Annotated in this window: 38 protein-coding genes and 2 pseudogenes; 20 read left to right on the top strand and 20 right to left on the bottom strand. The window is 44.9% G+C overall.

Features of this window, described 5'->3' with window-relative positions; translation table 11 throughout:
* The first annotated feature begins 75 nt into the window (after nt 1-75).
* Nucleotides 76-285, top strand: a complete 210-nt coding sequence (locus tag QUA38_RS04850) for a hypothetical protein (RefSeq protein ID WP_333159686.1) — start codon at nt 76-78, stop codon at nt 283-285.
* A 163-nt stretch (nt 286-448) separates the two neighbouring features.
* On the opposite strand, the gene QUA38_RS04845 is transcribed toward QUA38_RS04850, so the two are convergent.
* The 3 genes from QUA38_RS04845 to QUA38_RS04835 form a co-directional block, all read right to left on the bottom strand.
* Nucleotides 449-1720, bottom strand: coding sequence for an FAD-dependent hydroxylase (locus tag QUA38_RS04845; RefSeq protein ID WP_333159684.1), 1272 nt, complete (start codon nt 1718-1720; stop codon nt 449-451).
* Nucleotides 1721-1981: 261 nt separating this feature from the next.
* Nucleotides 1982-5488 (bottom strand): PAS domain S-box protein, encoded by a 3507-nt coding sequence (locus tag QUA38_RS04840; protein ID WP_333159682.1) that lies wholly within the window; start codon nt 5486-5488, stop codon nt 1982-1984.
* A 532-nt stretch (nt 5489-6020) separates the two neighbouring features.
* Entirely contained in the window at nt 6021-7151 is a 1131-nt protein-coding gene (locus tag QUA38_RS04835; RefSeq protein ID WP_333159680.1) for a serine/threonine-protein kinase, read from the bottom strand.
* Between the two features lie 603 nt (nt 7152-7754).
* On the opposite strand from QUA38_RS04835, the gene QUA38_RS04830 reads away from it, so the two are divergent.
* Nucleotides 7755-9449: a S8 family serine peptidase gene (locus tag QUA38_RS04830; RefSeq protein WP_333159678.1), complete on the top strand. Its 1695-nt coding sequence runs from the start codon at nt 7755-7757 to the stop codon at nt 9447-9449.
* A gap of 80 nt (nt 9450-9529) precedes the next feature.
* Here QUA38_RS04830 and QUA38_RS04825 read toward each other — a convergent pair whose 3' ends face one another.
* On the bottom strand, nt 9530-10198 hold the full coding sequence (locus tag QUA38_RS04825; protein WP_333159688.1) for a glycosyl hydrolase 108 family protein: 669 nt from the start codon (nt 10196-10198) through the stop codon (nt 9530-9532).
* A 99-nt stretch (nt 10199-10297) separates the two neighbouring features.
* Here QUA38_RS04825 and QUA38_RS04820 point away from each other — a divergent pair, with 99 nt between their 5' ends.
* The 3 genes from QUA38_RS04820 (at nt 10298) to QUA38_RS04810 (ending at nt 13678) form a co-directional block, all read left to right on the top strand.
* Nucleotides 10298-12478 carry a tetratricopeptide repeat protein gene (locus QUA38_RS04820; protein WP_333159676.1) on the top strand — a complete coding sequence of 727 codons (2181 nt, stop codon included), beginning with the start codon at nt 10298-10300 and terminating at the stop codon, nt 12476-12478.
* A gap of 17 nt (nt 12479-12495) precedes the next feature.
* Nucleotides 12496-13092 carry a tRNA isopentenyl-2-thiomethyl-A-37 hydroxylase MiaE gene (locus QUA38_RS04815; protein ID WP_333159674.1) on the top strand — a complete coding sequence of 199 codons (597 nt, stop codon included), beginning with the start codon at nt 12496-12498 and terminating at the stop codon, nt 13090-13092.
* A 91-nt stretch (nt 13093-13183) separates the two neighbouring features.
* Nucleotides 13184-13678 (top strand): GNAT family N-acetyltransferase, encoded by a 495-nt coding sequence (locus QUA38_RS04810; protein WP_333159672.1) that lies wholly within the window; start codon nt 13184-13186, stop codon nt 13676-13678.
* Between the two features lie 23 nt (nt 13679-13701).
* Here QUA38_RS04810 and QUA38_RS04805 read toward each other — a convergent pair whose 3' ends face one another.
* The 3 genes from QUA38_RS04805 to QUA38_RS04795 form a co-directional block, all read right to left on the bottom strand.
* Complete coding sequence (locus tag QUA38_RS04805) at nt 13702-17544, bottom strand: PAS domain S-box protein (protein ID WP_333159670.1); 3843 nt, start codon at nt 17542-17544, stop codon at nt 13702-13704.
* Nucleotides 17545-17665: 121 nt separating this feature from the next.
* Complete coding sequence (locus tag QUA38_RS04800; RefSeq protein ID WP_333159668.1) at nt 17666-19057, bottom strand: malic enzyme-like NAD(P)-binding protein; 1392 nt, start codon at nt 19055-19057, stop codon at nt 17666-17668.
* Nucleotides 19058-19771: 714 nt separating this feature from the next.
* Nucleotides 19772-20167: a hypothetical protein gene (locus QUA38_RS04795; protein ID WP_333159666.1), complete on the bottom strand. Its 396-nt coding sequence runs from the start codon at nt 20165-20167 to the stop codon at nt 19772-19774.
* A 349-nt stretch (nt 20168-20516) separates the two neighbouring features.
* Here QUA38_RS04795 and argS point away from each other — a divergent pair, with 349 nt between their 5' ends.
* The gene (gene argS, locus QUA38_RS04790; RefSeq protein WP_333159664.1) at nt 20517-22274 is read left to right on the top strand and encodes an arginine--tRNA ligase; all 1758 of its coding nucleotides are present in this window, start codon (nt 20517-20519) and stop codon (nt 22272-22274) included.
* A gap of 108 nt (nt 22275-22382) precedes the next feature.
* Here argS and QUA38_RS04785 read toward each other — a convergent pair whose 3' ends face one another.
* The 3 genes from QUA38_RS04785 to QUA38_RS04775 form a co-directional block, all read right to left on the bottom strand.
* On the bottom strand, nt 22383-22643 hold the full coding sequence (locus QUA38_RS04785) for a ParE family toxin-like protein (protein ID WP_172190774.1): 261 nt from the start codon (nt 22641-22643) through the stop codon (nt 22383-22385).
* Entirely contained in the window at nt 22640-23053 is a 414-nt protein-coding gene (locus QUA38_RS04780) for a hypothetical protein (RefSeq protein WP_333159662.1), read from the bottom strand. Before QUA38_RS04780 ends, QUA38_RS04785 begins: the two co-directional genes overlap by 4 nt.
* 79 nt (nt 23054-23132) lie before the next feature.
* Complete coding sequence (locus QUA38_RS04775) at nt 23133-24155, bottom strand: hypothetical protein (RefSeq protein WP_333159660.1); 1023 nt, start codon at nt 24153-24155, stop codon at nt 23133-23135.
* Nucleotides 24156-24246: 91 nt separating this feature from the next.
* Here QUA38_RS04775 and QUA38_RS04770 point away from each other — a divergent pair, with 91 nt between their 5' ends.
* Nucleotides 24247-25512 (top strand): hypothetical protein, encoded by a 1266-nt coding sequence (locus tag QUA38_RS04770; protein ID WP_333159658.1) that lies wholly within the window; start codon nt 24247-24249, stop codon nt 25510-25512.
* A gap of 46 nt (nt 25513-25558) precedes the next feature.
* On the opposite strand, the gene QUA38_RS04765 is transcribed toward QUA38_RS04770, so the two are convergent.
* The 5 genes from QUA38_RS04765 to QUA38_RS04745 all read right to left on the bottom strand — a co-directional run bounded on the left by QUA38_RS04765 (nt 25559) and on the right by QUA38_RS04745 (nt 28369).
* Nucleotides 25559-26410, bottom strand: a complete 852-nt coding sequence (locus tag QUA38_RS04765; RefSeq protein WP_333159656.1) for a YheC/YheD family protein — start codon at nt 26408-26410, stop codon at nt 25559-25561.
* Between the two features lie 50 nt (nt 26411-26460).
* Nucleotides 26461-26910, bottom strand: coding sequence for a nucleic acid-binding protein (locus QUA38_RS04760; protein WP_333159654.1), 450 nt, complete (start codon nt 26908-26910; stop codon nt 26461-26463).
* Nucleotides 26907-27260, bottom strand: coding sequence for a hypothetical protein (locus QUA38_RS04755; protein WP_333159652.1), 354 nt, complete (start codon nt 27258-27260; stop codon nt 26907-26909). Before QUA38_RS04755 ends, QUA38_RS04760 begins: the two co-directional genes overlap by 4 nt.
* An 80-nt stretch (nt 27261-27340) precedes the next feature.
* Nucleotides 27341-28030 carry an ImmA/IrrE family metallo-endopeptidase gene (locus tag QUA38_RS04750; RefSeq protein WP_333159650.1) on the bottom strand — a complete coding sequence of 230 codons (690 nt, stop codon included), beginning with the start codon at nt 28028-28030 and terminating at the stop codon, nt 27341-27343.
* A 15-nt stretch (nt 28031-28045) separates the two neighbouring features.
* Complete coding sequence (locus tag QUA38_RS04745) at nt 28046-28369, bottom strand: helix-turn-helix transcriptional regulator (protein WP_333159648.1); 324 nt, start codon at nt 28367-28369, stop codon at nt 28046-28048.
* 254 nt (nt 28370-28623) lie between these two features.
* On the opposite strand from QUA38_RS04745, the gene QUA38_RS04740 reads away from it, so the two are divergent.
* The 9 genes and pseudogenes from QUA38_RS04740 (at nt 28624) to QUA38_RS04700 (ending at nt 38394) form a co-directional block, all read left to right on the top strand.
* Complete coding sequence (locus QUA38_RS04740) at nt 28624-28890, top strand: hypothetical protein (RefSeq protein ID WP_333159646.1); 267 nt, start codon at nt 28624-28626, stop codon at nt 28888-28890.
* Nucleotides 28891-28978: 88 nt separating this feature from the next.
* Nucleotides 28979-29374, top strand: a pseudogene (locus QUA38_RS04735) (hypothetical protein); the annotation flags it as partial.
* 583 nt (nt 29375-29957) lie between these two features.
* The gene (gene ltrA / locus QUA38_RS04730; protein ID WP_333159644.1) at nt 29958-31733 is read left to right on the top strand and encodes a group II intron reverse transcriptase/maturase; all 1776 of its coding nucleotides are present in this window, start codon (nt 29958-29960) and stop codon (nt 31731-31733) included.
* A 37-nt stretch (nt 31734-31770) separates the two neighbouring features.
* Nucleotides 31771-32079, top strand: a pseudogene (locus tag QUA38_RS04725) (hypothetical protein); the annotation flags it as partial.
* A 59-nt stretch (nt 32080-32138) separates the two neighbouring features.
* Nucleotides 32139-32507 carry a hypothetical protein gene (locus tag QUA38_RS04720; RefSeq protein ID WP_172189322.1) on the top strand — a complete coding sequence of 123 codons (369 nt, stop codon included), beginning with the start codon at nt 32139-32141 and terminating at the stop codon, nt 32505-32507.
* Nucleotides 32508-32562: 55 nt separating this feature from the next.
* On the top strand, nt 32563-33540 hold the full coding sequence (locus QUA38_RS04715) for a hypothetical protein (protein WP_333159640.1): 978 nt from the start codon (nt 32563-32565) through the stop codon (nt 33538-33540).
* 75 nt (nt 33541-33615) lie between these two features.
* Entirely contained in the window at nt 33616-34695 is a 1080-nt protein-coding gene (locus QUA38_RS04710; protein WP_333159638.1) for a hypothetical protein, read from the top strand.
* A 427-nt stretch (nt 34696-35122) separates the two neighbouring features.
* Nucleotides 35123-36589 (top strand): amidophosphoribosyltransferase, encoded by a 1467-nt coding sequence (gene purF / locus QUA38_RS04705; protein ID WP_333159636.1) that lies wholly within the window; start codon nt 35123-35125, stop codon nt 36587-36589.
* A 719-nt stretch (nt 36590-37308) separates the two neighbouring features.
* A complete protein-coding gene (locus tag QUA38_RS04700) occupies nt 37309-38394 on the top strand; it encodes a DUF3474 domain-containing protein (RefSeq protein ID WP_333159634.1) in 1086 nt (361 codons plus the stop codon).
* 427 nt (nt 38395-38821) lie between these two features.
* Here the strand turns inward: QUA38_RS04700 and QUA38_RS04695 are convergent, their stop codons facing one another.
* Together QUA38_RS04695 and QUA38_RS04690 are read right to left on the bottom strand one after the other, a co-directional pair.
* Complete coding sequence (locus tag QUA38_RS04695) at nt 38822-39412, bottom strand: hypothetical protein (RefSeq protein WP_333159632.1); 591 nt, start codon at nt 39410-39412, stop codon at nt 38822-38824.
* A gap of 236 nt (nt 39413-39648) precedes the next feature.
* Nucleotides 39649-40038 carry a DUF1830 domain-containing protein gene (locus tag QUA38_RS04690; RefSeq protein ID WP_333067357.1) on the bottom strand — a complete coding sequence of 130 codons (390 nt, stop codon included), beginning with the start codon at nt 40036-40038 and terminating at the stop codon, nt 39649-39651.
* A gap of 375 nt (nt 40039-40413) precedes the next feature.
* On the opposite strand from QUA38_RS04690, the gene QUA38_RS04685 reads away from it, so the two are divergent.
* A complete protein-coding gene (locus tag QUA38_RS04685) occupies nt 40414-41994 on the top strand; it encodes a photosystem II high light acclimation radical SAM protein (RefSeq protein ID WP_333159630.1) in 1581 nt (526 codons plus the stop codon).
* 460 nt (nt 41995-42454) lie between these two features.
* Nucleotides 42455-42949 carry a hypothetical protein gene (locus QUA38_RS04680; protein ID WP_333159628.1) on the top strand — a complete coding sequence of 165 codons (495 nt, stop codon included), beginning with the start codon at nt 42455-42457 and terminating at the stop codon, nt 42947-42949.
* A 132-nt stretch (nt 42950-43081) separates the two neighbouring features.
* Here the strand turns inward: QUA38_RS04680 and QUA38_RS04675 are convergent, their stop codons facing one another.
* From QUA38_RS04675 to ntcA, 3 genes are all read right to left on the bottom strand, one after another.
* Nucleotides 43082-43477, bottom strand: a complete 396-nt coding sequence (locus QUA38_RS04675) for a pre-16S rRNA-processing nuclease YqgF (RefSeq protein ID WP_333159627.1) — start codon at nt 43475-43477, stop codon at nt 43082-43084.
* A gap of 29 nt (nt 43478-43506) precedes the next feature.
* Complete coding sequence (locus tag QUA38_RS04670; RefSeq protein WP_333159626.1) at nt 43507-45189, bottom strand: DUF3084 domain-containing protein; 1683 nt, start codon at nt 45187-45189, stop codon at nt 43507-43509.
* Nucleotides 45190-45266: 77 nt separating this feature from the next.
* A complete protein-coding gene (ntcA, locus tag QUA38_RS04665; protein WP_006634020.1) occupies nt 45267-45932 on the bottom strand; it encodes a global nitrogen regulator NtcA in 666 nt (221 codons plus the stop codon).
* Between the two features lie 319 nt (nt 45933-46251).
* Here ntcA and fabI point away from each other — a divergent pair, with 319 nt between their 5' ends.
* Complete coding sequence (fabI, locus tag QUA38_RS04660) at nt 46252-47028, top strand: enoyl-ACP reductase FabI (protein ID WP_333076152.1); 777 nt, start codon at nt 46252-46254, stop codon at nt 47026-47028.
* Nucleotides 47029-47203: 175 nt separating this feature from the next.
* On the top strand, nt 47204-47842 hold the full coding sequence (gene hisB / locus QUA38_RS04655) for an imidazoleglycerol-phosphate dehydratase HisB (protein WP_333067416.1): 639 nt from the start codon (nt 47204-47206) through the stop codon (nt 47840-47842).
* The last annotated feature ends 148 nt before the right edge of the window (nt 47843-47990 follow it).

Here is a 47990-nt window from a genome sequence, read left to right as displayed (position 1 = left end):
TAATAAATCCTCAGCATTTAAGAAATTGGTTTGCTAACTGTTGCTATTGTACCTCATAACAGCGGAAAACGCTGTATGTCTAATACAATTTTGGAGGAAGTGGAAATGGCTGGATTTCATCTTAACCCTTGGCTAAAGACTTTGATTCTAAGTAACAATGTTGAAGTGGTTCGAGATGCGATCGCTGTAGTTGAGAAAAATCGCCGCTGGGGAATAGTGCGGAACGGCGAAGGGCTGTTAGTACAAGCTATCCGCAACCAATGGAAACCCCATATTTCAGCTTAAATCGTTGAATAGTAGTCTCAATTACTGCTCAAGGGAAGAAGCAAGCTTGACACTTGGGGGCGATCGCTATAAAGATTTGTGCGAAAAAACAACGGCTATTGATTTTGAACCACAGATGTGGGCGGATGTACGCGGATGGACGCAGATAAAAACCCGGTTTCTTCTAATTTTTGGCTAATTCTGGCGGCCGGCCCATTAAACCGGTCATCAAGCGCAAGGCTAAAAACCTCACTGGCGGAATTGTCTGCAAACACCACAATCCAAAGCGGCGAAATGCTACAACTGGCAGCCAAGTATTGGAAAATAATCGGTCTAGAAAATCGGTAAATCCTAACACGATTAAATTCTCTTTTTTGCGCCAGTTGTGATACCGTTTCAATACTCGCAAATCGCCGATGTCTTCGCCTTTTTGGTGCGCTTGCTGCAAGATTTGGGCGATCGCCCCAGCGTCTCGAATGCCCATATTCAATCCCTGGCCGCCCACGGGATGGCAGCAGTGGGCCGCGTCGCCAATTAGTGCTAATCTGGGCAAAACGTAGCGATCGCTCTGCATTAACTGCACCGGAAACAAGAAGCGATCGCTCTCCAATTCCAAACGCCCCAAAAGCCCGCCAGTGCGCTGTTCCAACAAAGTCAAAAACTCTGTTTCATCCATTTGTTGCAAAGCTTTCGCTTCCGCGTGGGGTGCTGTCCAAACTACTTGACAGCGGTTCCCCGGTAATGGTAAGATTCCCATCGGGCCGCTCGGCCAAAAGCGCTCAAAAGCGATATCATTGTGCGGTTTTTCTGCTTTAATAGTGATAGCAACGCAGGATTGCCAGTATTTCCAGCCACGAGTGCTGATGTTGGCTTCGGTGCGGATGCGCGATCGCGAACCGTCGGCGGCGACTAATAATTTGCTGCGAATTGTCCGAGTTTCCCCGTGTTGTTTGACTTCTATTTCCGCGCAATCGGTTAAATATTTTACCTCGACAACTTCCGCCGGACAAACCCAACTAAAATTCGGGTTTTTTGCCAAAGATTCTTGCAAAGCTGACAGCATGACTCCGTGCTCGCCAACGTAACCTAAAGCTGCTTTTGGTACGGGCAATTTGCCAGTATTTCCCAAATCCGGGCGGTGGAATTCGACGACGCCGGGATAGTCGCCGTCGCAGAGGCTAATTTGCTCGAAGGTGGTGATTTGCGGCAAGATTTGCTGCCACACGCCGATACCTTCTAAGATCATTCCTGATAGCAGGGTGATTGCATAGGCTTGTTTTTTGGCTGCGGCGGCGGCGGGGAGTTGGGTTTCAATTATAGCGATTTTTAATCCAGAATCTTTTAAGGCGCTGGCTAAGGTGGCCCCGACTATGCCCCCTCCGACGATCGCTATGTCAAAGTCGAGTGTCTGTGTTTGCGTGGAGGCTGTGGTTGGAGAAAGTAGGTTTACAGGCATTTTCAAGGGATTTTGTCAAAGTTAATTGGATTGTTACTTTTTTATTGTAAAGAATTATTTCGATTTAGGGCGATCGAGAAGAGGAGAGTACCGGCATTCGTGAAAATCAAGGTTTTCAGAGTACCAGATCCAAATGCAAGTCTTGGATGCACTCGCTACTTGAGAAACGCAGTTTCTTCCTATATTTCTCCTCACTCAACGCAAAACTCGTAGAAACCGGGTTTCTAGCCCCTCCCCATGGGTCAGCCCTGAAACTAATGACTACTGACTAATGACCATTTCCTTTGTGTTTTCCGCAGCCAGCGCTGATACTTTTTGGGAAATGGGAATTTCTATGACAAACTCTGCACCTTCCCCAGGCGTGGAAATACACTGCAATTTGCCTCGGTGTTTTTCAACTATAATCTGATAGCTGATTGACAGTCCCAAGCCTGTACCTTTGCCGACGGGTTTAGTAGTAAAAAATGGGTCGAATAACTTGTGAATAACTTCTTGATTGATTCCCATGCCGTTGTCGGAAATACGAATTGTTACTGTGTCTAAATTCGCACGGGTGCTAATCCGAATTTGGTTGTGGCGATAATATATTTCTTGTGAAGAATGAGTGCTGTTGTAGTCTTCTAGGGCGTCGATCGCATTTCCTAAAAGATTCATAAATACTTGATTGAGCTGACCTACATAGCACTCAACTTTTGGAAAATTGCCGTATTCTTTGATAATCTCAATAGCGGGACGAAGTACATTAGCTTTGATCCGGTGCTGCAAAATTAGCAAAGTGCTTTCGATTCCTTCGTGAATATCTACTCGCTTCATCTGCGATTCGTCGAGTCTGGAAAAGTTGCGTAAGGATACAACTAAGTCGCGGATGCGATCGGCTCCTACTTTCATTGATTCCAAAATCTTCGTAAAGTCTTCCATTAAGTAATCAACTTCAATATCTTCGGCGGCCTCTACAATTTCTGGGACAGGATTAGGGTATTTTTCCTGGTAAAGATGGAGCAAACCGAGCAAGTCTGTGGCGTATTGGCTGGCGTGGGTGATGTTGCCGTAAATGAAGTTAATGGGATTGTTAATTTCGTGGGCGACGCCGGCGACTAGCTGCCCGAGAGAAGAGATTTTTTCGGTTTGAATTAGTTGAGTTTGTGCTTGGTGCAACTCGCGGACAGCTTTTTCGAGCTCGGCTGCTTGCGATCGATACTGTCCCTCTGACTGCTTGAGTGCTTCCAAAACTTGTACTCGATCGCTAATGTCGGTGTGAGTTCCCACCCACTCGCGAACGCTGCCGTCGGCTGCCAAAAGAGGGACACCCCGCACCCAGAAGTGTCTGTAACTGCCGTCTGCGGCTCGCAAGCGGTGCTCGACTTCGTAGAGACTTTTTGTTTCTATTGCACGCATCCAAGCTTGTATTGTGCGATCGCGGTCTTCTGGGTGTACTGCTTGTATCCAGTTGTCCTTCTCTTCAAAGCTGATGCCCGTATAAGCTATCCAATCAGGCTGAGCCCTGTCGAAGATTCCGTTAGCGTCTGTCATCCAAACCATCTGTGCGGTGGCCATTGCCAGCGATCGATATCTTTCCTCACTCAGACGCACAGATTCTTCGGCTTCTCGGCTGGCTGTCACGTCGCGCAAAATAGCTGTGAATATGATTTCGCCTGCCACTTCGAGTTTGGAAATAGAAGCTTCGGCGGGAAATGCTGTACCATCTCGGCGGCGGGCGAAAATTTCTTTGCGCTTGCCCATTGTTCGGGCTTGTTTAAGGCCGCGGCCGAAATTGCTGACGAGGTGACTATGAGGGGTGGCCAAAGCTTCGGGCAACAGCAGACTAAGGGATTGCCCGATCGCCTCCGCAGCCGTCCACCCAAAAATCCGTTCTGCACCTTGGTTGAACAGGATAATTTTTTGCTCAGCATCCACGGAAATAATCGCATCGTCGGCAATGTCTACAATGCCGGCGAAACGAGCTTGAGACAGTTGCAGCGCTTGTTCAGCTTGTTTGCGATCGCTGATGTCGCGGGCGATCGTCGAAATGTAGGTGAGTTTGTCGTCCGGTGCGGAGTGGGAGATGAGGACTTGGCTGACGGGAATTTCGAGTCCCGATGTTGACAGGAAGGTGGTTTCTCCACTCCAAAAGCCTTCGGAAACAGCGGTGGCGATCGCTTGTTTCAAAGTGCTGTAGTCTGACGCTGCGGTGAATTCTAGAACTTGTCGCTTGGATATATCTTCGTTTTCGTCTATACCCACCATTTTTCTGCCGGCTTTGTTAATGTAAATGGCGCCTCCTTCGAGGTTGTAAGTACCTACAAAATCGGGGGTTGCTTCCAGAATTGCTGCCAGACTTCTGTTGGCGATTTCGGCTTTTTTGCTTTCAGTAATATCCCGCGCGATGGTAACTATACCGCTAATATTTCCTAGTCCGTCCCGGTAAGCACTTTTTGTAGAAAGAAATATCCTCAAAGTTCCTTTGACTGGCAGCTCTTCTTCAATTGCTTGCGTTGTTCCCGCTGCCATAATTGGGCGATCGGTTTTTCTAATTTTGCCTGCAATTTCCGGGTGAAACAACTCGCTGTCATCTCTGCCAATAATGTCGTCTACAGACTTGCCAATTATACTTGCTCCCGCAGCATTGAGCATCAGGTAACAGCCCTGAATATCTTTGACAAATAGGGCTGCTGGCGTACTATTGATGACGGCAAGCAACAGGTTGTAGTTTTTCTGAAGTTCCTGCTTAGTTGTTTTAGTGTCGAAAATTTGCTCCTGCAATTGCTCATTAGCGAGTTGCAGTTGGAGAGTCCGTTTCTCAACTTGAGTTTCTAAGTCTGATTTAGCTTTCCTCAGTCCCAGTTCCGCGCGATAGCGCTTCCGGTCTGCGCTGCAAAGAGTTTTGGCGTTCTGCCAAATCAGAACTGTAAAAATAATCACGTTCAATACGCTTAACAGCGATATCGCTACCTCCGGTGTGTAGGCTTGTAACCGCTCTCCCGATATGATGAAATAACCGACTAAAGGCGGGATAATAATTGCCCTTGGTAATAAGCGCCGCGCCATGATGCCGCCCGCGCGATCGCTCGTCATTACTGCTATCAATCCTCGCTCTGGACTGGCAAATAAAAGGCCGAAGCTCAGCAACATAAATCCTGCGGAAGTGTGCAAAGCCATTCCTGTATTATTGCCAATTTGGTAAAATAAAGCTTTGTCGTAGAGGTAGCCTATCAAACCCATATATGCAATTAAAAATACAGAACAGCTTAAGATCTGAATCCGCAGGTATTTAGGCCGACGTTCTGACCGCAGCAGCAGCGCTGTTCCCAGCAATAAAAAAGCACCAGCAGTATTCGGTGCCATGCGTCCTGGTGTTCCGGTGATTGTCAATGTATAACTTTCTTTAAATAACAGTTGGTCGATGCCTAAATCTAAATTAAAGCTATATTGAACTAGGGTTAGTATGCTAATTAATATAATTAAGAATGAGGAAATAAAAATTAATTTTTTGTACTTATTTTGACACTTTCTTGCTGTTAATTTGGGGCGCCGGATCTGTTGCATGAATAGAGAAAAGCCGCCCAAAATAAAGCAGAAAGCAGTATTGGCTTTCATAGTAACGAGTCCGGGCAGAATGCTTTTTAACATTTGCAGATCGAATATCCAACCCAAAAGGACTGTACAGCCGATCGCCATTACTGCAATACTCGCTTTTTTGGAAAAAGACTGGACAGCAGCCATTCGGGTTGAGGGCGTTTGCAGTTGTTGTGCTCGTTCAAAAACTTCCAATTTCTCGCTCCCTCAAATTATTTGGGTTTCTACGTATCTAAGGTAACAATAAACACTCTAGGGAGATTGTTGCCCGCTATACAAAGCTGGTTAAGATTTTCTCAAAGCTGCCTAACCATAAAATATGAATTATTTTATCTAACTTTAGAGAGATAGTCAAATGAAGGTTGAAGGCTCTTATGTAGAAGGCATACGGCAGAATTAAGTATTTTTTATTGGTGGAAAAATTAAAAAAAATTCCTTGTTCCTTGTTCCCTGTCCCTTGGATCTCGGAAATTGACCCCCGATTCATCGGCAAGACAGAGTGTTTTTACTCAGTACATCGAGGAATAATGGTAGCGGATGAATCACTCTGTAACAAGATCACTCACATTGTAAACCGGCTGTTGTGGCTGTGGGAAATGCGATCGGCAAAACATATAAGACTCGGCGGTTGAAACCGCTACTACAAAAACAAAGTCCCAGCAGAGAGGGACTAAAGAAGGGATATTAAAGTCGGATTTGGTAACTGTCAACTGTTAACAGTCAACAGTCAACCGACTCCCAACTTTTGAAGTGCTTCCAAAGCTTCGGTTGCTGACGGGTAACGCTGGGGGAAAGCGTACAACACCATCTGGTCTAAAACGCGAGCCAACTCCGGGGTGACAGTTGCATTTTTGTGCCAGATGAGATTGCCTAAATTATCGACTCTGAGTTGTTTCGGCTGCATCCCGGTCAAGGCTTGAATCCCGATGATGCCGACAGCATAAATGTCGCTGCACTGTTTCGGTGAACCGATGGCTTGTTCGGGGGGAATGTAGTCTTGCTGAGTACCGCCGCGCGATTTCGTTTGACCGATGCTATTTTGTGAAGTGTTGATTTCTTTAACTGCCCCAAAGTCAATTAATACAATCTTGCCATCTGATGTCCGCCTGATTAAGTTTTGAGGATGAACGTCGCGGTGAATTACATCTTGTTTGTGCACAAAGACAAGCACTTCCAAGATATCTTTCAACAAATCAATAACCTGATGTTCTTCCCAAGGTTGACCTTCGATTAGTTCTTGATACAGGGGTTGCCCTTCGATGAATTGATAGACTAAATAAAAGTATCCATCTTCTTCAAAGCGAGCTAACAATTCTGGTATCCGATCGTGTTGGCCCAATCGATATAAAACGCGCGTTTCTCGATCGAATAGCTGGCTGCTTCTCTCAGACTGGCTTTTCAGGCGCTTGACGAGGCACAAAGGTCGATCGGGCAAATTTTCATCTTCAGCCAGATAGGTATCGCTGTACTCCGTATTCACCAAATGTTCTCTAATTCGGTAACGCATCCGCAGCAGCTTTTGCAACATGGGATCGACAGAATTAGCTGGTTGTATGCCTTTTTGTACAGATCTCATGATGCAGTCCCAAAGATTTGCTCCGACGACTCTTTCTTCTTGTCCAATAATTTCTGCTTGCTTTAGTACCTTGGTGAGGTCTTTCCACAAGTTGTAGCCGACATACCGCCCCAGGTAGCCCACTGTGTACCCGCGGGCGATCTGATCGTTTTGCTGAATTTCTTGATAGGTCAAACCCCCGACAACGCCTCGAATTATCGACTGTTGCAACCGACTTAGGTGTTTTTCTGTTTGTTCGTATACCAAATTGTCCAAAAACAATATTGCTTCTTCTACTGTCATAGTTTCATGTGTTAAGTTACTTGTACACGCTCTGCACATCTTTTTTTATAAAATAGCAACTGGCCAGGGATCAGCTACAGCTTTCCATTCACCAATTACCCAATACCTATTGCGTTGCGATCGGGCAACTGAAAACTGCTGTATTTAGCTTATACATGATTTAACTTTACTTTAATAGCTTGTCTACTTATTGAAATATAATTTTACAAATATGACTTTTATGACTTGAAACTATGAATTTTATGAATTGACATTATAAAGAGCTTGAAGTATTATCTGAATTAAGTTTTTAAGTGAAGTAAACCTATGATGCTTTTAAAAATATACCCGTTATAATTGCCCCGATTAAGGGGTGACAATACATCAGAAAGCGTTACTTGGTCGATCGCCAATCCAACGCCATGAATTCCAACGCTATCTGAGGCTTGGTGGAAGATATAAGGCCGATTTAACTTCCAAGCCGCAGGATATCAGTTCTGGAATTTTAATCATTTTTTATAGGTTTGTAGTGAGGGCGCAGAGTCTTCTTCAATGTATATTAAGGACTAAAGTCATTACTACAAACAACTTCAGATTTCGGAAAAATGACAGTTTTTTTAACTTATGTTAGGCATCTACACGAATCCTACCGATCGCCCTTTTTTCATTCAAAACCCAAAGGATCTCGCCACATCAGCATTTCCGGTTAACAACGACTTGCTCAACCGAGCGATCGATCCATTCAATGTTTCTAGTTATAGTGCTGCATCTAGCTTTCCTAAGCTCCCAACATTCAGCACCGACCAACAGACACAAACTACGGATTTTATTGTAGCGGATGCCAGCGCTGGCTTTAGTTACTCTGTGAGCGATTCTCAATTCAAACCGCAGTCACAGTCAGGGAGCGCAAATATAGAGCCGCTAACCGGAACGATATCTGCCTCTCAGTTTAATTTCTCTGATTCAGATAACTCTCTTTTTACAGCTCGTAATGTTGTTGGCGTTGAGAACGGTAACATCAGCTTAACGGAGTTCGTGGGGACAGGGGATATCGACGATTTCTACCGATTCGATATCAACACTAATAGCAATTTTAGCCTGCGTCTCGACGGTTTGACAGCGGATGCTGATGTAGACCTCATTCAAGATATAAACCGCAACGGTGTAGTTGATTTTGGTGAAAGTATTGGCTACTCTTATAAGGCTGGCACTACCCCGGATGTGATTAATTTATCCAATCTGGCTCCAGGGACATACTATGTCCAAGTCTCTAGCTACTTAGGCTCTACCAATTACAATCTGACTATTTCTGCAACACCTGTTCCTGTATTGCCCGATATTCCTACACCTAACGGTGTTTTTAATCGCAATTACGGCTATGGTTTAGTCAATGCAAATGCAGCAGTTACCCGCACTCTGAACCGCTCAACTATCTTTCCTGAGCTTCCTAATGTGAGCGAAAATAATTGGGGGGTAGACGCTATAAATGCGCCTGAAATTTGGGAGCAGAACATTACAGGAAATGGGATTGTTGTAGCTGTCATCGATACTGGTGTTGACTACAACCATCCCGACTTGGATAATAATATCTGGCAGAACGCTGATGAAATTGCGGAAAATGGCATTGATGACGATCGCAACGGATTTATTGATGATATTCGGGGTTGGGATTTTCTGTATAACGACAACTACCCAATCGATCTGAATTTCGAGGGCCACGGCACTCACATAGCAGGTGTGATAGCGGCGGAACGCAATGATTTTGGTATCACAGGAATTGCCTACAATGCCAAGATTATGCCTATCAGAGTGTTGGACGCCTATCTTTACGGCGAGTTGGATCATGTTGCTGCTGGAATCCGCTATGCTGCTGATAATGGAGCCAATGTAATTAACCTCAGCTTGGGAAATGAGTTTTACCCTTCCAAACTGGTGAATGACGCAATTGAGTATGCAAATAACAAAGGCTCTGTTGTGGTAATAGCAGCGGGAAATTCGGGTTTTAGCCAACCTGATTATCCAGCTCGTAATGCCGATCGCTGGGGAATTGCCGTAGGCAGTATTGATATAAACGGCAGGATGGCTGACACCTCGAACCGTGCGGGTTCCACAGCTTTGAATTACCTAGTTGCTCCGGGAGTAGACATCTATTCTACAACTCCCTATAGCACTTATGACACCCTAACTGGTACATCTATGGCAACGCCACACGTAGCGGGTGTAGCGGCTTTAGTTTTGAATGCCAATCCGACTTTAACTCCGGCTCAAGTTGAGTACATTTTGACAACAACAGCTAATCCAAATGGGTTGACTGTATAGCATCTATCGGGTCAATGAGACAGGGGTGTAAACCCCTGCCATTGGACTACTACAGTTTTGAAAAAATAAATCAGCCCTGCTTAATTCTTAATCTTATTCACATAGCCCCATAAACTATAATCGCGACTCAGCCAACCTCGGAAAAATGCCATCTGACTCGGATCTTCTTGCACCCTTTTGTAGCGGTAAATAATTCGTTCGTTAATCATTTGCAGGGCGGTATTTCTATTATTGGCCCCTTTCAGCGCTTCCTTGGTTCGCGAGTCAAAAACTCCCGTTTGCGGCAATCCTAATGCTTGCTGGAGAAAGGTAATAGAGTTATTAATACCGAAATTAACGGCAGTGTCAAACATGACGATCGCCAAAGTCGGCTGCATCGTGCCGGAGAGGCTCGAATCCCAGTAATATTTATAAATTTCTAGGAGCTCTGCTTCCGACATCTGCGTCACATCGAGGGGCGGAAGCCCACGACTGTAGCGGTAGGCGTTGTATTCCGTTTGCAAGACGCCCCGATAAGTTCTGCCGCCCTTATCGGCTGGATGATTGCTGAATCCGCCCTCAAAATAGAGGGTGAAATAAAGAGCAGTTTGAAATAATTTCTGCCGAAAGCTGGCTGTCTGCTGCTGCTGTGCGAAAGTCTTTTGGGCAAAGGGTAAGGGGATTGCTAAGGTTAACAAGAGTATTCCCAGCAGGAGGTTTGGTTTCCACTTGATGTTATGTTGGCGCTGTGTCGCTTGCTTGTCGCTCATAAATTCTCTGTGACGATCGCCCGTAATTCCGTTAAAACTGCTACTCTTCAAAATAATATAGATTCAACCTTTAACTTGATAGCACAGATAGGCCGCCAAATGAAGTCCGATTTTCCCAACCAATCCGAAACACCCCAATTAGAAGATGCTGCATCGCTGACAGTCGTTGCAGAAACCTATTACTCTCAAGGCAATTTAGCAGCAGCCGTCGCTGCTTGCTGCCGAGCTCTGGAATTGCAACCGGATTGGGCGGCGGCTTACGTGACAATGGGCAATGTGCAGCAAGCAAGCGGCCAAATTGAGGAAGCGATGCGGTTTTATTCGGAGGCGATCGCTCTGAATCCCGATTTTGCTGAGGCTTATGCTAATTTGGGCAGTATGCTCTACAAACAAGGGCATTTGGTGGAGGCTATTGTCAATTACGAAAAGGCGATCGAACTTAAACCGAATTTGGCTGCTGCTTACTGGAATTTGGCAGGGGCACTGAAGCAGCAGGGGCAGCAGGATGCAGCGGTAGCATACGAGCAAAAAGCTCTCGAACTCAATCCCCATCTTGCTGAGGTAGATTTTCACTTAAATTTAGGAGATAAATTAGCGCGGCAAGGGAAGCTAGATGAGGCGGTGGCTGCATGGCAGCAGGCGATCGCATTCAAACCCGATTTAGCCGAAGCATACTGTCAAATTGGCCGAGTTTTGCGCCACCAGGGTCAATTTAAAGACGCAATACCCAACCTTCAAAAAGCCCTAGAAATTAAACCCGATTTTATTTCTGCCCACCAACATTTGTGCGGCATCCTCAGAGATACTAGCAATTTAGCTGCCGCGCGGCAAGCCGTGCACCAATACAGCCAAATGTGTGCCGAAACCGATCCAATTATGACCGCGATTTACTTCATCAGCACCTATCAAGTGTCGGGGTTGAATCAAATTGCGGGCGATCGATTTTTAGAGCTAGAGTCATACTTGTACCAAAACTTAGAAACCGCTAGCCCGGTGGAAATTAAATCGCTTTATGCAAATTTGTTATTCAGCACGCCCTATTTGCGAGATGACTTGGCGGCCAACTCAAAACTTTACAGATTAATTTCCCAAAAGTATATCGACCAATGTATTAAACCTAATTTTTCTCAACCCGCAAATTACAGTTTCAAACCGAATATTCCATCCAGCAAGTTAAAAATCGGCTTTTTGTCCAATCACTTTAGCCGCCATTCTGTAGGTTGGTGCAGCGCTGACATCATTCGCGAATTGTCCGACATCACACCCCATGTGTATTTTTACGCTTCCGAAAGAATTGTTCCTGACGATCGCACTCAGCAATTTGAAACTTGGGGCAAACTGACTTTTCCGACAACCTACCCGAACGGACTTGCCAATTCCGCAGAAATAATCGACAAAATTCAGCAAGATGAATTGGACGTTTTAGTTGATTTAGATTCTCTCAGCGTACCAGTTCACGCTGACATTCTCTACCAAAAACCCGCACCAGTTTGTGTTTCTTGGCTGGGATTTGACGCCCCTTACCTATTGCCGGAAAATTACTTTCTTACAGACTGGCACTCGCACCCGGCCGGGCGGGAAAAATATTATGACGAACAGCTAATTAGGATGCCAGATTCCTTTGTAGCGGTGTCCGGTTTTCAGAGATATGGAGTCGATCCAGTTGCATTGAGAAGGTCAAATCGGATCGGTTTGGATCAGATAGTTTACCTGTGCGTCGCACCCGGCAGAAAATTCAATCACGAGTTGGTACAAGCCCAAGTTGCGATTCTCAAACAAGTGCCCAACAGTATTTTAATTCACAAAGCTTTAGGCGATGCTGCGGTGTTTGAGGCTGCATATCACCAAGCTTGCGAAGCTGAGAAAGTGAGCAAGCACCGCATTAAGTTTTTGCCAAGGTTTGCTACTGAGGAAGAACACAGAACTATCTATTTGCTGGCCGATGTTTTGTTAGATTCTTATCCTTACAACGGAGGAACTCACACTTTAGAGGCGTTGTGGTTTAATTTGCCAGTGGTGACTCGCACGGGAGAGCAATTCTTGTCGAGAATGGGTTATTCATTCTTGCAGGCTTTGGGAATTGAAACTGGTGTGGCTTGGTCTTGGTCGGAATATGTGGAAGTTGGTGTAAAATTGGGTAAAGAACGTGAATTGAGAAATGCAATTAAAGCACTGTTGGTGAAATCTAAACTTCCAGCCAATTTGTCCCCGCTGTGGAATCCGAAAAAGTTTGCTGGTGATATGTATGCGGTGTTTGAAAAATTAGGTAAAATAGGATAAATGCTGACTAATGACTAATGACTTCAACACTGCCAACTATTAAGTTTTTAAAACAGCCGACTTCGGAAGCTTGGGTAGAACAGGCGATCGCCCATTTGGATACAATCTTATTAGATCATTCTCACTGCGAACGGAAAGCGGCGGGAGTAGCGTTAAATTTAATGTTTCGCTACCCCGCAAGGGAAAAATTGGTGAGGATGCTAACGGCGATCGCCCGCGAAGAATTAGAGCATTTCGAGCAAGTCAACCAGCGGTTAGAAAAGCGCAGCATTGCTTTAGGCCCTTTGGCTGCACCTCCCTACGCTGCTGGTTTGTCCGCCCAAATTCGCAAGCAGGAACCCGAAAGACTTTTGGATTCTTTGTTGGTTTCTGGTTTAATAGAAGCGCGGAGTCACGAACGGTTGGGGCTGCTGGGCGATCGCTGTCCAGACGCAGAATTAGCTAAATTTTACCGCAGTTTGATGGCTTCGGAAGCGCGTCATTACGGTGTATATTGGATTCTGGCAACAACTTATTTCGATCGGGATATTGTGATGCAGAGGTTGGAGGAATTATCATTAGTAGAGAGCGAGCTGCTGGCAAGTCTTCATCCCGAACCGAGAATTCACAGTTAAAATTTAGGTGCATTTAAAGACGGTAAAATACAAAAAATAACTAATTTTACATTGGCTCAAGTCAAAAAATAAATATACGTTGCAACCACCCATGAAAACCCAACATCTGGATTTTTTCATTCGTTCCTGGGAAACGCGCGATCGCGCTGAGGCGTTCTATTTAATTAGGGATGTTTTAGCAGAATACGGTTTAAAATGCGAACCTCACGGGGCAGATCGAGATGTCTATGATGTAGAACTACATTATCACAATCAAGGCGGCGAATTTTGGGTAGTTGAACGCCAGGATCAAATAGTGGGTACGGCAGCTTATTATCCGATTGAGCGCGGTAAGAATGCTGTGGAAATTCGCAAAATGTATATTTTGCCAGAAGCAAGGGGACAGGGTTTGGGGAAATTTTTACTGCAAGAATTGGAAAGTAAAATTATCGCTCGCGGTTTTGATGAAATCTGGATTGAAACTGCTAGCATTCTCAAAGAAGCTGTGAAAATGTACAAAAGTAGCGGATATTTACCGACAACAGGTGTGGAGACGCCAAGGTGCGATCGGGTTTACGTAAAATATGTCGGTATAAAAAAACTATAATTATTAAAAATTACCCCCTAAGTTTAATTTTTTTTCTGCCAGAGAGGAATCTCAATTAGAAATTCCGAACCTTCTCCTAATACAGAATGGCAAGAAAGCTTGCCACCGTGTTTTTCTACTATAATAGAGTGCGAAATCGCCAATCCTAAGCCCGTGCCTTTGCCAATGGGTTTAGTAGTGAAAAACGGGTCAAACAAGCGCTTTTGCACATCTTGGCTCATCCCGGAGCCGCTGTCAGCTATCCATATGACAACGCTATTATTGTCGGTTACTTGGGTGCGAATCGTAATTGCGAGATTTTTGGCCGTGCGATTGGATTCCTTTATCTCCATTTCCAATGCGTCTAGCGCATTGCTCAACAAATTCATAAATACTTGATTTAACTGACCAGGATAACATTCAACTAAAGGCAAATTACCGTATTCTTTTATCACATTAATTGTCGGGTGATCGGCTTTATGTTTCAGGCGGTTTTGCAAAATCAGCAGCGTGCTGTCAATGCCTTCGTGAATGTCAACTTGTTTCTTTTCGGCTTCGTCAAGCCTTGAAAAAGTCCGCAGGCTCAAAACTATGTCGCGGATGCGATCGGCTCCGACTTTCATCGATGCTAAAATTTTCGGTAAATCTTCAATAAGATAATCAATTTCCAAGTCATCCCTTGCATCTACAATTCTGGCGCTAGGCTGCGGGTATTCTTTCTGGTAAAGTCGCAGCATTTTTAGCAAGTTTTGAGTGTATTCGCTAGTGTAGCTGAGATTGCCATAGATAAAATTAACCGGGTTGTTAATTTCGTGGGCGACACCTGCTACTAACTGTCCCAAACTAGACATTTTTTCACTTTGAATTAATTGAGTTTGGGTACGTTGGAGTTCGCGCAAAGTTTCTTCTAGCTGTTGAGTTTGAGCTTGAGCTAGTCGGGCCGCTTTGCGGGTTTGGGTGTAAAGTTCAGCGTGGTCGATCGCGATCGCAAGTTGAGCGACTACCGCTTGCATTAGTTCGACTTCAGAGTCGTCCCAATTTCGCATGGACAGGGTTTGATAGCAGGTAATCACCCCAATATCGCCGGCAGCAGTATGAATTGGCAGCGACAGCACTGAGTTAAATTTTGAAGCCTGGAAAAGTTCGCGCAATTCTACATCTTCAAAGGTGCTGACATCATCAATTCGCAGAATTTCTCGCCGCAAAATCTGTCGCACAGCGAAACAAGATTTGTCGTCTATAAGATAAGTGCCGAGAATACTGGGCAAATCTGTATTCTTGGCTTCAAAAGTTACTTCCCAAACTGGAGGATTGTTGTTGGGGCGATACCAAGTGAAGATGCACCAATCTAGGTGCATCAGATTGCGAATTTGTTGAACGGCAGTTTCTACAATTGTGTCTAAATCTAAAGAAGTGCGGATTTGGTTGGCAATTTGATTGAGCAGTTGTTCTCGCTGAGCTTGCTGTCTGAGGGCTTGTTCCGATCGCACTAAAGTTTCTTCTGCAAGTTTGCGATCCGTTAAATCTTGGATCACTCCTTGGATAATTTTTTCATTTCCCACCTCGATGACTGTCAGCACCACTTCTGCGGGAAAATCAGTACCGTCTAAACGCCGGTGAACCCAATCAAAACGGTGCTTTCCCCGCTCAAAGGCGATCGCCATCATTTCGTCAGCCAACCTCAAAGAATCTCTGCCGTTGGGCTGCAAAGGAGGCGACAGTTTGCCTGGGTTTTTGGCGTACAACTCTTGCGGGGTAGTGCAGCCAAATAGTTTTAGGGTGGCTGTGTTGGCATCGGTGATGGCATTGTCACCTAACATAAAAACAGGCAAACTGGTTAATTCGTAGAGCGATCGAAACTTGGCTTCCGACTGCTGCAATGCGGCTTCTGTTTGCTTGCGATCGGTAATGTCGGCAACCATTGCCAAAGCGCCCACATAGCGTGCCTGTTTGTCTGCCAATGAATTAGTAGAAACCATCGCCCACAAGTCGCTGCCGTCTCGGCGACGGAACTTAAAATCGAGCTGTTCGCGAATTCCTTCACGGCGGCGTTCGAGACTGACTTGTGCGAGCGCGATGCCTTCTGCATCCATGAAAGCAAATAGCGACTGCCCGATCATTTCCTCTGGAGTGCAGCCGAGCATATCGGCCATTTTTTGGTTGACAAAAGTAGTTTTACCATCCGTATCTATCATCCAAATTCCTTCGTCTGCTGTCTCGACAATGCACCTGTATTTTTCCTCGCTTTCTCTGAGCGCTTCTTCTGCTAATTGGCGAGCAGTAATGTTTTGAGTCATTAGCAATCCGCCGATAATTTCTTGCCGTTCATTTCTTACTGGCAAAGCATAACCGAGGTAAACGCGATCGCTATAAATAATTTCTGTAACAACTGTTTCTCCTGCCAGTGCCGCCCGATAAGTCGGCTCGAGATCAGCACAAACATCTGGCTCGAATACTTCCCAGATTGTCTTGCCTTCCATCAGTTCTTTGGAAAGCCCCACTGCTGATAATTCTGTACCTTCTACCAGGGTGTAGCGCATTTCTGGATCGAACAACATCACCGCACCGTTAGGAAAGTTGCTTGCCATAGTGCGGTAAAGCTCTTCGCTTTTTTGCAGCGCAGCTTCTGCTTGTTTGCGATCGCTAATGTCAACTACAACGGCACCGATGCCGAGAGCCTCGCCATCTTTGTCTAGCAAGGGAAAATAAGAGCCTGTCAGGTGTCGGACAAACCCAGGCTTTCTGGGATTGTCACCACTCATCTCGATATTAATTAAGGGTTGTTTCGTCCTCAAAATTTGTTCGTACAAAGGCTCTACAATAGGAGCGATATTCGGCAATATTTCGCGTACAGTCTTGCCTATGTGTTCTTCAGGACTCAGGCAGTTTATTTCTGCTAGAAATTGATTAATTTGCAGGTAGCGCAATTGCGAGTCCAAAATGCAAAGTCCCGCCGGGGCTTCCTTCAAAAAAGCATCAAATAGTGATTGTCTCTGTGCTAATTCTTGTTCTAAAGCTTTGCAAATACTGAGATCTGTTAAAGAGCCAATCATCCCCACAACGTCTCCCGTGTTGTCTTTCAAGAGCGACAGCATCAGGTGCGAGGAAACATTTTCTCCCGATTTACGGCGTGTTATAACTTCTATTTCATGCTCGCCTTTTTCTTGTAGCGGCTTGATGACTTGCTCTAACAAAAATTCGTGCTGTTCGGGCGGGTAAATTAGAGAAATGTGCTGTCCGATAGCCTCAGCTTTTTCATAGCCGTATAACTTTTGACAGGCTTGATTCCAAATGGTAATCGAGCCGTCCATATCTGTAGAAATTACCGCCTCGTGCACTTGGTCGATAATTTGACTTTGGAGACGTAATTTCTCTTGAGTTTGTTCCAGTTCGGAGATTTTTTCTTCGAGTAGTTGCTGAGTTTTTTCCAGTTCCTCCGTCTGCTTTGTCAGCAATTTTTCCAGATGTGAATTGCCCTGCGGAAGCGCAGATTCTAGGGGAGCGCTATTTTGATCCCGATTATTAAAGATTTCTTCAGCGCTCAGCCAAATCGCGCACTCTCCCCCTGTTTCAATTGCCCGCTCGGAAACTCGCACGGGTACCAGATGCTGGTTTTTGTGTTTGTATGCTGCTTCGCACAGGTGCGTGTGGCTATTTTTTGCTTGACATTCTAGATATTTTTCTGGGCGCGCGCACTGTGTTTGCTGAATTTCCCAGTAGTTGAGGTGGAGAGTTTCTGCAACTGTGCGGCCGATAATACTTGCAAAAGCTGGATTTACGTCGAGAAAAGTCCCGTCCGTCCGGCACAATGCCAGCCCCATCGGGCACAGTTCTAACAATTGGCAACGGGAGCGATTGCGCTTGGCTTTTCCTAACTGGCTTTGCATCTGACCTAGCTGGACTTGGTTTATTTAATTATATCTTTATTATCTTGTTTATTGCTGTGAGTTTTATCCTTGATTAAGGAAGAGAGAAGAAGGAAGAAGGAAGACTTCCTTCTTCCTTCTATTAATCGCGGGCAATACCTTCGGATCGGGCAGCCAACTGCACTGCACCGGCGACTGCAATGGCAACTCTTTCGTCAAAAACAGACGGTATAATGTGTTCTTTGTCAAGCTGAGAAGGACTGACTAAAGAGGCGATCGCATAAGCTGCTTCCAAATACATACTGGGCGTAATCGTGGTTGCTTTGCAGTCCAAAGCACCTCGAAATATCCCCGGAAATGCCAAAACATTGTTAATTTGATTTGGGTAATCGCTGCGTCCGGTTGCTATGATCGCCGCATCTTCCATAATTAATTCTGGCTGAATTTCAGGAATGGGATTTGCCATTGCAAAAACAATGGGATTTTCTGCCATCGAACGCACCATTGACCGGGTGAGAACGCCGGGGGCGCTGACGCCTAAAAATACATCGGCACCGGCGATCGCATCTTCCAAAGTACCGCTCGAAGGCACAGCAAATTCTAGTTTTTCTGGGTTCATATCCGTGCGGTCTTGGGAGAGGACGCCTTTGGAGTCGCACATGATGATGTTTTGGGCACCTGCTTTACGCAGCAAGCGGGCGATCGCGACTCCGGCCGCACCGGCTCCGTTAATCACGATACACACTTCTGCGATGGTTTTTTTGACGATTTTCAAGGCATTAATTAATGCTGCCAAACTAACAATCGCAGTGCCGTGCTGGTCGTCGTGAAAAATGGGAATATCTAAGGTTTCCCGCAATCTTGCTTCGATTTCAAAGCAGCGGGGAGAAGAAATATCTTCGAGGTTAACGCCGCCAAAAACCGGGGCGATATTCTGCACTGTGCGAATAATTTCCTCGGTATCTTGGGTATTCAAACAGATAGGAAAGGCGTCAATACCTGCAAATTCTTTAAATAGCATGGCTTTGCCTTCCATGACTGGCAGTGCGGCTGCAGGGCCGAGGTTTCCCAGTCCCAAAACTGCGCTACCGTCGGTAACAATGGCAACAGTATTTTGTTTGATTGTGAGGTTATAAACTTGTTGCGGGTCAGTGGCGATCGCAGTGCAGATGCGGCCGACTCCGGGAGTGTATGCCATGGCCAAATCCGACTGGCGTTTGAGGGAAATTTTGCTAACTACGCTGATTTTTCCGCCGCGGTGCAAGTTGAAAGTGCGATCGTACACGTCGATCACTCTGATATCTGGCAGTCCTTTCACTGCTTGCACTATTTCTTCATTGTGCTCGATGCTGGAGGCATCGACGTTGATATCGCGAACGGTAGTGGCGCGGGTTTGCTCGATCAAGTCGATTTGGCCGAAGTTGCCACCGACAGATGCGATCGCGCTGGTGACTCTTGCCAGCATTCCCGGCTGGTTCGGCAGAGCAACCCGAATTGTTAAACTAAAGCTGGGATTTGGTGTCAGTTTTACCATGATGCCTTGATTTCAGATTTGAGAATTTCAATCTTAGATTTTATCGCCAATGTTAGGCATAAAATTTAATAATTCAAATTTTCAACTGAAATTTTTAACAAATTCTATGAGCTTGTGGTACGATCGCTCTGTACTGCCAGGGGTGGCGCTGGAAAACAGCTCTTTTTTTCAGTAAAGCTTTGCTTTGTTTCTAGGTGGTGACTCTCCTACAAACAGTCTATTTTCTGTCAATTTCCCAGCGAACCGCGAATATGAAGCGCGGGGGTAGAAACCGGGTTTCTGAGGTAAACCTGCGGAACTCTTATCTATTTTTGAGAATATTTCTGCTTATTCTGAACCTCAGCAGATATTTCGCAAAAATCTATTTTCCAGCGATACCGCCGAATTCCTACTGCTGTCTTTTGAAGCTAGACACCCAGGAGAGTTGATGCGGCTTTTTGGTGGCTTTTATTGGGAATGTAAAAAGTAGATGCACGGCTGTTTGAGCCGGCAGGTAAAAATTTGAGCGACTGACAAGCGGGCCTTTGATATATATTTTGTCTGCTTGTTTAACACTTGCCAAGGATTGCGAGTGCAACCTTGCAAACGATCGAATTACCTACACGCTTTGCCCGATAATTCCAGGGACTGTAACTAACAGACAATCTACCCCGCGCCACCACGAGCACAGCTTGGGCCGAACCGTGTTGAGTTGCTGGTTGCTAACTGTCAATTTTACCGATCGGCCGCAGCATCGGCCCATATAATTGTAAAGAATTTGCAAGCCAGACAATCTGGGGGAACTTTTTCTAAGTCTTGCAGATCTATCGGTTGCTCTGCTTCGCTGCCGGGGGGAACTATGCACAGGGCAACTTGTCCGACTCCAGCCATGAGTTCGGCAACTCGCTCCAAAATACTGTCCATTTTTTCCATTAGTTGCTCTGCTGCATCGAGACTAGGCGCGATGATGAAAAAGGTTTTGACTCCATCGGGACAAGGGGCAAAGCCAAGGGTACACTCTCGTAATAGTGCTTGGGTGGAGAGACTGAAACCGTCGTAGAAGCGAGCGATTACTGCTTGATAAAAGGCGATTGTCAGAGAGCGATCGCCAAAAATTGGTTGAGATAGCATAACTACTTCCTTTCGTAGGATTTTTGGGTGCATTGAAAAAATTTTAACATACCTTAATGTAAGCGATTTAACAAAATGATCTAGCGATCGAGATCATGGACTTGATGTGACATTTTTTAATTTGTGTAGCGATCGCAACTGTGATAAAATGTACTCTGTGCTATCACGGCCAATAATTTTGATCGTATCAGCAGCTCAAAGCTAAGTACAAAATTTCCTACTAGGTGAGGAGAGGGGGATAGGCCCAGAGGGAGAGAACCAGAGGGAAATTACCTAAGTAGTGAGAGTATTATTGCCACAAAGTGCTGAATCTAGAGTTTAAAATAAACATCCAATCAAAATATTAAACATGAACTCGATCGCCCAACAGTTAAAAGCAAAATTTGAAAAAGCATTCACCGCTGCATTCGGCGAAAGTTATGCAGGTGCAGATCCGATGCTAGCCGCCGCCAGCAATCCCAACTTTGGGGACTTTCAATGCAACGCGGCAATGAGTTTGGGGAAAAAGTTAGGAAAGCCGCCGCGGGCGATCGCCTCGACAATCATCGAAAACCTAGATATTAGTGACATCTGCGAAACCCCAGAAATCGCCGGGCCAGGTTTTATCAATTTGAAGCTGAAACCGGCTTATTTGGAAGCGCAAATTAGTGCGATCGCCGGCGACTCGCGTTTGGGGATTGAATTCGCCAAAACGCCTCAGACAATCGCGATCGACTTTTCCAGTCCGAATATAGCCAAAGAAATGCACGTCGGACACTTGCGATCGACAATCATCGGAGATGCGATCGCCCGCACCCTCGAATTTCAAGGCCACGACGTACTCAGAATCAACCACATCGGCGACTGGGGCACCCAATTCGGAATGCTGATCGCATACTTGCGCGAAGTTCACCCCGAAGCCCTCACAACCGCTGACGCCCTAGACTTAGGCGATTTAGTCGCATTTTACCGCCAAGCAAAACAGCGCTTCGACGCAGACGAAACCTTCAAAGAAACCGCCCGCCAAGAAGTAGTAAAACTGCAAGCAGGCGCCGAAGACACCCGCCGCGCTTGGAAATTGCTGTGCGATCAATCGCGCCGCGAATTTCAAGTAATATACGACTTGCTCGATATCAAATTAACGGAACGCGGCGAATCGTTTTACAATCCATTATTGCCCGCTGTAGTCGAAGATTTAACCAATCTAGGTTTGCTAGTAGAAAGTGACGGCGCGAAATGCGTTTTTGTAGAGGGTTTCACCAACAAAGAAGGCGAACCACTGCCACTAATTGTCCAAAAAACCGACGGCGGCTACAACTACGCCACAACAGATTTAGCAGCAGTGCGCTACCGCATCCAAAAAGACAATGCAAAGCGCTTAATTTATGTCACCGATTCGGGACAAGCAAACCATTTTGCCCAAGTATTTGCAGTTGCGAGAAAAGCAGGTTGGATTCCTGAAGATGTCGAAATTGTCCACATTCCCTTCGGTTTGGTATTGGGAGAAGACGGCAAAAAACTCAAAACTCGTTCTGGGGAAACGGTGCGGTTGCAGGATTTGTTAGATGAGGCGATCGTCCGCACGCGCCAAGATTTAGAAGAGAGATTAAAAGTCGAAGAAAGACAAGAAACTGAGGAATTTATTGCTAACGTATCTCGAACAGTTGGTTTGAGTGCCGTTAAGTATGCCGATTTAAGTCAAAATCGCGCCAGCAACTATATTTTTAGTTACGACAAAATGCTCGCATTGCAAGGAAATACCGCTCCATATATGCTGTATGCTTACGTGCGCGTGCAGGGAATTCGCCGCAAAGGTGAGATTAATTTTGATAATTTAGATGCTGGTGCGAAAGTAATTTTGCAATCAGATGCAGAGTTGGTATTGGCAAAGCATTTATTGCAGTTGAATGAAGTTGTGAATGCTGTGGGCGGCGATTTGTTGCCGAATCGGATTTGTCAGTATTTGTTTGAATTGAGTCAAAAATTTAATCAATTTTTTGAGCAATGTCCGGTTTTGAAAGCTGAGGAACCGTTGCGGACTTCGCGGTTAATTTTGTGCGATTTGACGGCGAGGACTTTGAAGTTAGGTTTGGAGTTGTTGGGGATTAAGGTGTTAGAAAGAATGTAAGTTTTTAACTCTTGTGAAACAGGCAAGATTCCCGGCGATGTAGGGGCTGGTTCACTAACAATAATTGCCTGAAACCAACCATCTCGAAAACCCGCCCCGGCCTGATTACTAGAAAAAACGTTCATAATCATCGTGGTTTCCAATCCAAAACCATGTCACGGTATCTCCTTGTAAAATCCCTACTGCTCGATAGCCCCGCGTGATTCTCGCAGACCAGATATTTTCTTCCTGGTTGATGCACTTGAAGTGCAAAGATCGATGAAAGGGATTTTCCAGCCAGAAACGATAAGCTTTTCTAGCTTGCTCTTTTACTCTACTGTCAAGAGAATTGTATTTTTCCCAAAAGGAAGGAAGGGTGGCAGATTTCATAACTCATTGAGTCTCATTTCCTGTGCCTTTCCTTCAGCAATTTCTTGTTTTGCGCGTTGGGCAGCAGCCACAAGTTGCGGTTGCGTTTTCTTGAAAGATTCGTCCCATTGAAGCTCATCTTTTAATTCTGCGATATACTCTTTCAAGTATTCTGCTACTTGCTGCTGTAAAGTTTCTGGCAGAGACTGCATCATCTCGATCGCTGCATCAATGCCTTCCCACAGTTCAGAAAGCGGTACAGTGTCTCCTGTCATTGCTTCCTTCCATCCTTGACGAAAACTTTCTTCGGTTGACTTCAGCGGTTCCTCATCCGCAAGAACAATAACGCGAACTCGGCGATCGGCAAATTTGGCTGATTGGGCGAGAATTTCTTCCCAGGTTCCCTCTAGTTCTAGTAGTTGTGTTGTCATTTTTTTCATGGAATTGTGACTAAGTTTATTTTAGCGTGTGAAGAAGTGCGCTCTAGTACAATGACAGTAGCTTAAGGAATTATGGAGAAGAATTTAGAATTACTTTAATACCTTTTTCCAGTCTCTGAATTTCTTGCCATTGCGAATCAATCCAGGCTCTTTCAGCCTGACGTTGTGCAGGTGTTTCTTGCTGATATCTATCTTGCTTTTCCAGAAATTCATTATAAAATCTCAGGGCTTTAACTAAAGCTCTACTTCCCTGGTATAATCTGTCATAAAAGATTGAATTAATGAAATTATCAATCGCGGTTGAAACCTGCTTTTTAAAATTTACAACCTCTTCCCAAAAAAGATCGCCTAAACGGTGTTTGGATAAATTATCCATAGCTAGAATAAGTACAGACCTCAGTGATTTGGTATTCTCAGGCAAGTAAACAGTCGGCTGCTCAAATTTATTTGCTATCTGGCTAAAAGTGAAATTAATTTGATGATTCCACACATCTTTTGTCTGCTTATCTAAATTTTGGAAATACTGGGTAAGCACTTTTAAGTTAATCGTGCTAAGGTCTTGATCAACCAGATCCAGGCTGCGCTTAATGATTTGATGGATTTCCATACAAACAAGATTCATAACGATGGGAATATCTTTAATAAAATCATCCTTTTCTTTCCAGCCAATTCCTTTTTTGTGTTTTTTTGCTGCATCAATAAACCACTTTTGTTTCACGCGAACATCAAATATTTTATCCCAATAATCTTGAGATTGAGCGCTCGCCGAACTTTGACATTGACGACCTAGTTCATTAATTCTGACATGACAGCCGCTCAGTTCCCCAAGCTGTTGCCATATTTTCTGTTTTGAAGCTTGGACAATCCCAACTTTGCAATTCCAAACGTCTTCAGCGCGATCGATATCGTTTCGGCATTTTTGCACAACTTTTTCAAGTCTGGTGGCTGATTCCCTCAATTCATCAAAGCTTGGCTGGACTGACTTAATCATGGTTGTAGCAGATTCTCTAATCTCTAAGGATTTATGCTCGTCCGCCGCGACGAGAGCCGCATATTGGGCGATGTTCTGAAATGCTTTCATGAATTCGTTCATTTAAGTAATTCCACTGTAGACTGACAGATTTAACCATAATCATATAATATATTATAATGTGTAAGATTAATCGCTAGTCAGGTAAAAAAATATGGTTTTTGTGTTTCCTCCTCACATACAGGCTGGTATCATCTCCGGCACTTATGAAGTCGTGAAGAATAGTGCAGGAGTATTATTTGGAATTGCTAGAGACAGAGCAACAGGTCACTTTGTAGGTGCCGCAATTGGGATGGTTGCCGAGCCGTTGTTAGCTATTCCAGATTTTGTATTAGGTGTAGGGCAAATGGTTCAAACAGATATGGGTTTTAAAGAAACTTACAAAAGACTAGATGTGATTCAGTATGGCTTAAACTCTCTCTCGGCTAATGTGGGCATTCTGTCAGCATCTACTGCCGTCATTGGTGTCGGCGTGGTGGCCATAGCTGCACTGTCAGCCGTTAACCTTCATCAGACCTTGAAAATGAGGGAAGATATTAAGGAATTGAAGCTAACAGTTACACACGGATTTATTAGTATAGAGGCACTGCTGAAAGACCAGAAAGCAGAAGTTATTTCTGAAATTAAACTGTTAGCTGAAAGCATTAATTTTGAGCAACATCGTTTAATCTTAAGTCGAGCTTATCAGAAATTCGATCAAGCACAGAGACTAATTCAAAATGCTTTATTAATGGAAGATAAACATACCAAAAATTCTACCTTAACAAGTGCACAACACATTTTAGCTAATGCTTTAGCTGACTATAATAATCCTGAATTATTCAAAGCCACTTGTGCCGTGGGCTATCTTCGTAGAGTTGAATGTGCTTGGGCAATTGAGCAGACAATTTCATTAACTTATCAATTGCTGAACGAGCCTGCGTCTGTAAGTAATTCCCTTTCCCACCTCCAAGAAAGAATACGCCAAGACATTCTCACCGTGATTGAGCGCTGCACAAAAGATGAAATTGATTTTATATTTCCAGAAATTACACGGATTTATAATCAGGATCTAGTAGTTTTGAACTCTTGGCAAAACCAGGTAGATTGGATGCTAAGTTTATCCGCTGATGAGCGTAAACAATTGGCTAGTTTAAATATGGAAACGACACCAGTTTCAAATACTAATCAAGAAGTTGCTATAGTGGCAGAACCAGAAGAAATTGCGCTCTACGAAAACTTGCAGCAAAAATCCCACTTCAAATCACTACGCGATCAATTGCGATTTTTGATAAAACCTAGCTTGCGTCAACAACATGAATCTTATATCAGTCAGAAAGCAACTACCTCTGGCTATAAAGCTTTAGCCCCCTCAAATTGGCAAGAAGTCAATGATTTAACTGTTGCTAACCTCTACTGGTATTTTCAAGGAATGGAGTGAAATTCAAAATATGTAAGTTGGGTTAAGGTTCTTGTTACTCAACTCTTTATTTCAAATAAGGCGTTTTGTTAACAACCAAGGTATCCAAGATGCCTTTAAACATTGTTACGACTATTTGGCGATCGTTATCTCTAACAAATATATCGTAATTAGGACTTGAGTTAATTTCAATCAACCAATATGCTCCGTTTTTATCTAGCGCTATGTCAAGCCCAGCATAATTAATCGCAATTTCTGCAAAAACAGGTTTAACAAAATCTTCAATCTCAGACATGAGATTGGGGTTAATTATATGTTTGGCTTTTGCACCTTCCCAGTGCAACGGGCTTAAATTGCCCGCAAATTTAGCCTGAGATTTGTCTTTCTCGTACAGCAAAACTAACTTTTCTTTGCAGAATACAGCCCGATATTCGTGGGCAATTTCGATATATTCTTGAGCTAGGGCCACATAGTCATAATCTTTGCTGTTTACGTTAAATATAATTTCTAGGGCTTCTTTAATTTGCTCTCTACTTTCACACAAAAAAACATTGTTGCCACCAGCACCGCGATTTCTTTTGAGAATTACCGGGAAAGCGAATTTTTTGTTTACTTCTAAAACAATTGATTCAATATCTGGGAAACTCAAATACTTTTTATACTTCTCCTCGCAGTGAGGCGAGACAAAACCGAGAGTTCTGGGAGTATTTATTTTGCCGTTTAATAGTTGATAGGTATATTCTTTGTCTTTAACAATCTCTGCTAGTGACGCGCTGTTAAATGGCGTCATGTAATTGACAAAATAATATTCTTCGCCGCCCTGTTTGAGTCTAATCAAGTTTTGGGAAGGATGCAGGATTTCGTAAGGGATATTTAATTCCTCACAAGCTGCCAGCAAGATTTGAATATTGGTTAGCATAAAATGAAATTTTAATTGTAAATTTTAACTTTTAACTTTAGTGTCCACCATTACTCAATATCCCGCCACTCGCGAGCATCCACAAATCTAGACAAATGCCCCACATTTGTTGTAGCAATAACAACCGCTTCTCCACCGCCACGAAGCAGCAAAGCTTGAGCTGCTAAAATCACCTCTCCATCAAGTTCTTTGGGATCTGCTGTCGGCATTCCTGCCTGACGCGATGCCGCCCACAACTCGGCCGCTTTGAGAATTACTGGCGTTGTTATCGGCAAGTATTCCAGCCAGCGAGATTTGCATTCGTTAAGGCGTTTGATACCTGCCAACTTATTTGCCCGCAATAACTCGCGCCGCACTTCATAATCTGCTATTTCAGGTAAAATCATCCTGTAGCCTTTAAATAGCAAAGATTCTACCCAAAGTTGGCACTCTACAGTCACAGGCGGCCCCTTGGGATTTGTTAATATTCCCAGAGGCCCCGAATCCAATAAAACTATCATTTTTGTTGCACAAATAACGGTCGGTTCGACGAAAGCCTGTCTTCGTCTAATACTTTTTGCAAATATTCAAATGTCTCTGTTTGTTCCTCGGCGTCTCCTTCTTCTCGCCACTTTTGCAACCACTCTATTGCTGCTAAATTCCTCTGCATTTGTTCTTCCTTCGTCCTTTGCGGAACTAGGGGCAAGGTATTGCTATTGAAAGGATTTATCCATTGGCTTAACCGCATATCGATCGCTTCCGCAATTACCGCTTTCAATTCTCCAACGGTCAAGTCTGATACTCGTTTGGTTTCGAGAATTATCGCTTGCAGTTCTTCAACTGTCAGGTCTGCTACTCGTTTTGTTTCCATTTTGCAACCTCATTCTTTCAAAGTTATCTGAAAAAGTTGAGATTCGAGAATCTCTCTCAAACCTCAAATTCAATCAAATTCTATCCAAACAACCGCTGCTGCCCGTTTGCCGCATCTTTCCCGGCATAAATCTCGCGCGTTCCCTTGGGAATGTAAATCCAATCGAATTCTTGCAAGCGGTTTGTTAAATTGGAAATGCTCACTCCCAATTCATCTCTCATTTTGTATAAATGCGACCACTTTGTTAAATCGCGTCCCTGTCTTTTTTCCTCCAAAATACACCGAGGCATCAACAAACAGCTTGCAAAATATTGCGCTTGCCATTCGATCGACAAAACCTTATTATCAGCACTCGCACCCCGACAAACAAATGGTTCCTCGACATCAGACGCCGTTTTTCCTTGATTGCCTAAGTTTAATTCCAACTGTTCCACAGTGCCGTCTGCTTCGTCTTGATTGACGTGTAGCACCCAGTGTCCGATTTCGTGGGCGATCGTCGATTCGATGAAGCCCGGCGGTTTTTCGAGAATCTGTTCGTTGATTTCGATTAACCGCTGCTGCGGCAAAATCCTCGCCGCGATCGCACCTTCTTCATCCGGCTCAATGCACTCCCAAACTACCCCCAAATCCAGAAAATCAGCAACCGTTGTCGCATCAAAAGGCCATCTCGGAGCAAAATTTTGCGTTTTCTGCATCTGCATCAAGATGTCATTTGCCAAACGCTCGATCGTTTCTTTGGGATAGAAGCAATACGGTTTAAAAATACTCACTATGAGGGGCCTCTCTTACGCTTCAAAAGATTGTTTGAGCCAATCTGGATTTTCTTGCATCCGGCGGAAAAGAGCCTGCATTTCCTTTGGATTCTGCTTCAGCAGCGCTTCGTACTGCTGCGGCAGTCTCCCGGCCAAGAAAATCAATTCCTCTTCGTTTATGTCGAGATTCCGCGCTAGCGAGCGGATTACCTCCTCTTTTGGCGCATAATCCGCTCGATCGTTCTCCAACTTCGACAAATAAGTAAAATCCACACTTAGCATAGCTGCTAGCTCACGTTGTGAGTAAGCTTTGTCCTTGCGAGCTTGACGGATCAGTCTTCCAAATGTTTGTTCCACGGTTTTTCGCCTCCTGACAAGCATTCTAGCCTGTTTTGATGAAAAGTTCAACAAAACACTTGACGGGAAAATCAACCCGCGCTACCATGAGATTAGTTGACGGTTTAATCAACCCCTTAACCCTGACTGGTAGGGTTAAGGGTGCAAATTAGCCTAGCTCACACGCTACATATAGCGTCGTCAACTTGAGAGGAGTGAGAAGCGCTGGGCGTCAAAACGCTTGTACGCAGCAAATAAGGAGGAGCAGATCGCAAATGCTGAGAACCTGGACAGACACGCATTACAAGCTCGAAGACGATGACTGGCTATACATCGCCACCCACGAAGAACAAAGCTCAGCCTCACTGGTTTGTCCCGGCTACGCGCGGGATGGCGAAGGCTTCAGCATCCACTTCACCCCAGCGCACTTAGAAACGTTAGAGCATTTGCTCGCCGCGCTGCGGATTATCAAAGCTCAACAAGAGGCGATGCTTGAGTATAGCTATCCAGAACCAAAAGCGACAACACATCTCATTCGGTAATCGAAGTTCGGTCACGAGCAATGTACGAGATTTAACGGATTACCAATTCCCCGTAAAGCAGCAATAAATAACTAAGGAAAAACGAACAATGACTACTAAAACACAAGAAAGACCTACATTTTCAGTATTTGGTGCCAAACCCAGCAATGCTTTGCTAGTACCAGAAATCCCGATCGCAGTACGTAACAATTGCCAAAGTGGCCAATGGGCGATCGGCGACACCGACTACGGTTCCAAGTGTTCCATGACAATCCTCAAATTCTCCAAATTCTTCGGTTCCCTCGGTCAAACTTCCCACACATTGTGGGGTCAACTCTGGTTTGTCGCAGAAAGTGGCGAATTGCCGCAAGGAGTTGTCATGGTGACCTACATCAAAAACCGCAGCTTGAACGATTTTAACCGCTTGGTAGCATCAGTTCAATCTCGCGGCGTAGAGCCTGCAACCGGAATTTTTATTCCCGAATTTGTCAAGCATTCCGGTCAGGTGCGATTCGTTGGATAGAAACCAATTCTGTCAAAGAATTGGGGGATTATCCTCTAGTTATAAAACTAGAAACTTAATAACCATGTGGGTGAAGGTCAATACTTAAGTCCCACTCCGCAAGTGCAGCGGTAACAGCAATACCCCCACTGTAGCGACTAGCTATCAATCGGTGAAGCGGGGTGTAATGACGGTAACTGAAAACCTTATTCAGAATCCCGGCTAGCAAGAACTCACGGGTAGCGAAAGCAAAGATGTGTCTGAATCATCGTTAAGTGTAACCAGCCAAATAAGGTTGATAGGCTGGAGCCAAAAGGCAAAGGATAGGGAATTGGCGGTTTTGTCCCCGACCAATAAGCACTTCCCAGAAACCCGGTGAATAGCATCGCCCTAAAAGTTCAACCAATGGTTATTAGGAACGAAGTAACTCTATGTATGTTCTTGGAAAGGTCGATATCCAAGTAGGTGCTAACCACAAACTGCATAGAGTGGGATTGAGTCAGAAGCGAATGCCTTACGGTAATAGTAGGGATATGCTGACAGACTCACGGTGATTTGTACTGTAGAGTTGAAAGTAGCAATGAATATGTCTAAAACGAGTTTAAAGACTACGGCGGAATGGAATCAGATTAACTGGCGAAAGCTAGAACGTCGGATTTTCAAGTTGCAAAAACGAATCTACAGAGCCTCTCAGCGTGGTGATGTGAAAGCAATTCGCAGGCTCCAGAAAACGTTGATGAAGTCTTGGTCAGCAAAAGCATTGGCGGTGCGTAGGGTCACTCAGGATAACCAAGGAAAAAAGACGGCTGGTGTGGATGGCGTTAAATCGCTGACCCCAAAGCAACGTCTTGACTTACTAAACAAATTAAACCTGAGTGCAAAAGTTAGTCCAACCAGGCGAGTTTGGATAGACAAGCCCGGTACGGACGAGAAACGACCTTTAGGCATACCCACCATGAAAGACCGTGCCTTGCAGTCACTTGTCAAACTGGCCTTAGAACCAGAATGGGAAGCACAATTTGAACCTAACTCATACGGGTTCAGACCAGGACGCTCATGCCATGATGCCATCGGAGCAATATACAGTGCAATAAATAAGCAGCCTAAATTTGTTTTGGATGCTGACATTGCCAAATGCTTCGACCGCATCAACCATGAAGCACTGCTAAGAAAATTAAATACATCCCCCACCATCCGCCGACAGATTCGTGCATGGTTAAAAGCGGGAGTAATGGACGGCAAGCAGTTGTTTCCAACATCTGAGGGAACGCCACAGGGCGGAGTTATTTCTCCATTACTGGCAAATATTGCCCTTCACGGGATGGAACATCGAATCAAGGAATTTGCCAAAACCCTCGACATGAAAAATGAACGGGGAAACCAAAAAAGTTGGCAAATGAAGTGTCAAAGCTTAACCTTTATTCGATACGCCGATGACTTCGTGATTCTCCATGAAGACTTAACCGTTGTCCAAAGATGCAGAGAACTAATCTCTGAATGGTTGAAAAGCATGGGATTGGAATTGAAACCAAGCAAGACAAAGATAAGTCACACTTTAATCAAATATCAAGGAAACTTAGGATTTGATTTCTTAGGATTTACAATCCAACAGTTCAAGGTGGGAAAATACGAGTCACAGCAAGGTTTCAAAACAATCATCACCCCAAGCCAGACAAAGTTAAGGGAACATTATCAGAAAATGGCTAGGATTATAGACTCCCATAAAACAGCACCACAAAAGGCGCTCATAACTAGGTTAAATCCAGTTATAAGAGGATGGGCAAACTACTACTCCACTGTAGTAAGTAGAGATGCTTACTCAGAACTAGACCATGAAATATTCCTGAAGCTAAAAGCTTGGGCAAAATACCGCCATCCCAAACAAAATTGGCGAGAAGGAGCCGGGAATTACTGGCATACAGTAGGCAAAAACAACTGGATATTTGCAGCCAAAGAAGAAAAGGATAACTTACTTCGGCTACTAGCACATACAGACACTCCGATAGTGCGTCATGTGAAAGTTAAAGGCAATCTGTCACCTTATGACGGAAATCTAGTTTACTGGAGTACAAGAATGGGAAACAACCCAGAAATGCCTCACAGAGTGGCAACACTACTGAAGAAACAAAAAGGGAAATGTACCTACTGCGGATTGTATTTCAAAGAAGAAGATGTAATGGAGATTGACCACATAATCCCCAAGATTTTAGGGGGAAAGGAAGAATACAAAAATCTCCAATTATTGCATCGACATTGCCACGACACAAAAACAACCAAAGATGGTTCAATTAGAGGTTCCTATGACAAAGGACAAATCACTGAGGAGCCGTGTGAAGGGAAACTTTCAAGCACGGTTCTGTAGCAGAGACGAGAGAAGTGATTCTCTCGCCGACTGTAACAAACCAGACGACAGCGGAGTAGTAAAACCGATCAACTACTACAGTTTAAAATGGTCTTGGAACGAGCGGAAAGATTGGGCGGTTATCGACCAAGCCGCAGCAGTTTTGTCAGATTCTAGCAATCAATCGCGGATGATTGACTTAGAAGGAACAAAAGCTATGGTGTGTTTAGATAACCTGCCGGCACAGCAAGTTGCCTGCTTGATGGCTGCTCACGCTAGCGGTGAAAGCGATGCTATTGCTTTGAATTCCAACGGCGCTATGTCGCTACCGCCAGCCGAAGACCAATTAACTGCTGACTTGTTCTAATTTTGTTGTAAAGGCGCGATTTAATCGCGCCTTTACCATAACTGTTACCACAGACTGAAATGAAGAAATTAACCAACCTGAAAACCAAACCAAACCTGCAAGAAAGCCGTTTGAAAGAGAATCTTGAGCTGCTAGACCAAATTCGGACAGACGCAGTTAACGACATCGAAAGTCTCACCGAAGACTTCCAACACATGACTTTAGTTGCCGAATCAGTCCAGCGGAATTACCGAGCTTTGTTAGCCGAAAATCAATTGCTAAAAGGTACACTTTTGAGTATAATTGATGAGTGCGATTGCAGGGAAGGAAATCGGTGCGATCGCTGCTGGAAAATTCTCAAAACTCTAGCCAGCGCCAATCCCGAAGAAAAATCCGATGCCGCCAGAAAATACCAAGCCATTCTCAGCCAACTCCGCAACTCACAATAACTAAAAACATCTCACTCAAAAGTCTCGAAAAGTTAGAATCAGGAGTAAAAGCATTATGACACTAGCACCTGCCAAAGATAGCAAAGCCCAAATTTTGCAAAACTTTCAGCAGATTTTAGCCGACAAAAAAAAGATCGAATCCAAAGTCGAAACCAAAGAACAGTCAGCCGAAAAAGCCAAAAACAAACAAGTCCTCGAAGTCGCTTCCACCTACACAATTGACAGCATCGTCAAAGGCTTGGCAGACTTGCAATTAGATTTCGGCAGCATCACCAGCGGACTTTCGGAAAAACTGAAGGCGGAATCTTCAAAATTAGACGAATTAAAACGCGCGATCGAAATTGAAGCCGAACAATTGCAAGAGTTGCAGCAAATCAGAGTTGTAGCAGACGCCCTCCACATTTTAACTCAAGAGCACCGAGAAAAATTGACCCTGCTGGAACAAAACGCTGCTAACCAACGCGAAATTCTAGAAAAAGACACGACCCAAAAACGCAAGGTTTGGGAAAAAGAACAACAAGAATTTGATGTAGCATTTCAAGAAGAGACTGCACTCATAACTAAAAAGCGCCAGGAAGAAACAGCCGATTACCAATACGAATTACAGCGCACCCGCAAAATCGAAACCGACGAATACGAAGAAACAAAGCGTAAACTAGAACGGGATTTGCAAGAATCTACCCGCGGAAAAGAAAAAAATTGGGTGGAACGGGAAAAAGTCCTCAGCGACAATCAAGCGGAGTTTGAAGAGAATCAAAGAAAAGCCGCCGGATTTGAAGAAGAACTAAAACAGGCTTATGTCAAAGCCAAAGAAGAAGCAATTCAAGAAGTTTCCCGCGAAGCTAAAGTCAAGGCAGATTTAGTGGATAAAGAATGGGAAGGAAGCAAGCAAGGATATGAATTGAAAGTCCAATCTTTACAGCAGACAATTGGGCGACAAACCGAACAAATCGCCGAAATTTCCGCGCAACTGCAAGCCACGATGAAGCAAGCGCAAGATTTGGCAATGAAAGCTTTTGCCAGCAAAGCTTAAAACCCAGTAGGGTGTGCAATACACACCTTACGAAAAATGACAGAAATTTTCCACGCTATTAAGAAATGAAAAGTCATGAACAAAAAAGTTAGCGACAAAAGCACCAAGGCTGAAATCTTAGAAGCGTACAAGGAAGCAGCGCAAGAAAAAGCGCAGCTAGAATCGCAAATCAAAGTGTTAAACGCTTCCCAAAAGCAAACAGCAGTCCCAGAAAAACCTATTGTGGAGGCACCAAAACCAATGGCTTTAACTGAAAATCCACAAAAAATGCAGTCCACAATCGACAATTTGATTTTGCTGCAATTTGGCTTTGGTGGCGCTGTCAGCGAGTTGTCTGAAAAATTAACCTCGGAAGCTGCTAAAGTCGAAGAATTGCGGCGCACTGTGGGCGAGGAAATTCAACAACTGCAAGAGTTGCACAGTTTAGAAGATGTTGCAGAAGATACGCTGGACACTTTAATTCAACAGTACGAAGAAAGCGCGAAAACTTTTGCTGGCGAACTCAGCGAACAGCGCGAAACTGTTGAACAGGAATTGTTGGAACGCCGGCAAGCTTGGGAAAAAGAGCAGGAACTGCAAAAGTTGGCCGTTAAAGAACGCAATGAGCATCACCAAAAAGCTCGCGAGCGAGATGAAGAGTTGTATGATTATGATTTGAATCTTCAGCGAAATCTGGACATCGAAGAATACCAACAACGCCAGAAAAGGCTGTATCAAGAAATCGAAGAGTTTCAGCAAGAACAGGAGAAACAGTGGGCGGAACGCGAAAAATCTATTTCGGAACGAGAAAAACTTTATACTGAGGTGAAAGCAAAGGTAGAAGCTTTCCCGAAAGAACTGGAAGCTAATATCAAGAACGGGAAAGATAATGGCCGCAATATTGGCAATTACCAAGCTAAAGTTAAGGCTGATTTGTGGGCTAAAGATGTAGAAGGGCAAAAGCAAAATTATGAACTGCAAATTCAAGGGATGTTGCAGACAATTCAAAATCAAGATGCGCGCCTTGCTAGCTTGTCGAAACAACTGGATTCTGCTTTAAAACAGGTTCAAGATTTGGCGGTGAAGGCGATTGAGGGTTCATCGAATTTGAGTTCTTTCCAAGCAGTCAGGGAAATTGCGATCGAACAAGCGAAGACTCAACAGAAAAATAAGTAGATCAGACTCGGCGGTTAAAAGAGACTGTGGGCGAATTTAAAAATGGTTTTACCCTTCACCCTAAAAATAGTGGATCGGGACTAAAAATTTAATTAACCATATAGCTATTAAGTAGTCAGAGTGAAACCCAATGCTGTATTCCAGATGTGAGGAGTAACACCCTTGGCAAATTCGCCCACAGTCTCTTTCAATCGCCGAATCCCTCGCCCGCCGTTAATCAAGGTTAATATAGGATTTGAGGGCGATCGATACTACAATGCCATTAAAAGCCGCATCGCTTCTGTCTGAAATGCTACACGAGTTGAAAATAATGACAGATCCGTGGCAAGATTAAGGGAATGTTAAGTTATGCGACGCTTTCGCAAACAAGATTTCCCGCTGAAACTGTCCCCCTAACCCACCTTCCCCATTAGGAACCCACCCATCTATGATTCCCAACCATTCCTTCGCGGCTGACGAGCATTCTAGCAAACCCGACAAGCCCGAGGAAGCTTGTGGTGTTTTCGGTATCTACGCACCGGGTGAAGATGTCGCCAAGTTGACCTACTTCGGTTTGTATGCCTTGCAGCACCGGGGTCAGGAATCAGCAGGAATTGCTACCTTTGACGGTGAAAAAGTCCACCTGCACAAAGATATGGGACTGGTTTCCCAAGTCTTCAACGAATCGAGTTTAGGTCACTTGCCTGGTAACTTAGCCGTAGGCCACACTCGCTACTCTACTACGGGCTCCTCGCGCGTGGTCAACGCTCAGCCTGTGGTTGTCAAAACTCGTTTGGGAAGTCTGGCGTTAGCACATAACGGGAATCTTGTCAATACCAAAGAATTGCGGGAAGAATTGCTTTCTAGGAAGTGCGAATTTGTCAGCACGACGGATTCAGAGGCGATCGCAGTGGCGATCGGTTCCGAGGTAGATAAGGGTAAAGACTGGCTGGAAGCAGCGATCAGCGCCTTTGCTATGTGCCAAGGAGCTTTTAGTTTGACCATCGCCACCCCCAAAGGCGTGATGGGAGTCCGCGACCCCCACGGCGTCCGCCCGTTGGTAATTGGCATCCTCCCCACAACTCCGGTACGATACGTTTTAGCATCGGAAACTTGTGGTTTGGATATTATCGGTGCTGAATTTTTGCGGGACGTAGAACCGGGAGAATTAGTTTGGATTACAGAGGAAGGTATGGCTTCCTTCCACTGGAGTCAGCAACAAAAGCGCAAACTTTGCATCTTTGAAATGATCTATTTTGCTCGACCCGATAGCCAGATGGAAGGTGAAAGTTTGTACAGCTACCGCCTGCGGATCGGGCGTTTGTTAGCAGCAGAATCTCCGGCTGATGCGGATATAGTCATCGGCGTTCCCGATTCTGGAATCCCGGCGGCGATCGGTTTTTCTCAAACTTCCGGCATTCCTTACGCCGAAGGATTGATTAAAAATCGCTACGTCGGGCGCACTTTTATTCAACCGACTCAGACAATGCGGGAGTCAGGAATCCGCATGAAACTCAACCCTCTTAAAGATGTGTTGGAAGGAAAGCGGGTAATCATTATCGACGATTCGATCGTGCGCGGCACAACCAGCCGCAAAATCGTCAAAGCATTGCGGGATGCGGGTGCAACCGCCGTCCACATGAGAATTTCCTCACCGCCAGTGACTCATCCTTGTTTCTACGGGATAGACACCGACAATCAAGATCAGTTGATTGCTGCTACTAAGTCAGTTGCAGAAATCGGTGCCCAAATTGGGGTGGATTCTTTGGCTTTCTTGAGTTGGGATGGAATGCTGAGGGCGACTAACGAAGACCCGATGAGTTTTTGTTCGGCGTGTTTCACCGGTGATTATCCGATCGACGTTCCAGAAGTGGTAAAACGGTCTAAGCTCATATTAGAAAAAGCTGGAACCTAGAAAATCAAAAATAGAGAAAGCGATCGCCCGTAACTTTCGGCAATTTAGGGATTTTCCAGTTTTTCTGGTAAGTCATTGCCAGAATGTGTGTAGAAATGTTACATTAACTTAGTTTTAGCAATTCTTGCAGAATTTGTGAACTGTAGTGAACAGTCGGTTGGGTAGAACTTGCGTGACACCCAAAACTCTGATTGGAGATTGGAGATTTGTCCTAAAATCTAAAATCGCCAATCTAAAATCGATGGGCTTTTCCCTATACACTCGTTCACAATTTTTGCTCGAAACGCTGTATGCTACCTGCAGCCTGGAGGTAGTTCCTCCAGATGTCCACTCTCAGATTGAAGTCGCATTTCGCACCTACAACGGGCACATGAGATTTTTTCAGATAACAGGGTCGATCGCACTAATTTTTCCCATACAAGTATTCCACAAGCCAACTTGCTTGAGAATCGCGGACGGGCTATTCATGCGAACTAAAGCACTTTAGAAACCCTTGCAGATTAAAAATATGGCTCCTTGCAGGTTGAATGTTACTTCACCTGCACAGAGATACAAGCCCCCGACTCATGTCGGGTAGAGCCAAAAAATTTAGATCTTAGTTAAGTTCCCAAATTAATCTGTGGAGTGAATCTAAAATCTAAAATCTAAAATCTAAAATCGATTGACTGTTAAAAGAAGGCGGAATGCGGTTTCTCAAGTCAGCTTAAATCGGAAACTTCGTGCAATCAAATACTGTTCTCAATCCCGCGAGCAATCAAGGCTCATCCTCTCGTACAGCAGAGTTACCTTTTACTCTTCAAGATATCAAGGCAGCCATTCCAGCCCACTGTTTTGAGCCCTCGGCATGGAAATCTCTGGCTTATTTCTTTTTAGATATTGGCATCATCGCAGGTTTGTATGCGATCGCCTACACCTTAGATTCGTGGCTTTTTTACCCAATCTTTTGGTTGATGCAGGGAACCATGTTTTGGGCATTGTTTGTAGTGGGCCACGACTGCGGACACGGTTCATTTTCTAAGAGCAAATGGCTCAACAACCTGATCGGACACCTCTCGCACGCTCCAATTCTCGTGCCCTTCCACGGTTGGCGGATCAGTCACAGAACCCACCACGCAAATACAGGCAGCTTAGATAACGATGAAAGCTGGTATCCGGTATCGGAGAGCAAATACAATCAAATGCCTTGGTACGAAAAGCTGGGACGCTTTTATTTGATGTTATTTGCCTATCCAATTTATCTATTTCGGCGATCGCCCGATCGGGCAGGTTCTCACTTCATGCCCGGTAGCCCGATTTTCCGTCCGTCCGAAAAATGGGATGTGTTGACGAGTTCCGCATCCTTGGTACTGATGGTAGGCTTTTTAGGCGCGCTAACCTATCAGTTTGGTTGGCTGTTTTTACTCAAGTTTTACTTGGTTCCCTATGTAGTGTTCGTGATGTGGCTGGATTTGGTCACATTCCTGCACCACACAGAAGCCGATATTCCTTGGTATCGCGGTAATGATTGGTATTTCTTGAAAGGTGCATTGTCTACGATCGATCGCGACTACGGAATCATCAATTCCATCCATCACGATATCGGCACCCACGTAGCCCACCATATTTTCTCGACAATGCCGCATTATCACTTGAAGGAAGCAACGGAAGCAATTAAACCAGTGTTGGGCGATTATTATCGCAAGTCAACCGATCCAATTTGGAAGAGCTTTATTCGCTCTTACTGGGATTGTCATTTTGTCTCCGATACAGGTTCTGGAGTTTACTACGAATCACCTAACAGTCGGCGATCGCCTGAAGTTAAGTAGCTCAAATAAACAATAGAATACGTAAAAACTCGGCTTCTTAAAGAAACCGAGTTTTTCATTTTCGGGCGTGTTTGATAAAATGTTCCACATTTAACCTGCATATTTGGAGCAGGCTTTCTGACCCATTCCACAAGAACTTTAAGAATTTCAAAATGCAAACTAAATATTTTTTAGCTGATGCTGGCGACTGACATGAACACAATAGATTTGCATTGCTTTTCCAAGAAATCTCAATTCCTTCAATTATCTGTGTTTATCTGCCTTACATCTGCGGTTTATCGCCCGAAGACTTATTCAATATTGTCTAATAAAAGAGGTTTGTAAGTTGTGGAGCATTTAATTTGTCTGCTTATATTTATGGCAAATCTTGTGGGTAGACACCAGCTCCGCCCAAAAGTTACAAACTAAATAGACAACAGACATAATATTACAGATTACCTTTAAGCCCGATCGCCGTGATAATAGTCCACGCATCCACCAACAGCAGCAGCAGCGTACAGAAGAGCAAAATAAGATACATCCAAGGCTGCGACAAAGGACGAACATCTCTAGTATCAATACCTGTTTTTGCTTCCACCAAACCGACTAATTTAGCAAATCCAGCCACCCGCATTGGCAACAAATAACCTTCACCCGAATGACTCAAAAAATAGTAAACTAAACCTCCTTGACCAGTCGATCGAGGTTTGAGAGCTTTTACCTCAGTCCAAGGTAGCGACCAACCCTTGCGAAAAAAACGCGGAAACCACTTGGGATAGCTGACTTCAATCCCTTCCTCGCTCAAAATTACCCTTTCACTGAGCACGCCGTACAGGCCCACAGCGCCAACAACAATTCCCGCCCAAAGTGCGGCAGGGGGAACGGGTGCTTTCGTTACTTCCGACAAAAACGGCAATGGAATTGTCAGGGCTGTGTACAAGCTCAACAGCGTGATTCTAATCAGGGGAGAAAGCCGGAAGACCGCTGGCTCAAATACTGGAGCAGAAGATGGGGAAAGGGCGATCGGTTGTGCTGACATGGCTGAATTCGAGAAGCTGTGTAATGCTATTTTTGCACAGTTGTCGATCCCGCCAACAAAACTCAGGGAAGTACGAAAAACCAGACAATCTTTGCAGTCGGGAGTTTTGATCTAAAATTCATTTCACAAACTTTGATTCTTAAGTGTTGAGTTTTTAACGCTTTGCTGAAGTTGGAATTTTGAGCGCGGAGTTATCAATTCACTGACAATTTATAACTCAAAACTCACAACTCCGATTAATCGACGGCGGTTAGTGCCGGTACAGTCAAAGGTTCTGAGATTTCTCGGGATTTGGGGCGGCCGGCCATTGCTGTTCGATCGCCCTGAACTGCCTCTGGCGATCTGCTAGGATTGACGTTTGAGTAGGGGCCTTCGTTAATCTGCAAGCGATCGCAAGGAATTTTATCCGACAAAATTGCACTAGCCATCATCCCGGTGTGAATTTCCAATGCTGCGGCCGGCATCGCTTCAAACACTAAGCGCTGTCCGGGAAACACCACTCGTTCAAAGTACCAGTTAGGAATGTTGGCGATGCGAGCAATCTGAATCTGACTGGTGGCGTTGACGTAGCAGCACAGAATCTTGCTGTCGGTGTCTGAGGGTACGGGGTCAAGAATTTGAGCCATAACTGCTGAGGGAGCCTTGCCTAAAAGTTTTAGTTATCTTCTCAGGCTAACACTAGGCGATCCCAGCCTACTGTAAAGCCGACTACCAACTCCCTTACACATTAGAGACCGATCGCGCGAAAATTTGTATTTAGCCGGATAAATACGTGATTTTTGACTCTCTGCTGAGATTTTCGGTCAAAATACGCTGTATTTACTTAAAAAGTAGCTTTTTCCTACTGCTGTTGGCGATCGATACCAACAAGCTCGGCCTTGATCCCAATAGAAAAATTTAAGAATATTTAATGTCAAATTGCGAAAATTAGACATATTGTAAAGTTATATTAAAAGAATATTAACATAGCTGAAAAAGTTCCACTTTAGGATATGGCAATCATGGAAAACCGAGAAAACCGAGTCCTGTACGTTCGCCTCCCTTGCAATCCTATTTTCCCGATCGGAGTTGTGTATCTTTCGGATCACGTACACAAGCTGTTTCCCGATGTCGAACAGCGCATTTTCGATTTAGGTGCCGTACCCCCCCTAGATTTCGCTAAAGCTTTAGATGCCAGCATAGACGAGTTTAAGCCGACTCTGCTGGTTTTCTCTTGGCGGGACATTCAAATTTATGCGCCCGTGGGCGGCAGGGGCGGCAATCCGTTGCAAAATGCCTTCGAGTTTTACTACGCCAAAAATCCGCTGATCAAGTTCCGGGGAGCACTCGGAGGACTGCGTTTAGCCGCGTCTTACTACACCGAACTCTGGCGCAATTTGGGACTGATTAAGCGCGGATTGAAGCGGGCCCGGAAATACCGCCCCGAAGCTCGTGCAGTGGTCGGCGGTGGTGCTGTGAGCGTGTTTTACGAGCAGTTGGGACGCAGTTTGCCGGCCGGAACAGTGGTTTCGGTGGGGGAAGGCGAAGCTTTGCTGGAGAAGTTGATTAAGGGCGAAGATTTGGCCGAGGAAAGATGTTATGTGGTGGGAGAAACCGTCCCGCGCGCGAAGCTAATTCACGAAAAACCAGCCAACATCGAAAAAACTGCTTGCGACTATAACTACATCGAAACCATTTGGCCGGAATTTTCCTATTATCTACAAGATATGGACTTCTACGTCGGAGTCCAAACCAAACGCGGCTGTCCTCATAATTGCTGTTACTGCATTTATACGGTGATTGAAGGCAAGCAAGTGCGGATCAATCCGGCGGATGAGGTGGTGGCGGAGATTCGGCAATTGTACGATCGAGGTATTCGCAATTTCTGGTTTACCGACGCTCAATTTATCCCAGCACGCAAATTCATCGATGATGCGATCGAATTATTGCAAAAAATCATCGCCGCCGGCATGACTGACATACACTGGGCCGCTTACATCCGTGCGGACAATCTCACACCCGAGTTGTGCGATTTGATGGTAAAAACGGGGATGAATTACTTTGAAATCGGCATCACCAGCGGTTCCCAGGAACTGGTTCGTAAAATGCGGATGGGCTACAACTTGCGAGTAGTTTTGGAAAATTGTCGCGATTTAAAAGCAGCGGGTTACAACGATGTGGTTTCCGTGAATTACTCGTTTAACGTCATTGACGAAACCTTTGAAACCATCCGGCAAACTATTGCTTATCACCGAGAATTAGAGCGGATTTTTGGAGCAGATAAAGTAGAACCAGCTATTTTCTTTATCGGACTGCAGCCGCACACAATTTTGGAAGAATACGCCTTTAAACAGGAGATTCTGCAACCTGGTTACGATCCGATGAGTTTGATGCCTTGGACAGCGCGCAAGTTGCTGTGGAATCCCGAGCCTTTGGGTTCGTTTTTCGGGCAAATTTGTTTAGAAGCTTGGCAGCGTAATTCCAATGATTTCGGCCGCGAAGTGATGGCAATTTTGGAGGAAAAACTCGGCTTTGCAGATTTGGAAGAGGCATTAACCGCGCCTGTGGAAATCAAAGACAAACAGTTGGCAGCAGTTAATTAATTACCAGGTTCGCAGTCAGGACGAAGGTTATCTAAAAAATGGGAAATGGGAGGAAAAATGTATCTTCTGTTTCCCTTTTTAATATTGACTAAATAGCTAAGCGCAAATAAACATTACCCTGTAACTGAGTCAGTTCGCGATCGCCCGGGGGGCTAGAAACCTGGTTTATAGGAAAATCAAAGGTTTAGTAACGAGAAATATATGAATAAACCCGGTTTCTCTGATCGGCGTGAACAAGTCATAAAATCTTAAAAATGTCCTCAATGCAAGAGATTGCTTTCCTTCGATCGCATTGACATACTTGTGTATTTTCACTGGTGTAAGGTGCACAGTTCGCACCTTACTTAAACCGACGGTATACCCTGTTCCTGCATCGTTTCACTTCTGATATTAAATATTATTAATATCCAGCAAAGATCGCTTAAGATATAATTATATAGTTAAAACCAGGAGTGGCAAGATGTTTTATAAAGATATAGTTAAGAGTCTTAAAGGAGTAGTTCTAGTTATGGCAGGCATTAGTGCGATTCCCTACCCTTTGGGAACCCCTGCGGGGAACGGGATAGCTTCGCTTCACAGCTTTTTGACCGCTTCAGCACAAGCAACTGCATTAAATGAACCGATTGGGAAAGTTCCGGCGATCGCACCCAACACTTTGGGCAATAATCAACCGCTGCAAATTGCTCAAGTTGAGGGATGTCCGAGGGCCGAAATGGTGCAATCTTTCGCAACGCCAAACTTTTCTATATACATTTGCAAAACCCAGGAAGGCGATATTTTTTACCGCGGCCTCAGCAAAATAAATGGCAGCCAAATCAATGTCATGCAAGTAACTACAGGTGACGACGGAACTTATGAAGCGACTAACGGCAATATTATCTATTCGATTAACCCCCAACGGCTGCAAGTCCGGCAGAATGGTAAGGTAATTTTGACCGAAGGTGTTATCAAGTAGCACTAATTGTTATCCACGATCCATCCTCTAAATTTAGGGTTTATTTTATTTAAGTGAAAAATTCAATACCAGCAAAAATATATTGATTCCTTAATAATCAAAGAGAATCAGTGGTAACGGTTATAAAATTGACTAACTTTTATTCAAATACCTCTCAATCAGGACGATCGCCACAATATCGTCCACCGGTCTCGGCGGCGTCCGCATTCCCTTCGGAATCAAGCGGTCGAGTCCGGTCGGAGGGTACATTTGCCAGTAGCGTTCCCTCGCTTCTAAACTGCTGTACCTCTCGTCAACCTGAACAATTTTGAGCGCAGGCGACAAACTCTGCATCAGTTTTTGTTTCCAACTTTTAGAAGTCGTTTGATCTCCGAGCACCAATAACTCAATGGGAAACTGTTCGCACAAAGATTGAATAGTAGAAATTGCACTCTCGGAGGGTACAACTTGATGGTAGCAGACCTTCTTATCTCTACCCATTACAGCTATGCCACATTTGTCTTTACCTGGATCGAAACCTAAAATCATAGCCAGTTACCTATTATTAATTACCAAGTTTATTTTTGAATTTTCAAATCTCCTGGACCTGGTTTTTGTTGTCCCGTGCGGAAAACAACGGCTCCGTTTTCAAGGGCAACTAAATCTATTTTAAGCGGGCCGGCGATGTAAGTGACATCTGTGGCGATCGCCTGAACGTCCAGCGGTTTGTCGTACTGCTGCAATCGCTCGATAAAACCAGCTAAAGTTTCAATCTCATTGTCGGCCACTTGAACTCTACCGCCGACAACACCGATGAGGCGAGCGCGAAATTGACAAGCTTCTATTAATTGCAGCAACTGCTGTCGCACCTGTTCGTCGGTTAATGTCACCGGATCAATAGCAACTCCTGCAATGACATCTCCAGCGCGGAACACAACTCGATTGATTTCTGCTTCTGCAAATACCTTAATTACCTTTTCTTCCCGCAGGTAATTAGCGCCGGCGACAATCCGCACCACGTAGTCTTGACCGTCTTTAATTTGACTAATGAGTTGATCGATTTCTGCTTTAGTAATTTGAATAACCTGCTCCCTAACCTTTCTATTTTCCGGCTGCATGAGTCCGACGGTGGTTTTATTTGCTTCTTGCAAAAGCCGATCGATCGCGCGACTCGCCATACCGGGTTCGAGGATGCGAACGACGCCAGCAGCTAAAATTTGACCGCGCCTGATGGCAACTGTACCCTCGCGGATTGCCTGAAAATCGCGTTCCAAAACTTGCACTTGCTGCTGCAATAAAGTTTGTTGCTGTTCGAGTTGAGCTTGTTGCTGTGCCAAGGTTTCTAAGAGTGCTTCTCTCTCGGCAATTACTTTGTCGCGCTCGACAATAGTTCGATCGCGCTCGGCCAGATTTTGCACTCGCTGGGCAATTTCCTTGTCCCGCTGGGCAATTAGTTCGTTGCGATCGACAATTTCCTTGTCCCGCTGGGCAATTTCTGCGTCTCGCTTGGCAATTTCTCGATCGCGCTGGGCAATTTGAGTTTTTACCTGCTCGATTAACTGTTGGCGTTCCTCTTGCAGTTGGGCGATTTCCGCTCCTAAAGTCGTTTTTTGAGCAGAAACTGTTTTCAATTGGTTCTCGGTGCGATCGAGCTGAGCTTGTGTAGTCGATCTGGCCGTTTCAACCAGTTTCAATTGTTCTTCGGTGCGGGATTTAGCCGCTTCCACAGTGCTGAGCTGTTCTTCTGTCTTAGATTTAGCCGCTTCTACCTGACTTAACTGCTGTTCAGTTTTAGACTTGGCTGCTTGCACGCTGTTGAGCTGGGCCCGCAGCGAGTTTAATTTTGTTTGCGTCCGAGCTTGCTCGGCATTAGCGGCTTGGAGGGATTGATTAATTTGCTCTAAATTCGCTCTAGCTTGCGCTTGAGCGGCTCTGGCTTGAGCTAATTCAGTTTCAACTCGATTTTTTTCTTGAGTGGCCTGGTTGATTTCTCTGCGGGCGTTGTTGAGCCTTTTTTGAATCTCGTCTATTCTAAAAACTCCCGTTCGCAGTGGCTTGCTAGTCGCAAACAAAATGCCCAGAGTCAGTGCTGACAGGATGCTGCCAGCCATCACTGTCACAACAACAGCAGTATCGCGGGGGCGAAGTTTGAATAAGCTCAACCTTGCCTTGCCGACTTTCGTCCCAAGGCGATCGCTGACAGTGGCGATCACACCCCCCAACACTAAAATTACAAATACCAGGATGTATCCAGCAGTCATTCCGATTTTAGATTTTGGATTTTGGATTTTGGATTGAATCTAAAATCCAAAATCCAAAATCCCATACTTTCTCGGCATCAAGTGAATTGCTGGCTTAAGGCCACCGGGTTGTGGACTGTGATCTTTTTCTTGTGGATCGAGATCATGGTTTCTTGTCTGAGATCCCCGAGCAAACGAGTCACAGTTACCCGCGTCGAGCCGATCGCTTCGGCGATCGCCTGGTGGGACAGCTTCAAATCTATCGTAATCCCCTCCGTACCGGGCACGCCAAAATCCCGGCACAGAATCAGCAAAAAGCTGACGAGCCTCGAACCCATATCTCGGTGAGCCAGGGTTTCGATCATCATCTCGGTTTGCAAAATCCGAGATGACAGTCCCCGTAGCATCACCATCGACAGTTCCGGGTCTTCCTTGAGCGCTTTCTCGACTTGTTCGATCGGCAGCGAGATCAATTCCACCGGCGTAAAGGCTACCGCGTGGTAAAACCTGTCCGAGCGGTGTCCCGTAATCAGAGACAGCACCCCAAATACGCTATTTTCGCGTAGGAGGGCGACTGTAATTTCTTCCCCTGCTTCGTACACCCTGGAGAGCTTCACAGCACCTCTAATGAGAACGTAGACGCGCTCAGCCGGGTCTCCAGGGAAAAAAATTGTCTTGCCCCGTTCAAAGGTTTCCACAATGGGTGGAAACGCCCCGCCGCTGATTTGGCGGAACACGGCTGCTAGCGGTCTATCATGCGTCACGACTAGATCCTTTGTACTAATCAATACTTTATAACTTGCCGATTAACCTTTATTGAGTAAATATACTGCCCAACCTCCAATATCCAAGGATTCGGTTACTTCCATCTAATGTTAAGGTAAACACGCACTGTATGATTAAATCTAGCCCTTCTCTTAACTTTTTCAATTCCGCCCCCATGTAGCTCCACAGCAAAATTAATATCAATTGTGTCTCAATTGTGTCTGAATCAGTTAAAGCTGAATCAGTTGTGTCTAAACTGGCGGGGTTGTCGCAGAGAGCCAATGAGAACGGTGCTAGTTGCTTCTAGAAGAAATACAGATGATAGATTTGACCGGAAAAAATGCTCTTGTTACGGGCATTGCCAACAATCGCTCGATCGCGTGGGGTATAGCTCAGCAGCTCCACAAAGCTGGGGCCAACCTCGGCATAACTTTTTTGAAGGACGAGAAAGGCAAGCACGAGCGCAAAGTCGCTGAACTGGTGGAACCGCTCAATCCCAGTCTGTATTTGCCCTGCAATGTCCAAGACGAGAGCGAAATTGAGTCTACTTTTCAAACCATCGCGGAAAAATGGGGCAAGTTAGATGTCCTAATCCACTGTCTGGCTTTTGCCGGCAAAGACGAGTTGTCGGGAGATTTCACCAACACTTCGCGCCAAGGTTTCTCCAATGCTTTGGATATTAGCGCTTACTCGCTGGTACGGCTTTGTGCAGCAGCTAAACCGCTGATGGCGGAGGGTGGCAGTATTGTGACGCTGACTTATTTGGGCGGTGTCCGGGTAGTTCCTAATTATAATGTGATGGGAATTGCTAAAGCAGCTTTGGAAATGAATGTTCGCTATCTGGCAGCAGAACTGGGCCCGTTAAATATTCGGGTAAATGCGATTTCTTCGGGTCCAATTCGGACTCTGGCTTCGTCAGCAGTTGGCGGTATTCTGGACATGATCCACCACGTTGAGGAAGTGGCGCCACTGCGGCGGACGGTGACTCAGCAGGAAGTAGGAAATGCTGCGGCTTTTCTGTGCAGCAATCTCGCTAGCGGGATTACGGGTCAAGTTTTGTATGTCGATGCTGGTTACGAAATCATGGGAATGTAACAGCTTGTAAACAGTTGACAGTTGACAGTTGACAGTTGACAGTTGACAGGGAAGTTTTTAGACAGTTAACAGTTGACAAGAAGATTTGCAAACAGTCAACTGTCAATAACTGTCCGCTACAAAAGTGTTAATCCCAAATTACTAATTAATTCTAATGAATGACCCATTGCAAATTATGGAGATAATCGATCGCCCTTCTGTACCTCCTGCAACTTCAGTTCAACCAGCTAGGGCCGCCTTGGTGAAACGCACGACACTGGAAACGGATGTCACTGCTAGCCTCAATCTCGACGGTGTAGGAACTTGCAAGGCGTCTACGGGGATTCCGTTTTTAGACCATATGTTGCACCAGATTGCTTCTCACGGATTGATCGATTTGGACGTGCAGGCCATCGGTGATTTGGAGATTGATGACCACCACACGAACGAAGATGTAGGAATTACCTTGGGCCAAGCGCTAGCAAAAGCTGTTGGGGATCGATCGGGCATTTCTCGCTTCGGACATTTCATCGCACCTTTGGACGAAGCTTTAATTGAAGTAGTGCTAGATTTTTCGGGACGGCCTCACTTAAGTTACAGCTTGGAAATTCCCAACCAGCGGATCGGCACTTACGATACTGAATTAGTGAGAGAGTTTTTTTCGGCGGTGGTGAACCACACTCAAATGACACTGCACATTCGACAGTTACAGGGCGGAAATTCTCATCACATTGTAGAAGCGGCATTTAAGGCATTTGCGCGAGCTCTGCGGATGGCGGTAGAAATCGATCCGCGGCGCGCCAGTCGGATTCCGAGTTCTAAAGGGGTTTTGTAGTTTGGGGTTTGCAGTAGCGCTTCTGGGCTACTGCAAAGCTGTAAATCAAAATATATATATCTGCTATATAACAATACTCCGGACAGTTTTTAAGCAGCCAGAGTACCATAAGACAAGACTGAAGGAAGATTTGGATGATTTAAAATCA

This window comes from Microcoleus sp. Pol12B4 (genome assembly GCF_036701385.1).
Taxonomy (GTDB): Bacteria; Cyanobacteriota; Cyanobacteriia; order Cyanobacteriales; family Microcoleaceae; genus Microcoleus.
Note: the sequence above shows the minus strand (reverse complement) of the source record. Positions and strands in the feature narration are given on the sequence as shown.

Excerpts from the sequence above, each read along its gene's own strand:
- QUA38_RS04850 (WP_333159686.1), top strand. The coding sequence starts at position 76 with ATGTCTAATACAATTTTGGAGGAAGTGGAAATGGCTGGATTTCATCTT.
- QUA38_RS04845 (WP_333159684.1), bottom strand. The coding sequence starts at position 1,720 with ATGCCTGTAAACCTACTTTCTCCAACCACAGCCTCCACGCAAACACAG.
- QUA38_RS04835 (WP_333159680.1), bottom strand. The coding sequence starts at position 7,151 with ATGACAGTAGAAGAAGCAATATTGTTTTTGGACAATTTGGTATACGAA.
- QUA38_RS04830 (WP_333159678.1), top strand. The coding sequence starts at position 7,755 with ATGTTAGGCATCTACACGAATCCTACCGATCGCCCTTTTTTCATTCAA.
- QUA38_RS04825 (WP_333159688.1), bottom strand. The coding sequence starts at position 10,198 with ATGAGCGACAAGCAAGCGACACAGCGCCAACATAACATCAAGTGGAAA.
- QUA38_RS04820 (WP_333159676.1), top strand. The coding sequence starts at position 10,298 with ATGAAGTCCGATTTTCCCAACCAATCCGAAACACCCCAATTAGAAGAT.
- QUA38_RS04815 (WP_333159674.1), top strand. The coding sequence starts at position 12,496 with ATGACTTCAACACTGCCAACTATTAAGTTTTTAAAACAGCCGACTTCG.
- QUA38_RS04810 (WP_333159672.1), top strand. The coding sequence starts at position 13,184 with ATGAAAACCCAACATCTGGATTTTTTCATTCGTTCCTGGGAAACGCGC.
- QUA38_RS04805 (WP_333159670.1), bottom strand. The coding sequence starts at position 17,544 with ATGCAAAGCCAGTTAGGAAAAGCCAAGCGCAATCGCTCCCGTTGCCAA.
- QUA38_RS04800 (WP_333159668.1), bottom strand. The coding sequence starts at position 19,057 with ATGGTAAAACTGACACCAAATCCCAGCTTTAGTTTAACAATTCGGGTT.
- QUA38_RS04795 (WP_333159666.1), bottom strand. The coding sequence starts at position 20,167 with ATGCTATCTCAACCAATTTTTGGCGATCGCTCTCTGACAATCGCCTTT.
- argS (WP_333159664.1), top strand. The coding sequence starts at position 20,517 with ATGAACTCGATCGCCCAACAGTTAAAAGCAAAATTTGAAAAAGCATTC.
- QUA38_RS04785 (WP_172190774.1), bottom strand. The coding sequence starts at position 22,643 with ATGAAATCTGCCACCCTTCCTTCCTTTTGGGAAAAATACAATTCTCTT.
- QUA38_RS04780 (WP_333159662.1), bottom strand. The coding sequence starts at position 23,053 with ATGACAACACAACTACTAGAACTAGAGGGAACCTGGGAAGAAATTCTC.
- QUA38_RS04775 (WP_333159660.1), bottom strand. The coding sequence starts at position 24,155 with ATGAACGAATTCATGAAAGCATTTCAGAACATCGCCCAATATGCGGCT.
- QUA38_RS04770 (WP_333159658.1), top strand. The coding sequence starts at position 24,247 with ATGGTTTTTGTGTTTCCTCCTCACATACAGGCTGGTATCATCTCCGGC.
- QUA38_RS04765 (WP_333159656.1), bottom strand. The coding sequence starts at position 26,410 with ATGCTAACCAATATTCAAATCTTGCTGGCAGCTTGTGAGGAATTAAAT.
- QUA38_RS04760 (WP_333159654.1), bottom strand. The coding sequence starts at position 26,910 with ATGATAGTTTTATTGGATTCGGGGCCTCTGGGAATATTAACAAATCCC.
- QUA38_RS04755 (WP_333159652.1), bottom strand. The coding sequence starts at position 27,260 with ATGGAAACAAAACGAGTAGCAGACCTGACAGTTGAAGAACTGCAAGCG.
- QUA38_RS04740 (WP_333159646.1), top strand. The coding sequence starts at position 28,624 with ATGCTGAGAACCTGGACAGACACGCATTACAAGCTCGAAGACGATGAC.
- ltrA (WP_333159644.1), top strand. The coding sequence starts at position 29,958 with ATGTCTAAAACGAGTTTAAAGACTACGGCGGAATGGAATCAGATTAAC.
- QUA38_RS04720 (WP_172189322.1), top strand. The coding sequence starts at position 32,139 with ATGAAGAAATTAACCAACCTGAAAACCAAACCAAACCTGCAAGAAAGC.
- QUA38_RS04715 (WP_333159640.1), top strand. The coding sequence starts at position 32,563 with ATGACACTAGCACCTGCCAAAGATAGCAAAGCCCAAATTTTGCAAAAC.
- QUA38_RS04710 (WP_333159638.1), top strand. The coding sequence starts at position 33,616 with ATGAACAAAAAAGTTAGCGACAAAAGCACCAAGGCTGAAATCTTAGAA.
- purF (WP_333159636.1), top strand. The coding sequence starts at position 35,123 with ATGATTCCCAACCATTCCTTCGCGGCTGACGAGCATTCTAGCAAACCC.
- QUA38_RS04695 (WP_333159632.1), bottom strand. The coding sequence starts at position 39,412 with ATGTCAGCACAACCGATCGCCCTTTCCCCATCTTCTGCTCCAGTATTT.
- QUA38_RS04690 (WP_333067357.1), bottom strand. The coding sequence starts at position 40,038 with ATGGCTCAAATTCTTGACCCCGTACCCTCAGACACCGACAGCAAGATT.
- QUA38_RS04685 (WP_333159630.1), top strand. The coding sequence starts at position 40,414 with ATGGAAAACCGAGAAAACCGAGTCCTGTACGTTCGCCTCCCTTGCAAT.
- QUA38_RS04680 (WP_333159628.1), top strand. The coding sequence starts at position 42,455 with ATGTTTTATAAAGATATAGTTAAGAGTCTTAAAGGAGTAGTTCTAGTT.
- QUA38_RS04675 (WP_333159627.1), bottom strand. The coding sequence starts at position 43,477 with ATGATTTTAGGTTTCGATCCAGGTAAAGACAAATGTGGCATAGCTGTA.
- QUA38_RS04670 (WP_333159626.1), bottom strand. The coding sequence starts at position 45,189 with ATGACTGCTGGATACATCCTGGTATTTGTAATTTTAGTGTTGGGGGGT.
- fabI (WP_333076152.1), top strand. The coding sequence starts at position 46,252 with ATGATAGATTTGACCGGAAAAAATGCTCTTGTTACGGGCATTGCCAAC.
- hisB (WP_333067416.1), top strand. The coding sequence starts at position 47,204 with ATGGAGATAATCGATCGCCCTTCTGTACCTCCTGCAACTTCAGTTCAA.